Annotated in this window: 44 protein-coding genes, 1 tRNA gene and 3 rRNA genes (2 of these 48 cut by a window edge); 18 read left to right on the top strand and 30 right to left on the bottom strand. The window is 58.2% G+C overall.

All coding sequences use genetic code 11. From position 1 onward, the window contains the following. A protein-coding gene (locus ROSERS_RS11810) for a malic enzyme-like NAD(P)-binding protein (RefSeq protein ID WP_011957011.1) crosses the window boundary here: on the top strand, positions 1-1,081 show its 3' portion. Its footprint begins 344 nt before the window's first position; 1,081 of the gene's 1,425 nt are visible here — the last part of the coding sequence; the start codon falls outside the window, past its left edge; its stop codon occupies positions 1,079-1,081. A gap of 113 nt (positions 1,082-1,194) precedes the next feature. Continuing rightward, entirely contained in the window at positions 1,195-2,223 is a 1,029-nt protein-coding gene (locus ROSERS_RS11805; RefSeq protein WP_011957010.1) for an SLAC1 anion channel family protein, read from the top strand. A gap of 7 nt (positions 2,224-2,230) precedes the next feature. On the opposite strand, the gene ROSERS_RS11800 is transcribed toward ROSERS_RS11805, so the two are convergent. Continuing rightward, positions 2,231-3,583: a DNA methyltransferase gene (locus tag ROSERS_RS11800; protein ID WP_011957009.1), complete on the bottom strand. Its 1,353-nt coding sequence runs from the start codon at positions 3,581-3,583 to the stop codon at positions 2,231-2,233. A 239-nt stretch (positions 3,584-3,822) separates the two neighbouring features. On the opposite strand from ROSERS_RS11800, the gene ROSERS_RS11795 reads away from it, so the two are divergent. Then, a complete protein-coding gene (locus tag ROSERS_RS11795) occupies positions 3,823-5,550 on the top strand; it encodes a choice-of-anchor Q domain-containing protein (RefSeq protein WP_011957008.1) in 1,728 nt (575 codons plus the stop codon). 12 nt (positions 5,551-5,562) lie between these two features. Here ROSERS_RS11795 and ROSERS_RS11790 read toward each other — a convergent pair whose 3' ends face one another. After that, positions 5,563-5,973 (bottom strand): DUF3592 domain-containing protein, encoded by a 411-nt coding sequence (locus tag ROSERS_RS11790; RefSeq protein ID WP_157041058.1) that lies wholly within the window; start codon positions 5,971-5,973, stop codon positions 5,563-5,565. A gap of 324 nt (positions 5,974-6,297) precedes the next feature. Between ROSERS_RS11790 and ROSERS_RS11785 the strand changes: the two genes are divergently transcribed. Both ROSERS_RS11785 and ROSERS_RS11780 read left to right on the top strand, forming a co-directional pair. Continuing rightward, positions 6,298-7,260 (top strand): IS110-like element ISRfsp2 family transposase, encoded by a 963-nt coding sequence (locus ROSERS_RS11785; RefSeq protein ID WP_011957006.1) that lies wholly within the window; start codon positions 6,298-6,300, stop codon positions 7,258-7,260. A gap of 194 nt (positions 7,261-7,454) precedes the next feature. Then, the gene (locus ROSERS_RS11780) at positions 7,455-8,417 is read left to right on the top strand and encodes an IS110-like element ISRfsp2 family transposase (RefSeq protein WP_011957005.1); all 963 of its coding nucleotides are present in this window, start codon (positions 7,455-7,457) and stop codon (positions 8,415-8,417) included. 243 nt (positions 8,418-8,660) lie between these two features. Here ROSERS_RS11780 and ROSERS_RS11775 read toward each other — a convergent pair whose 3' ends face one another. Then, a complete protein-coding gene (locus tag ROSERS_RS11775; protein ID WP_011957004.1) occupies positions 8,661-10,763 on the bottom strand; it encodes a thioredoxin domain-containing protein in 2,103 nt (700 codons plus the stop codon). A gap of 204 nt (positions 10,764-10,967) precedes the next feature. Between ROSERS_RS11775 and ROSERS_RS11770 the strand changes: the two genes are divergently transcribed. Together ROSERS_RS11770 and ROSERS_RS11765 are read left to right on the top strand one after the other, a co-directional pair. After that, positions 10,968-11,444 carry a hypothetical protein gene (locus ROSERS_RS11770; RefSeq protein ID WP_011957003.1) on the top strand — a complete coding sequence of 159 codons (477 nt, stop codon included), beginning with the start codon at positions 10,968-10,970 and terminating at the stop codon, positions 11,442-11,444. A 198-nt stretch (positions 11,445-11,642) separates the two neighbouring features. Continuing rightward, on the top strand, positions 11,643-13,352 hold the full coding sequence (locus tag ROSERS_RS11765; protein WP_232282830.1) for a proline--tRNA ligase: 1,710 nt from the start codon (positions 11,643-11,645) through the stop codon (positions 13,350-13,352). On the opposite strand, the gene ROSERS_RS11760 is transcribed toward ROSERS_RS11765, so the two are convergent. From ROSERS_RS11760 to ROSERS_RS11730, 7 genes are all read right to left on the bottom strand, one after another. Next, positions 13,339-14,388, bottom strand: a complete 1,050-nt coding sequence (locus ROSERS_RS11760) for a methyltransferase domain-containing protein (protein WP_011957001.1) — start codon at positions 14,386-14,388, stop codon at positions 13,339-13,341. The genes ROSERS_RS11765 and ROSERS_RS11760 overlap by 14 nt on opposite strands. A gap of 49 nt (positions 14,389-14,437) precedes the next feature. After that, positions 14,438-14,911 carry a hypothetical protein gene (locus ROSERS_RS11755; RefSeq protein ID WP_011957000.1) on the bottom strand — a complete coding sequence of 158 codons (474 nt, stop codon included), beginning with the start codon at positions 14,909-14,911 and terminating at the stop codon, positions 14,438-14,440. Continuing rightward, on the bottom strand, positions 14,904-15,218 hold the full coding sequence (locus tag ROSERS_RS24165) for a nucleotidyltransferase family protein (protein ID WP_049767510.1): 315 nt from the start codon (positions 15,216-15,218) through the stop codon (positions 14,904-14,906). The genes ROSERS_RS11755 and ROSERS_RS24165 overlap by 8 nt, the downstream gene beginning before the upstream one ends. A gap of 189 nt (positions 15,219-15,407) precedes the next feature. After that, positions 15,408-15,482: transfer RNA gene (locus ROSERS_RS11745), tRNA-Met, on the bottom strand. 5 nt (positions 15,483-15,487) lie between these two features. Beyond that, positions 15,488-15,603 (bottom strand): 5S ribosomal RNA (gene rrf / locus ROSERS_RS11740). Positions 15,604-15,669: 66 nt separating this feature from the next. Further along, positions 15,670-18,603, bottom strand: a 23S ribosomal RNA gene (locus tag ROSERS_RS11735). A 173-nt stretch (positions 18,604-18,776) separates the two neighbouring features. Beyond that, positions 18,777-20,254: ribosomal RNA gene (locus ROSERS_RS11730) — 16S ribosomal RNA — on the bottom strand. The 16S, 23S and 5S rRNA genes sit together here with 1 tRNA gene alongside, the layout of an rRNA operon. Positions 20,255-20,767: 513 nt before the next feature. Between ROSERS_RS11730 and ROSERS_RS11725 the strand changes: the two genes are divergently transcribed. The 5 genes from ROSERS_RS11725 (at position 20,768) to ROSERS_RS11705 (ending at position 28,124) form a co-directional block, all read left to right on the top strand. Next, a complete protein-coding gene (locus tag ROSERS_RS11725) occupies positions 20,768-22,042 on the top strand; it encodes a M16 family metallopeptidase (protein ID WP_011956999.1) in 1,275 nt (424 codons plus the stop codon). A gap of 21 nt (positions 22,043-22,063) precedes the next feature. Next, positions 22,064-23,359: a M16 family metallopeptidase gene (locus ROSERS_RS11720; protein WP_157041057.1), complete on the top strand. Its 1,296-nt coding sequence runs from the start codon at positions 22,064-22,066 to the stop codon at positions 23,357-23,359. Positions 23,360-23,468: 109 nt separating this feature from the next. Next, complete coding sequence (locus ROSERS_RS11715; RefSeq protein WP_041333551.1) at positions 23,469-25,331, top strand: ABC transporter ATP-binding protein; 1,863 nt, start codon at positions 23,469-23,471, stop codon at positions 25,329-25,331. Beyond that, complete coding sequence (locus tag ROSERS_RS11710) at positions 25,328-26,059, top strand: tyrosine-protein phosphatase (protein ID WP_011956996.1); 732 nt, start codon at positions 25,328-25,330, stop codon at positions 26,057-26,059. Before ROSERS_RS11715 ends, ROSERS_RS11710 begins: the two co-directional genes overlap by 4 nt. A 205-nt stretch (positions 26,060-26,264) precedes the next feature. Beyond that, positions 26,265-28,124: an ABC transporter ATP-binding protein gene (locus tag ROSERS_RS11705; protein ID WP_011956995.1), complete on the top strand. Its 1,860-nt coding sequence runs from the start codon at positions 26,265-26,267 to the stop codon at positions 28,122-28,124. Between the two features lie 91 nt (positions 28,125-28,215). On the opposite strand, the gene ROSERS_RS11700 is transcribed toward ROSERS_RS11705, so the two are convergent. Further along, positions 28,216-28,797 carry a DUF4126 domain-containing protein gene (locus ROSERS_RS11700; protein ID WP_011956994.1) on the bottom strand — a complete coding sequence of 194 codons (582 nt, stop codon included), beginning with the start codon at positions 28,795-28,797 and terminating at the stop codon, positions 28,216-28,218. 148 nt (positions 28,798-28,945) lie between these two features. Between ROSERS_RS11700 and ROSERS_RS11695 the strand changes: the two genes are divergently transcribed. Further along, positions 28,946-29,281 carry a cupin domain-containing protein gene (locus ROSERS_RS11695; RefSeq protein ID WP_011956993.1) on the top strand — a complete coding sequence of 112 codons (336 nt, stop codon included), beginning with the start codon at positions 28,946-28,948 and terminating at the stop codon, positions 29,279-29,281. A gap of 44 nt (positions 29,282-29,325) precedes the next feature. Here the strand turns inward: ROSERS_RS11695 and ROSERS_RS11690 are convergent, their stop codons facing one another. The 5 genes from ROSERS_RS11690 to coxB are packed head-to-tail and all read right to left on the bottom strand — an operon-like array spanning position 29,326 to position 34,161. Next, positions 29,326-30,123 carry a cytochrome c oxidase assembly protein gene (locus ROSERS_RS11690; RefSeq protein ID WP_011956992.1) on the bottom strand — a complete coding sequence of 266 codons (798 nt, stop codon included), beginning with the start codon at positions 30,121-30,123 and terminating at the stop codon, positions 29,326-29,328. Between the two features lie 12 nt (positions 30,124-30,135). Continuing rightward, positions 30,136-30,465 (bottom strand): cytochrome C oxidase subunit IV family protein, encoded by a 330-nt coding sequence (locus ROSERS_RS11685; protein WP_011956991.1) that lies wholly within the window; start codon positions 30,463-30,465, stop codon positions 30,136-30,138. Between the two features lie 15 nt (positions 30,466-30,480). Continuing rightward, positions 30,481-31,089 carry a cytochrome c oxidase subunit 3 gene (locus ROSERS_RS11680; protein ID WP_011956990.1) on the bottom strand — a complete coding sequence of 203 codons (609 nt, stop codon included), beginning with the start codon at positions 31,087-31,089 and terminating at the stop codon, positions 30,481-30,483. A gap of 24 nt (positions 31,090-31,113) precedes the next feature. Beyond that, entirely contained in the window at positions 31,114-33,039 is a 1,926-nt protein-coding gene (gene ctaD / locus ROSERS_RS11675) for a cytochrome c oxidase subunit I (protein WP_011956989.1), read from the bottom strand. An 18-nt stretch (positions 33,040-33,057) separates the two neighbouring features. Continuing rightward, the gene (gene coxB, locus ROSERS_RS11670; RefSeq protein ID WP_011956988.1) at positions 33,058-34,161 is read right to left on the bottom strand and encodes a cytochrome c oxidase subunit II; all 1,104 of its coding nucleotides are present in this window, start codon (positions 34,159-34,161) and stop codon (positions 33,058-33,060) included. Between the two features lie 544 nt (positions 34,162-34,705). Here coxB and ROSERS_RS11665 point away from each other — a divergent pair. Further along, positions 34,706-37,045 (top strand): sodium-translocating pyrophosphatase, encoded by a 2,340-nt coding sequence (locus tag ROSERS_RS11665; RefSeq protein ID WP_011956987.1) that lies wholly within the window; start codon positions 34,706-34,708, stop codon positions 37,043-37,045. Positions 37,046-37,163: 118 nt separating this feature from the next. On the opposite strand, the gene ROSERS_RS11660 is transcribed toward ROSERS_RS11665, so the two are convergent. Together ROSERS_RS11660 and ROSERS_RS11655 are read right to left on the bottom strand one after the other, a co-directional pair. Next, positions 37,164-37,553 carry a zinc-ribbon domain containing protein gene (locus ROSERS_RS11660; protein WP_011956986.1) on the bottom strand — a complete coding sequence of 130 codons (390 nt, stop codon included), beginning with the start codon at positions 37,551-37,553 and terminating at the stop codon, positions 37,164-37,166. Positions 37,554-37,735: 182 nt separating this feature from the next. After that, a complete protein-coding gene (locus ROSERS_RS11655) occupies positions 37,736-38,359 on the bottom strand; it encodes a Uma2 family endonuclease (protein WP_011956985.1) in 624 nt (207 codons plus the stop codon). Positions 38,360-38,598: 239 nt separating this feature from the next. Here ROSERS_RS11655 and ROSERS_RS11650 point away from each other — a divergent pair, with 239 nt between their 5' ends. Beyond that, positions 38,599-40,731 (top strand): 3'-5' exonuclease, encoded by a 2,133-nt coding sequence (locus ROSERS_RS11650; protein WP_011956984.1) that lies wholly within the window; start codon positions 38,599-38,601, stop codon positions 40,729-40,731. A gap of 147 nt (positions 40,732-40,878) precedes the next feature. Here the strand turns inward: ROSERS_RS11650 and ROSERS_RS25010 are convergent, their stop codons facing one another. From ROSERS_RS25010 to ROSERS_RS11595, 10 genes are all read right to left on the bottom strand, one after another. After that, on the bottom strand, positions 40,879-43,566 hold the full coding sequence (locus ROSERS_RS25010; protein ID WP_198136380.1) for a DEAD/DEAH box helicase: 2,688 nt from the start codon (positions 43,564-43,566) through the stop codon (positions 40,879-40,881). Between the two features lie 11 nt (positions 43,567-43,577). Next, complete coding sequence (locus ROSERS_RS11635; protein ID WP_011956982.1) at positions 43,578-44,774, bottom strand: sigma-70 family RNA polymerase sigma factor; 1,197 nt, start codon at positions 44,772-44,774, stop codon at positions 43,578-43,580. A gap of 108 nt (positions 44,775-44,882) precedes the next feature. Then, positions 44,883-46,838 carry an ATP-binding protein gene (locus ROSERS_RS11630; RefSeq protein WP_011956981.1) on the bottom strand — a complete coding sequence of 652 codons (1,956 nt, stop codon included), beginning with the start codon at positions 46,836-46,838 and terminating at the stop codon, positions 44,883-44,885. Between the two features lie 14 nt (positions 46,839-46,852). Beyond that, positions 46,853-48,055, bottom strand: a complete 1,203-nt coding sequence (locus ROSERS_RS11625; RefSeq protein ID WP_011956980.1) for a hypothetical protein — start codon at positions 48,053-48,055, stop codon at positions 46,853-46,855. 69 nt (positions 48,056-48,124) lie between these two features. Next, positions 48,125-48,862 (bottom strand): ImmA/IrrE family metallo-endopeptidase, encoded by a 738-nt coding sequence (locus tag ROSERS_RS11620; protein ID WP_011956979.1) that lies wholly within the window; start codon positions 48,860-48,862, stop codon positions 48,125-48,127. After that, positions 48,855-49,253, bottom strand: a complete 399-nt coding sequence (locus ROSERS_RS26445; protein ID WP_011956978.1) for a hypothetical protein — start codon at positions 49,251-49,253, stop codon at positions 48,855-48,857. Before ROSERS_RS26445 ends, ROSERS_RS11620 begins: the two co-directional genes overlap by 8 nt. Beyond that, on the bottom strand, positions 49,250-49,888 hold the full coding sequence (locus tag ROSERS_RS11610; RefSeq protein ID WP_011956977.1) for a sigma factor: 639 nt from the start codon (positions 49,886-49,888) through the stop codon (positions 49,250-49,252). Before ROSERS_RS11610 ends, ROSERS_RS26445 begins: the two co-directional genes overlap by 4 nt. A gap of 27 nt (positions 49,889-49,915) precedes the next feature. Beyond that, positions 49,916-51,097: a DNA methyltransferase gene (locus ROSERS_RS11605; protein WP_011956976.1), complete on the bottom strand. Its 1,182-nt coding sequence runs from the start codon at positions 51,095-51,097 to the stop codon at positions 49,916-49,918. 119 nt (positions 51,098-51,216) lie between these two features. Then, positions 51,217-52,827: a DUF2357 domain-containing protein gene (locus ROSERS_RS11600; protein ID WP_011956975.1), complete on the bottom strand. Its 1,611-nt coding sequence runs from the start codon at positions 52,825-52,827 to the stop codon at positions 51,217-51,219. Between the two features lie 75 nt (positions 52,828-52,902). Beyond that, positions 52,903-53,517 carry an XTP/dITP diphosphatase gene (locus ROSERS_RS11595; protein ID WP_011956974.1) on the bottom strand — a complete coding sequence of 205 codons (615 nt, stop codon included), beginning with the start codon at positions 53,515-53,517 and terminating at the stop codon, positions 52,903-52,905. A 130-nt stretch (positions 53,518-53,647) separates the two neighbouring features. On the opposite strand from ROSERS_RS11595, the gene ROSERS_RS11590 reads away from it, so the two are divergent. The 3 genes from ROSERS_RS11590 to ROSERS_RS11580 all read left to right on the top strand — a co-directional run bounded on the left by ROSERS_RS11590 (position 53,648) and on the right by ROSERS_RS11580 (position 56,830). Next, a complete protein-coding gene (locus ROSERS_RS11590) occupies positions 53,648-54,631 on the top strand; it encodes a decaprenyl-phosphate phosphoribosyltransferase (RefSeq protein WP_011956973.1) in 984 nt (327 codons plus the stop codon). A gap of 93 nt (positions 54,632-54,724) precedes the next feature. Then, positions 54,725-55,534, top strand: a complete 810-nt coding sequence (locus tag ROSERS_RS11585; RefSeq protein ID WP_011956972.1) for an isopentenyl phosphate kinase — start codon at positions 54,725-54,727, stop codon at positions 55,532-55,534. Between the two features lie 213 nt (positions 55,535-55,747). Then, positions 55,748-56,830: an SPFH domain-containing protein gene (locus ROSERS_RS11580; protein ID WP_011956971.1), complete on the top strand. Its 1,083-nt coding sequence runs from the start codon at positions 55,748-55,750 to the stop codon at positions 56,828-56,830. Between the two features lie 2 nt (positions 56,831-56,832). Here ROSERS_RS11580 and ROSERS_RS11575 read toward each other — a convergent pair whose 3' ends face one another. Together ROSERS_RS11575 and ROSERS_RS11570 are read right to left on the bottom strand one after the other, a co-directional pair. Continuing rightward, positions 56,833-57,162, bottom strand: coding sequence for an ATP-dependent Clp protease adaptor ClpS (locus ROSERS_RS11575; RefSeq protein WP_049767591.1), 330 nt, complete (start codon positions 57,160-57,162; stop codon positions 56,833-56,835). Between the two features lie 125 nt (positions 57,163-57,287). Further along, positions 57,288-57,671 carry the 3' portion of a hypothetical protein gene (locus tag ROSERS_RS11570; RefSeq protein ID WP_011956969.1) on the bottom strand. Its footprint extends 357 nt past the window's final position, so the window shows 384 of its 741 coding nt (coding positions 358-741); its start codon lies beyond the right edge, outside the window — the gene reads right to left on this strand; the stop codon is at positions 57,288-57,290.

The raw sequence follows: 57,671 nt of genomic DNA, 5'->3' as shown, positions 1-57,671 counted from the left end.
CTACACCCCTGGAGTTGCCCGTGTTTGCCGTGCGATTGCACGTGATGAAGAAAATGCCTTTTCGCTCACCATCAAGAGAAACAGCCTGGCAATCGTCAGCGACGGGAGCGCAGTGCTGGGGCTGGGCAACCTTGGCGCTGCGGCAGCGATCCCGGTGATGGAAGGAAAAGCGGTGCTTTTCAAGGAACTGGCGGATATCGACGCATTCCCGATCTGTCTGAAGAGCCAGGACCCGGACATGATTGTTGCGACGGTCGAGCAAATTTCGCCAGTATTCGGCGCTATCAATCTGGAGGATATCGCCGCGCCACAGTGCTTCGATATCGAAGAGCGGCTGGTAGAGCGTCTCGACATTCCGGTGATGCATGATGATCAGCACGGCACGGCGGTTGTGGTGCTGGCGGGGTTGCGCAACGCCGCAACGCTGGTTGGAAAGCGTCTCGATCAGATGCGGGTGGTGGTGAATGGCGTTGGCGCTGCGGGAACCGCCATTATTCGCAACCTGCTCGGCGCCGGTGTTGGCGAGATTACTGCTGTTGATCGGGCAGGCATTCTGAATGCCGACGAGGATCAGCCGCTCAACCCATTTCAGCGCCAGATCGCTGCGATGACCAACCGCGAGCGACGTCGCGGCGGGCTGGCGGAAGCGCTCATCGGGGCTGATGCGTTCATCGGCGTCTCGACAGGAAATATCCTCACTGTTGATATGGTGCGGAGTATGGGGAGCGATCCGATCGTCTTTGCACTCGCCAACCCGATCCCTGAAGGCGATCCGGAGATGTTGCAGCATTATGTGCGTGTTCTTGCAACCGGGCGATCCGACTTCCCCAACCAGATCAACAACGCCCTCAGTTTCCCCGGTATCTTTCGCGGAGCGCTCGATGTGCGCGCGGCAAAGATTACGCAGGGCATGCGCCTGGCTGCCGCTGAAGGTCTGGCAAGCGTTATCAGCCGCGAGGAACTGACCGAGGAGTACATCGTTCCCAGCGTCTTCAATCGCGACATCGTGCCCGCGATTGCAGCGGCTGTGGCGCGTGCGGCGCGGGCGGAAGGGGTCGCGCGCGCGGAAAAGGAGATGTGATGCCTGTCTGATCGGGCGCACTCACTGCGGTCTTCGTGTAACCTGAAGCGCAGTCGCTTCATCTTACCGGTGATCGCAGGTTGCCTGATGCAGCAGGTATGAGGAGTGCGCCCATGATAGAGCAGTCATCGATCCACGTTTCGACAGGTGATCAGAGCAAGGTGGATGTGCGCCCGCAGCTGAAGTATGTGCCGGTCTCGTTCTTTGCCACTGTACTCGGACTGACCGGCGCAACGATTGCGTGGCAGCGAGCGGAACGCCTGCTGGCGCTGCCCTTTGCGATCAGCGGTGTGGCGCTCATCCTTTCGCTGGCAGCCTTTCTGTCAATTGCAACCATCTATGCCCTGAAGACTGCGCGACATTTCGATGCAGTCAAACGTGAGTTTGCGCATCCGGTCAAAATCAACTTCTTTCCCACGATTTCGATCAGTCTGCTGTTGTTCAGTATCGCTTTTCTGCGCCTCAACCACGATATTTCGCGCTATGTATGGATCGCCGGTACCGTAGCGCAGTTGGTGTTCACTATTGCGATTCTATCTGCGTGGATGCAACGATCGACATTGCAGATCCAGCATATTAACCCTGCCTGGTTCATCCCGGTCGTGGGTAATATCATCGTACCAATTGCGGGGGTGGACCACGCTCCTGCCGAAATATCGTGGTTTTTCTTCAGCTTCGGTCTGATCTTCTGGATAGCGCTGTTTACACTCGTGCTGTACCGGCTTATTTTTCATCAACCACCGCTTCCAGAGCGTCTCATCCCGACGTTGTTTATCATGATGGCGCCTCCTGCGATTGGGTTCATTTCATACGTCAAACTGATGGAGCACGCAATCAGCGGCTTTGAACTGGATAGTTTTGCGCGAATCCTGTACTATGTCGGGCTGTTCCTGTTCATGCTGCTGCTTGTTCAGTATCGACAATTCGTAAAGATTCCCTTCTATCTTTCGTGGTGGGCATACTCATTCCCAACAGCGGCTATCACCATCGCAACCGTGCTGATGGTGGCGAAGACAGGGTTGCTATTCTTCCATGCGCTGGCGTATATCCTGCTCGTTGCACTGGCAGCGCTGATCACCCTGCTCCTCGTTCGCACATTCTCCGCGATTATCAATAGGAAGGTTTTTGTTGAGGAGGATTGAGGAGTCCTTAACCAGGCCAGCGCAAAACAACGATTTCTTCGCGTAGCTGCATCCGGGTTGCAGTGGCGATCCGGGTTCGGAAGAGGTCAATGCCGACCAGATCATATCCCAACTGTCGGGCGATATCAGCCAGCAGCGCGCCGGTCTGGATCATGACACGGAAGTAGGACGCCTGATCGCCAACAACATAGGCAAGCTGCGCCCCTGGACGAAGTACGGTGCGGAGTTGGGCAAGGTGTCGCGCCATACCGCCAAAGTAGAGCCTGGTGACTCGCGCATAAAGGCGCTCAAAACCCGATGTCTTCCCCAACTCACGCCGACGTGACTCAATCACGTCGGCGAGGTGCTGAATATGGGGGTGGTGCGCGATCCATTGATCATCATCAGACGTGTACACATTACGGGTATTTGAGCGTATAAGGTGATGCTTAAGAGCTCGAAGGTCTGATTTGCTGCGAATAAAACCGAGAAGCACGCTCTCAAGCCGCGTTGTTCGTGTGTAGTCCTTTTCATTCGGGTAGGGTGGCGAAGTAATAACTGCATCAATTGAAGCAGGTTCTAACACATCTCCGATGCTTCGAGCGTCTGCGTGGCAAATCATGGCTTCAGTATGATTGAGATGTCTTAAGTGGCGCAGATCGCGTGCAATCGCAGCCACGCCTTCCAGCCACGCAGCAATCACCGGAGTGTCGGGCTTCGCCGGTCCGACGCCAACCTCCGGACCGAAATGAAGGTTGCCAATTGCATTGGGGAGCGCCTTTGCCAGTGCAAGGCGCTGGTGACGCTCAAATCGTTGATCGGCATACGTCTTGAGCGTATCGAGGAGGACAAGAACTTTATGCAAGGGAAGGGGGCTGATGGAGTTTTTCAGTAAGAGGTGCATCACGTCCGGTTCAAGGGTTCGGAGATTGCGGATCGCATCAGCACGTTGCATCGAAGGAAATAACGGATCATCCTCAATGCCGTCGGCTTCGAGCTGCGCGCGTGCACGCTCTGCAACGTATTCGGAATGCTGGATCAGTTCGTCCGGGTCGGGCGACCAATCAATTTTGACCTGCGCCACAAAATGCGCAAGCGGGTTTGCCTCGATACCAACGGCTGGAATGCCCAGTTTTTTGCATTCAACAATGGTTGTGCCAGCGCCGCAAAAAGGATCGAGGACACGATGGCGCGAGTTGATGCCAAAACGCTTAAGGTATTCGCGAACCAGATGTGGTGGAAAGGACAGCACAAAGCGATACCAGTCGTGTGCGGGGCGATCCTGATCGTCTATCTTGTTGACATCACCCCTGCTTTTGTAATGACCGCTTTTGTGCAGATACGTCATCGATGTGGTCAGCAGTGCTTCGGTGTGCTTCATGCTGTGGTTCCTTCAAGAGCGCTACGCTCGTCATTTCGGACGTAGTATAGAACATTTGTGAGCATATGGCAACTCGATATGCACGCAACATTGAACCAACAGTCCTGTTCCGGCGCCGCAACTGAGATCACCCCGTAATCAAAACCATCTTTTCACGTGTTCCCTTTTTGTTTACAGTTTCGTTCGGGCAGCAACTCTGTTGCCTGCCATCGTGACACTGTAATCATCAGGGGAAACATATGCGCGTATATATCATCATGCTCCTGCTTGGCATTGGTATGCTCCTTCCGACGCCTCCCGCGCACGCTGCCGGTGTCGTCGGTGATGGAACGCCGGCGAGTTGCACGCGCGATGCCCTGGCGGCGGCGCTGGCTTCGGGTGGCGAGATCCGCTTCAACTGCGGCAGCGCGCCGGTGACTATCCCGATTGCGGCAACCCTCGATATTCGCACTGCGGCAACGATCGATGGCGGAGGATTGGTGACCCTCGATGGTCAGGGAACGACCCGTATCATGTATGTTAACAAACTCAGCGCCGGCACGAAATTGACGCTGCGCAACCTGACGCTCGCCAACGGTCGATCAAGCGGGTTCGAGCCGTCGTTTGGCGGTTGCGTCTATGCACGCCAGAGCGCCGTCGACCTGATCGATGTCACGTTTACCGGTTGCAGGGCGGGCAACGGTGCTGCGCTCTATGTCTACGGCGGCGCACTGAAAGTCGAACGCAGCACGTTCATCGGCAATCACGCCAGCGATGGCGGCGCGATCTACGCGCTTCAGGGCGGCCGCGTCGTCATTCGCAACTCCACCTTTGCCGCCAACACATCCACTGGCGATGGCGGCGCCATCTTCATGGACAACTCGCCGCTCGAAGCGTATGCTTCCCTGTTTGAAGACAATCAGGCGCAGGGGACGCAATCTCAGCCAGATATCGGTTTAGGCGGCGCGATCTATGGCAACAATCCCGGCGCAACCATAACGATCGTCGGCAGTCAGTTTCGCCGGAACTACGCACGACTGCAAGGTGGCGCGCTGTTCGCCGACTACAACGTCACGCTCCGCGTCCAGACCAGCAACTTCAGCAATAACCGCTCTGGTTCGCAGGGAGGGGCGCTGGGAACCTGGAAAGCACAGGCGCATTTGCACTCGTGCACCTTTACCGACAATGTTTCTGACGGCGGAGGCGGCGCAATTCTGAGTGGTGAAGCAACAACCATGGTCGTATCGGCTGGCACATTCACCGGAAACAGCGCCGGGCGCGATGGTGGCGCTCTGTACAACTACACCGGTCCGCTAACAGTCAACGACTCGCTGTTCGACGCCAACCGCGCCGGTGTGGACGGCAGGGGCGACACTCGTGGCGGCGCAATTGTCAGTTACCGCGCGACGATGACAATCAATGCCAGCACCTTTACCGGCAACCAGGTGGTCGGTCGTCAGGGGTTCGGCGGTGCAATCGGGAACGCTGGCAGCGCTACCGTGGTCAACAGTACATTTTACGATAATGCCGCCGAATATGGTGGCGCAATCTACGGACTGCGCGACACCCGTGTGGTGAATGTCACCCTGGTGCGCAACCAGAGCGCAAACGGCGCCAACCTGAACTGGGAGAGGACCACGACCATGACGCTCAGGAACACTCTGCTTGTGCCTGGCTCGAATGGGCGGAATTGCATCCGCGCTGTATCAACCAGCGAAGGCGGCAATATTCAGGAGGGAGATACGAGTTGTTTCCCCAGCCAGCCGGTGGTGGCGCTTGGTTTGAGTGCTCCGGCGATGCACGGCGGCGCAACGCCAACCATTGCTCTGCCACCCGGCGCTGCCGCAATCGATGTCGGGCGTGATTGCCCGCCCTTCGACCAGCGCGGCTTTCCGCGCGTTGGCGCCTGTGACAGCGGTGCATTTGAATTCGGCAGTTCCGCGCCCAATTTGAGCGAAGCCGTTTTTCTCCCGCTCGTCGTCCGCTGAACGTCATACGGTTCACGGTGTGTCAGAAGATGATTGGTCGTGTTGTCGCCCTTTCTCGCGTGCCATAGCGGCGCGGGATTGCTCAACGGCTTCTTTGAAGGCAAACACATACGGTCGTTTCGCCGAGTAGAGCACCTTGATCGTGTCTCCTGCCTGCAGGCGATCATACTCCGATGAGAAGACTGCTTCATCCTTCCGATGGATCGCGCCTGACGCATCGCGGTATTCGAAGACGACTCGCTTCCGCCAGCCAAAAGACAGTGAACGGTCATATTTGCGCACAACCACTGCCTCGGTTTCGACGCCATCCGCCAGAACCTCCTGGAAGCGGTACATACGCTGGATCAGTCCATACGCGACCAGCCCAAAAATGATCACTGGAACGACGCAAAAGAGCGTAACGAAGAGCAGTGCATCACTCACAGCATTTCTCCTGGCGTACATGGATGAGTATCCTGCAAAAGGGTATGTCACCGCAGCGGCGCGGAGTTCACCGCGCAAGATTGTCTATTGCCTGACTCAAACGTATGCTTCGCCGCGCATCGCACGACATTCGTTTTTGGCGTTCTCTGCGCACTAGTATAATCTAACGGGACACGGTATACCGTTCTGCGCCAGGTTCACGAGATCGCCGCGGAGTGTTGGGTAGCCGTGTCCTTCAACGCGACCAAGCCGAACAGGTATCTGGGCCCTCAAACCCGCATATGCTAGCAAGGCTGGCGCCGTTTTCCTCAGGAGGTTCTGTGTATGGCTTCCCGTGAGTCGCTCTTTATCGGCATTGATGTCTCCAAACAGACGCTGGATGTGGCGTTTGGCGCCGACCCGCACGCGCCACGCGAGACGATACCGTCTACCGACGAAGGTGTCCAGCTCCTGGTCACGCGACTCCAGCGCCTGCAGCCGACCCTGATTGTGCTGGAGGCGACCGGCGGGCTGGAGCGCATGGTGTTCGCCCAACTGCTCCAGGCTGGCTTGCCGACGGCGCGGGTGCAGCCACGCCGCGTGCGCGCCCTGGCGCACGCGGAAGGACGCCAGGCGAAGACCGACCGCCTGGATGCCCGGTTGCTCGCCCGCTTTGCCGAACGGGTGCGCCCGCCGCACCACCAAGCGACGGACGAGCAGCGCGCATCCTTGCGCGACCTGCTGGTCCGGCGGGAGCAGGTGATTCAGATGCGGACGGCTGAGATCAATCGGTTGACGGCTGCCGCGCCGAACCTCCGCCCGGGCATCCAGCAGCATATTGATTGGCTGGATCAGGAGATCCGTGCGCTTGAGCAGGAACGCGACAACGAGGCGGAGCGCACCGACGAGGTGCGCCGGAAACGGGAGCTGCGCGACAGCGTGCCCGGCATCGGCGCGATCACCGCACTGAACCTGCTGCTCCGCCTGCCCGAACTGGGGACCATCAAGCGCACGGAAGCGGCGGCCGTTGTGGGCGTTGCGCCGTATGCCAATCAGAGCGGCGCACAGCACAAACCCCGGCATAGCTCCGGCGGCAGGAGGGATGTGCGCAGCGTGTTGTACATGGCGACCCTGGCGGCCACGCGGCGCCGTCTGGTCAGGCGCGCCTTCGATCAGCGCCTGTGTCAAGCTGGCAAGCCGCGCAAGGTCGCCATCGTCGCTGCGATGCGCAAGCTGCTGACTATTCTCGGCGCAATATTGCGTCAGCAAAAGCCCTGGGATCCGGCTGTGCATACGAGCGCCCCTTGACAAGCAACACAGTTACTCAGCGTCTAGTATAATCTAACGGGACACGGTATACCGTTCTGCGCCAGGTTCACGAGATCGCCGCGGAGTGTTGGGTAGCCGTGTCCTTCAACGCGACCAAGCCGAACAGTTATCTGGGCCCTCAAACCCGCATATGCTAGCAAGGCTGGCGCCGTTTTCCTCAGGAGGTTCTGTGTATGGCTTCCCGTGAGTCGCTCTTTATCGGCATTGATGTCTCCAAACAGACGCTGGATGTGGCGTTTGGCGCCGACCCGCACGCGCCACGCGAGACGATACCGTCTACCGACGAAGGTGTCCAGCTCCTGGTCACGCGACTCCAGCGCCTGCAGCCGACCCTGATTGTGCTGGAGGCGACCGGCGGGCTGGAGCGCATGGTGTTCGCCCAACTGCTCCAGGCTGGCGTGCCGACGGCGCGGGTGCAGCCACGCCGCGTGCGCGCCCTGGCGCACGCGGAAGGACGCCAGGCGAAGACCGACCGCCTGGATGCCCGGTTGCTCGCCCGCTTTGCCGAACGGGTGCGCCCGCCGCACCACCAAGCGACGGACGAGCAGCGCGCATCCTTGCGCGACCTGCTGGTCCGGCGGGAGCAGGTGATTCAGATGCGGACGGCTGAGATCAATCGGTTGACGGCTGCCGCGCCGAACCTCCGCCCGGGCATCCAGCAGCATATTGATTGGCTGGATCAGGAGATCCGTGCGCTTGAGCAGGAACGCGACAACGAGGCGGAGCGCACCGACGAGGTGCGCCGGAAACGGGAGCTGCGCGACAGCGTGCCCGGCATCGGCGCGATCACCGCACTGAACCTGCTGCTCCGCCTGCCCGAACTGGGGACCATCAAGCGCAAGGAAGCGGCGGCCGTTGTGGGCGTTGCGCCGTATGCCAATCAGAGCGGCGCACAGCACAAACCCCGGCATATCTCCGGCGGCAGGAGGGATGTGCGCAGCGTGTTGTACATGGCGACCCTGGCGGCCACGCGGCGCCGTCTGGTCAGGCGCGCCTTCTATCAGCGCCTGTGTCAAGCTGGCAAGCCGCGCAAGGTCGCCATCGTCGCTGCGATGCGCAAGCTGCTGACTATTCTCGGCGCAATATTGCGTCAGCAAAAGCCCTGGGATCCGGCTGTGCATACGAGCGCCCCTTGACAAGCAACACAGTTACTCGGCGGTGCGCCACTCATGGCATTCCTCCTGGCGTGTGAGTATCCTGCAAAAGGGTATGTCACCGCAGCGGCGCGGAGTTCACCGCGCAAGATTGTCTATTGCCTGACTCAAACGTATGCTTCGCCGCGCATCGCACAACATTCGTTTTTGGCGTTCTCTGCGCGCTCAGCGTCTCGGCGGTGCGTTTTGGCAGTGATGTCCATTTCTGGCGCATGGTGGAACAACTTACCCGCTCTGTCTTCCGCGCACCTGCGCTTCCAGCGCTGAGGGCTCGGTCACCGGCAGTTGACAGGCGTAGTTCTGACAGACATAGGCGGTTGCCTTGCCATCAATCTGCCCGCGTCCGTTGAGCAGCGGCGATGGAATGCGCGGCGGATCTTCACCGGGGCGAGCCAGTACGATGACCCGGTTCGGCAGGAATGGTTTCAACACAACTGCTGCCAGCGCCTGGGTGTCGGCATCTTCCGGGTTGCCGATCAGAGCGATCTCGCGCGGTTGACCCAATGCGAACTCAGCCGCCGCCAGGTAGCGCCCGAAGCCGGTTGGATACCGCTGCATAACAGGAACCATTGACTCCAGCACGCTCAACGCCCGTTCGCGGTAGCGCGCCTCGTCAAAGATCAGCGCCAGTCGCAGCAGCACATCCACAGCCGCCGAACTGCCGCTCGGCGTCGCATTGTCTCCGGTGTCCCGCGGACGAATGACCAGTTGCTCGTGGTTTTTGCCGGTATCGTAGAAACCGCCAAGACCCTCATCCCAGAAGCGTTCCAGCAGGGAATCGGCCAGCGCGCGCGCTTCCAGCAACCAGTGCGGATCGAAGGTCGCTTCGTACAATGCCAGCAGTCCATCCGCCAGCAGTGCATAATCTTCAAGGAACGCGGGGGTTGGGTTAGCGACGCCACGACGCCAGGAACGCAATAATTCGCCATCGGCGCGGCGCAGGTTGGTCAGCACAAACCTGGCGCACCGCACTGCTGCGATGCGGTAGTCCTCGCGGTCGAGAGCAACAGCGCCAAGTGCAAAAGCGCGTATCGCCATGCCATTCCACGCTGTCAATACTTTATCGTCGAGATCTGGCATCGGGCGCCGCTGGCGCACCTCGAACAGTATCCGGCGTCCACGCGCGGCGATGGTTTCGATCTGTTCGACCGGCATCCCCATCACACGCGCGACTTCATCCGGTGAACGCCGCACGTGCAGAATGTTCTTTCCTTCGAAGTTACCCTGATCTGTGACCCCATACAATGCCGAAAAAACGATCGCATCCGTGCCAAGCGCTTCCCGGATCTCGGCAGGCGTCCAGACGAAGAACGCCCCCTCGTGCTTGTGCGTTGCATCCGGCGTCGGCAATGAATCGGCATCCTGCGTGCTAAAGAATCCTCCTTCTGGATGGTGCATTTCACGCAGCATATAATCCAGTGTTTCCTCTGCAATGCGGCGGTAACATGCATTGCCAGTCGCCTGGAATGTCTCGAGATAGACTCGTGCCAGCAGCGCATTGTCGTAGAGCATTTTCTCGAAGTGCGGCACGAGCCACTGCGCATCGACGCTATATCGGTGGAAACCACCGCCGAGTTGATCGTACATTCCCCCTTCCGCCATCCTGCGCAGCGTCATTTCGAGCATCTCCATGCCTCTACCGGTCCGTACCGCATAGCGCAACAAGAATTCCAGCGTCATCGGTTGCGGGAACTTCGGTGCGCGCCCAAAACCGCCGAATGCCGGATCGAATGCCTGCTGCAACCCGATGAATGCAGTATCGAGCACAGCTGGCGTGAGTGTGCCACCCGGCATGTGCATACTGATCGCCTCTCGCATCCGCTCGACCAGTTCGCGCCCGCGCGCCAGCAACTCGTTCCGGCGGGAAGCATACGCCTCGGCAACCGAGCGCAGCACCCGCCGAAATGATGGCATCTGCCAGCGATCTTCGGGTGGAAAGTACGTCCCGGCAAAAAACGGCACACCGTCGGGGGTCAGGAAGACGGTCATCGGCCATCCGCCACTGCCGGTCATCGCCTGCACGGCCGTCATATAGATGGCATCGATGTCCGGGCGTTCTTCACGATCAACTTTCACGTTGATGAAGTGCTGGTTCATCAGCGCCGCAGTCTCTTCATCCTCGAACGACTCATGCTCCATGACATGACACCAGTGACATGCCGCATAGCCGACACTCAGCAGGATGGGTTTGTCTTCCGCTTTTGCGCGTGCTAATGCCTCCTCCCCCCAGGGATACCAGTCGACTGGATTGTACGCATGTTGTAACAGGTAGGGACTCGTCGCGTTGATCAGGCGGTTCGGGCGCCTATCGCGCTTGTTGCTCGACATAATTACTCACTTCCCGGTATAGCTGCTGACCCTCGCCAGGACTGTCCATTTACGCAACAAAAGTCTAGCATAATTTCAGTATATTCGCGTGCATCGTCTTTCTTCGATTACCTTCTCCACAACCGACCCTTACCGTGCTATACTCAAGGTGCTACAGCGATCGTTGGGCATGAAGGCATTGTCCTTCCTGGAGAGAGGGAGCCGATGCAATCACTTGAAGCGTGGCTCAGTGCACACGGATCGGCGCTGGCGCAGGCGCTTGATGCGCAGCGCAGCACGATTTGTGAAGAGGTTTCCCGCAGGCTTGCAGCCGAATATCCGGATCTCTGCCCCAACCTTCCGTCAGACGATCCCGAACTCTCGCAGCAGATCATGTTCCAGCAGACTCCGCAACGCTTTCATGTTATTCTGCTGGCAGCTCTTCGCTTCCACACACTGGCAGTCATCGAGCGAGAATACCGCTGGCTCTGGGTTATTGTCCAGCGCTTTGGCGTCAGGCGTGTGCATTTGCTGCAACAGGTGCGCTGGTATTTCGAGGCGGCGCAGGCATACACGTCGCTTTCACGCGAAGATCGCGCCTGGCTGACGCAACTCGAGTTGGCTATCGAGCATATGATACTGACAATTACTGCGCCGTCGCCTGCCACACCTCGCTCTTACGCTGGCGCGGTTGCCCCATAAGCCAGGTTGCGCCTGCAAACAGTGCGCCACCTGTACGAACTGCTATTCAGGTAAAGCGCCTGGCTTTATTTCGCGCCTACGACCACTGCACGTTATCGACGCTGCTCTCAATCCCTCATGCTCAAACGATGGAAGATAGTGTATGATGGGTGTTCCTGCCAGACATCGTTGGAGCATCATCAGGACACGATTATGCGCATGACCACGCTTTTTGGACGCACGCTTCGCCAGTCGCCTTCCGAGATCAACCATCCGACCCTGCGTCTGATGGTGCGCGCCGGTCTGGTGCGTCTTTCATCGGGCGCTCTGACATTGCTGCCGGTCGGCACACGCGCTCTGCGCCGTATCGAAATGATCGTTCGTGAGGAACTGACCCGCATCGGATTGCAGGAGGTCTATCTGCCGCTGTTTCGATCAGGTGCACCGTTGGATCCCCTGTTCTCCAGTCTTGCATCCGCTTCTTCGATACTTCACTGCACCGATCAGTTTGGACGCTCTCTAAGCATTCTACCAACCGATGAGGCATGGATCGCCAGTCTGGCTGCGACCGAGATTGCGTCGTACCGGCAGTTGCCGGTGCTGCTGTATCAGGTGCGTCCCACCTACTGCGGCGACTGCCGTTCATCATGGCTGCGAGCAGGTGTTACTGCAATTATCTATGCACTCGACCACAGCGACGCAGATGTTCAGGAGTCGAGTGCACTGGTGCGCCAGGCGTTCACCCGCCTGTTTGAACGTATCAATGTGCAGGTTGCACCGGTAGAAGCGGGTCGTGATCCGGTCAGCGGCGACGAAGCGTTTGCGTATGTCGCTCTTTCTGAGTATGGCGATGTCGACCTGATGCGCTGCGACGCATGCGGTTATGCCGCCCTGCGAGAAGCTGCTCGCACTGCCGCCTGTGAAGCCTTCGCGCCGACCACGTCATCGGACGAGTCAGACCGTCCAGAAGCATTCGCTACCCCCGACTGCGCAACCATTGCCGATCTCGCACGCTTTTGCGGTGTACCAGAGTCGGCGACTGCGAAAGCGGTCTTCTTCGACTCACCCGAACGAGGTCTCATTTTCGCTGTCATTCGCGGCGATCGTGACGTCAATGTGACCAAACTCCGCATCGCTGCTGGCGTTTCAGCTCTTCTGCCAGCACAGACCGAACAGATCAGCGCAACCGGCGCGGTTGCCGGGTATGCATCGCCGGTGGGGGTGCGCGAACGGTCATCCGGCGGCGTGGTGGTTATCGCCGATCCTTCGGTCACGACCGGATCGCCGTTGATCGCCGGTGCAAACCGCCATGGATATCATCTGCGCAATGTCGTCTACGGACGTGATTGGAGCGCCGACCTCATTGCCGATATTTCGCTGGCGCGCACCGGTGATCCCTGTTGTGGCTGCAACGCACCTTTGCGCCAGACAACCGGATTCATCATCGGTCGTGATCTTCGCTACGGCGCTCGAAGCGTTCAGGTATCCGGCGCAACATTTCTTGACCGGGAGGGCGTTGTCCGCCCGATAACGATGAGCCTGTTCAGCATTGCTCTCGAACGTGTGCTGCTCGTTGCCGTTGAACAGCACTGCGATCAATCAGGAATTGTGTGGTCGCCAGAAATAGCGCCGTTCCATGTTCATCTGGTGCGTCTCGGCAAACAGGATGCCACCCGTCAGGCCGCCGATGCTCTGTACGATGAACTCACCGCAGCCGGGATCGCCGTCCTCTACGATGATCGCGACGAGACTGCCGGGGTCAAATTCAACGATGCCGATCTCATCGGGGCGCCGTTGCGTCTTGTGATCGGCGACCGCTTTCTCAGCGACGGTCTGGTAGAAGTCAAACAGCGCGCAAGCGGCGTTATCGCGAAGACGCCGCAGTCCGAAATTGTGGCAGTGGTTCGGGCGCTGACTATGCCGGTCTGACTGGCGAGGACGTTCGTCGCATCAGGTAGATGCGTGGCGTCATACCGCCTGTGCGCACTTTCACGATCTCAACCGGTGTCCAGACATCGGTGCAGCTGGCGAATACCCGCTCGATCAGGCGCACTTCGTGGGTGAGCAGACACATCCGGGCATTGGGGGCCGCCACCCGCGCCGCTTCCGCGATCAGGCGGGGATAAAGCGCTTCATTATCGCGGTGCGATCCGATCAACTGACCGAACGGCAGATCGGCGCATATCACATCGACACTTCTGGTTTCGAGCGGCAGCGATGTCGCGTCCCATGGTTCGAGCCGGACCACAGGTGCAAATCCAGCCGCTTCCAGATTGCGTCGGGCGCACTGGAGCGCCCGCTGATCCGGATCACAGCCAATTGCCAGTCGTGCTGGCGCGAGGAACAACCGTTCGATCAACAACGTTCCAGAGCCGCAGGCGAGGTTCAGCACACGGTCAGAGGCGGAGGGACGGGTCAGTCGCATCATCACCGACGCGAGGGTGGCGTTGAGCGCGCCGGGCCAGTTACACACGCGCCAGGCGCGGGTTGCCAGCGGGCGTGGCGACAATCGCACCAGTACTTCCCAGCCGCCGTTCGACTCTGCACGGCGCAGGCGAATGAGGAGATCGCCCTCATCGTCTGCCAGCGCCAGACCGGTATGGGCTGCGAGCGTTTCCTTGAGGCGGGTCATGACAGAAGAGTCGGATCCCGCAGCACTCAGGCGCAGGGTGCGATAGTACTCTGGTTTCGTGAGCGACCGCACCAGCTTCAGCGTCGTTAGCAGGCGCGTGAGATGCTGATGTCCCAGCAGTGCGCGGGGGCGCGGCACATCATAGGTCACAATCAGGTACGCCGCGACAACCGAGCGCAGCCGGAGGAGCGCGCGCAGATCGCCAGCGAACCGGACCCGTATTCTGCCGGGATACAGCGCAACCGGTGAGCACGCACGTCCGCAGCACGCGCGGATTTCTTCGAGCGCATATGGTTCCAGCCCTTCGAGCACATCGAATTCGACCTCAAACATAACAACACCGATCTGGCAACGATGAAGCGAAAAAGCATAGCAATACTCTTTACGACTCGTCAGTCCGTCTGGTGAGGAAATTCAGGAAGACTTCAATCTCTTCACGGAACATTGCGTGCACTGGACGCAGTTCGCGCACCAGAGGTTCTAAACGTGCCCAGTCAATGGTGAAGGCATAACTGTGGCGGAAGTAGTGGCGGAAGGCCAGATAGGCAGTCAGGCATGTTTCAAGTGAAGATGACAGCAGCGCTGGGCGAGTCGTTGTCGGTCGTGCTACCTGTGCTAACAATTCCCGGCGCCACCGGTTTCTCTGAGGCGCCTGGCCATCGATGAGCCGTGCGACAGCCAGGAAGATACTTTCAATTCCGTTATAGTACGAATGGAGCACGGTAGCAAGCGCGGCTAACTCTACTACGTCGGGTGATTGCTGTTCCACTCGATCAATCAGGCTTGTATAGGTTGTCAGGAGGAGATCAAGCTGTGCCAGCTCGACCTTAATCGCTTGAGTCAGGGCTTCAGCCAAGGTACACCAGTGTTTCGCTGCGCAATAAGGCTTCTACAAAAGGTCCGGGCAGATCGAGATCCACAAGATCAACCGGATGATCAAGATCAGAAAGCAGCTGTCCGAGTAATTGAAAGAAGGCGTGTGGAGGACAGCCACGCACAGCTAAATCGATATCTGATCCCGCGTGCCTGTCCCCGGTTGCCGTCGAGCCAAACAGGTAGATTTCGCGACAACCTCCAGCCTTAAGAATTGCGACTGCCCGTGCAAGATCGTGTGCTACATCAGGCGGATAGGCTTGTTGGATGTCACAGATCGGCTTTGTCATGCCTGCCTCCTCCTTTCCCGCTTCAAATCTCCATCCCCCTTATCGAGCACATGAATGAGGTGCAGAAGAGTCCACGTCCCGCCTGCCAGGATTATTGCAATGTTTTGATCACGTGTCAACTCTTCTGGCAACGAATAAAAAAGCACAGGTGTGCACTTCATTGTACACACCTGTGCTCTCTGATGGATGTGGTAGCGGCGGGTGGATTCGAACCACCGACCTTCGGGTTATGAGCCCGACGAGCTGCCACTGCTCCACGCCGCGGTGCTGCGGCGCACGGACCTACTCTCCCGGCGGGCGTCCCGCCAGTACCATCGGCGCTGCCGCGTTTCACGACCCGGTTCGGGATGGCGCGGGGTGGGTCCGCGGCGCGTCACGCACGCCACTGGTGCAGGGGGGCGGATCAGCACACCTTTCCTTCGGGTGCAGCGCCGTCACGTCCGGCGTCCCAGCAGGGAAGCCCTCGTCCATGCGCACGCCTCGCCTCTACCCCTCACGGGGCCTCCAGCTGGCGCCGCCTTCCCGGTCGTCTGCCGGGGGACTTACCGGCCTGCTGCCGTGAGTGGCGTCATCTTGGGGGGCATTTCCCACTTAGATGCTTTCAGCGGTTCTTGCCTCCGGACATGGCTACGGAGCCTGCGGGCCGCCCCACAACTCCTCCACCAGCGGTCCGTCCACTCCGGTCCTCTCGTACTAAGAGCAGCTCCCCGCACGCCACTATGCGCCCGTAGCGGATAGAGACCGAACTGTCTCACGACGTTCTGAACCCAGCTCGCGTGCCGCTTTAATGGGCGAACAGCCCAACCCTTGGGACCGACTCCAGCCCCAGGATGCGACGAGCCGACATCGAGGTGCCAAACCGTGCCGTCGATGTGAACTCTTGGGCACGATCAGCCTGTTATCCCCGGGGTAGCTTTTATCCGTTATGCTACGGCCCTTCCACGCGGTACCGTAGGATCACTAAGGCCGACTTTCGTCTCTGCGCGGCATGTCCGCCTTGCAGTCAAGCGCCCTTCTGCCTTTGCACTCCACGGCGGATTGCCATCCCGCCTGAGGGCGCCATTGCGCGCCTCCGTTACCTTTTAGGAGGCGTCCGCCCCAGACAAACTACCCGCCAGCCACGGTCCCCGTGCTCCACGGGTGAGGGCGCACGCCGCGCCAGAGTGGTATTTCACCGGCGCCTCCCGCGCCCCCGCAAGGGCGCGTTCTCCGGCTCCCACCTATCCTACGCAAGCGCGGAGCGCGCACAATGGCAAGCTGTAGTAAAGCTCCACGGGGTCTTTTTGTCCTGCTACGGGTTGGCCGCGTCCTAACGGCCAGCGCAGTTTCACCGAGCCCCTGGTCGAGACACTGCCCAGATCGTGATGCCTTTCGTGCGGGTCGGAACTTACCCGACAAGGAATTTCGCTACCTTAGGACTGTTATAGTTACAGCCGCCGTTCACCGGGGCTTCGGTTCAGACCGTGCAGCCCTCCCCTTAACCTTCCGGCACTGGGCAGGCATCAGCCCGTATACGTCGCCTTTCGGCTTCAGCACGGACCTGTGGTTCTGGTAACCAGTCGCCTGGGCCGCTTTGCTGCGACTCGGCGGGGCTCCCTCCGGACGGAGTTCACCCCCCGAGCACCCCTTCTTCCGAAGGTACGGGGTCAATTTGCCGAGTTCCTTAACCAGGGATCACTCGTCCACCTGAGCTTCCTCAGCCAGCCTACCTGTGTCGGTTTGCGGTACGGGCAGGAATGGTCCTCCGTAGCAGGCCTTTCTCGGCTGTTCGGGTTCAGCGCGCTTGCGGTGCGCCGGATGGCGCCCGCTCGCACTCGCCTCTCGGTCAGCGACGGCGCGGACTTGCCTCCGCCGTCTCCCTACCGGCTTGGACGGTCCTCGTCTGACCGCCGCGCCTACCCCTCAGCGTCCCGCATCCGTCAAACGGCCCATTCCTGGTACAGGACTGTCTACCTGTTGTCCATCGGGTGCTGCTTGCGCATCCCCTTAGGCCCGACTAACCCGCCGCGGATCACCCTTGCGGCGGAACCCTCAGGCTTCCGGTGGCGGGGGTTCGCACCCCGCTTCTCTGTTACTCGTTCCGGCATTCGCACTCGTCGACGCTCCACGGCTGGCTTCCGCCGCCGCTTCGCCGCGTCCACGACGCTCCCCTACCACCCTGACGGTCCTGAGCTTCGGTACGACCCTTTGCCCCGCTGGATTGTCGGCGCAGCGGCACTCGACCAGTGAGCTGTTACGCACTCTTTCAAGGATGGCTGCTTCTAAGCCAACCTCCTGGTTGTCTGCGCACCGCCACATCCTTTCCCACTCAGGGTCGATTTCGGGACCTTAGCTGCAGGTCTGGGTTGTTTCCCTCTCGACGTACAACGTTTGCGCCGCACGTCTCACTCTGCGGGCGACCGCGCGGCATTCGCAGTTTGGCGTCGTTTGGCAGGCGGTGAAGCCCCCGCACCACACCAGCGCTCTACCTCCGCGCGCCCCTGCCGCAGGCTGCACCTCAATGCATTTCGGGGAGAACCAGCTATCTCCGCTTTCGATTGGCATTTCACCCCTACCCACAGGTCATCCGAGCGGTTTGCAATCCACACCGGTGCGGGCCTCCACGCGCCGTTACGCGCGCTTCACCCTGCCCATGGGTAGCTCAAGCGGTTTCGGGTCTGCCCCCTGCGACCGTGCGCCCTGTTCAGACTCGCGTTCGCTCTGGCTCCGGCTGTGACTGCCTTAACCGGGCCACAGAGGGCAACTCGCCGGATCATACTCCAAAAGGCACGCCGTCACCTCCCGAAGGAGGCTCCGACTGCGTGTAAGCACACGGTTTCAGGTTCTCTTTCACTCCCCTCGCCGGGGTGCTTTTCACCGTTCCCTCACGGTACTGGTCCACTATCGGTCGCTGCGCGTAGTTAGCCTTGGAGCGTGGTCGCCCCCGCTTCACGCCGGGTTGCTCGTGTCCGGCGCTACTCAGGCAAGAGACTCACGCGCGGACGCGCCGTCGACTACGCGGCTGTCACGCTCTCCGGCGCCGCTTTCCAGTCGGCTTCGTCTGACGCATCACGCGCGTGGAGGGGGAAGGCAGCCCCCTCGGGTCTCTCCCTGCAACCCCACGACCGCAACGGCTGCCTCCTTGCCACGGTCGTGGTTTAGGCTGCCCCCGGTTCGCTCGCCACTACTACGGGGATGCTTTCTCTTCCTCGGGGTACTGAGATGTTTCAGTTCCCCCGGTGCCCTCCGCCATTGGCGGTGTCCGTCGGAACGGACGGGTTGCCCCATTCGGAGATCGTGGGATCACAGCCTGCACGCGGCTCCCCCACGCATATCGCCGCCTTGCCGCGTCCTTCATCGGCGCGCAGCGCCGAGGCATCCTCCGTGTGCTCCTTCTGTCTTCCCTGCTGGAACGCTCGACGTGCCCGGCGTTCTGCATCCGTTATGATAAAGGTGTCCTGATCTGCACTTGTCAAGGTGCACCGCCGACCGACGGGTCGGGGGGGCGCCTTCACCCCTGAACCGTGACATCCGCGCCGTGGCGGGCGCGTGCTGCGGTCTCAGCCGCTGTGTCCCTAGAAAGGAGGTGATCCAGCCGCACCTTCCGGTACGGCTACCTTGTTACGACTTCGTCCCAGTCGCTGCCCCTGCCCTCGGCCGCTGCCTCCGGAAACCGGTTAGCTGGCGGACTTCAGGCATTGACAACTCCCATGACGTGACGGGCGGTGTGTACAAGGCCCGGGTACGTATTCACCGCGCCATGGCTGATACGCGGTTACTAGCAACTCCGCCTTCACGGGGGCGAGTTGCAGCCCCCGATCTGCACTGGGGCGCCGTTTGGCGATTAGCATCCGCTTGCGCGGGAGCGACGCATTGTCGGCGCCATTGTAGCGTGTGTGTCGCCCCAGACGTAAGGGCCATGCGGACTTGACGTCATCCCCGCCTTCCTCCCCGAAGGGCAGTCCGGTTAGACACGGGTAACTAACCGCAGGGGTTGCGCTCGTTGCGGGACTTAACCCAACATCTCACGACACGAGCTGACGACAGCCATGCAGCACCTGTGACGGACCCTCGCAGGCGACGACGTTTCCGCCGTCTGCACCGTCATGTCCAGTCTGGGTAAGGTTCTTCGGGTTGCGTCGAATTAAACCACACGCTCCGCTGCTTGTGCGGGCCCCCGTCAATTCCTTTGAGTTTTAAGCTTGCGCTCGTAGTTCCCAGGCGGACCACTTATCGCGTGAGCTAGGGCGCGCCGCGACATTAGTAGTCGCCACACGCCGAGTGGTCATCGTTTACGGCGTGGACTACCCGGGTATCTAATCCGGTTTGCTCCCCACGCTGTCGCGCCTCAGCGTCAGCCTGCGGCCAGCCCCCTGGCTTCCCCCTTGGTCTTCCTGCCGATCTCTACGCATTTCACCGCTACACCGGCAATTCGAGGGGCCTCTCCGCAGCTCGAGCGACCCAGTTTGCCATGGCCTCCCCCGGTTGAGCCGGGGGCTTTCACACGACACTTAGGTTGCCGCCTGCGCGCGCTTTACGCCCAGTGACTCCGGACAACGCTCGCCCCCTCTGTCTTACCGCGGCTGCTGGCACAGAGTTAGCCGGGGCTGATTCCGGGGGTACCGTCAGGGTCGTCCCCCCGAAAAGCGGTTTACAACCCGAAGGCCGTCATCCCGCACGCGGCGTTGCTCGGTCAGGCTTGCGCCCATTGCCGAAAATTCCTTGCTGCTGCCTCCCGTAGGAGTCTGGGCCGTGTCTCAGTCCCAGTCTGGCTGGTCATCCTCCCAGACCAGCTACCCGTCATCGGCTTGGTAGGCCCTTACCCCACCAACGACCTGATGGGCCGCAGGCCCCTCCCCCGGCGCGCACTGCGCTTTCCCCCGAAGGACGTATGCGGGATTAGCGCAACTTTCGTCGCGTTATCCCCCACCGGGGGGCGGGTTCCCACGTGTTACTCAGCCGTGCGCCACTCACCCGCCGAAGCGGGTGCGTGCGACTTGCATGCATTAGGCACGCCGCCAGCGTTCGTCCTGAGCCAGGATCAAACTCTTCATTGGATGGGCGGAGCGGGGTGCGCTCCGCCGGAGCGCCCGACACGGATGGATGTCACGGTTCAGTTGTGAAGGTGCCGACGGCTGGCGCGCGGCGATAAAAAACCAGGCGGTCTGCCTTGCGGTTCGACCGGCCTGGCGACAGCGGGTTGTCTTCCCCTGTCGCGTCCTCGTTTGGCGCTAGCCGCTCACGTCGTGCGTCTCTCCTTTGGATGAGACGTGCCGTTTCCGTACAGAAGAGTATACTACACAGCCTTGAACTTGTCAAGCCCGGTTTTTTCTCTTCTGTTTTCCTTGAGCATCGCCACAATGTGGCGTTTCTCATGGCAGGCGATACTATAGCACGACATTAAGAGTGTGTCAAGTCGCTTTTCCCTCGCAACTCCGCTCTACGCCCGCATCCGTTCGCGCCGGATATCGGCTATAATGCATCAAGTCACCCGCAATTCCGCCAGCGGGTCCCGATCAGGAAGCCAGTCATTAACGTAGCATACACATACAGAGGACGCAGAACGCACGATGATTGAAACTCTCTCGCATACGCTCCGTAATGGCATGCTGGTTTTGCTGCGCGAAGTACACAATGCTCCCCTCGCAACAAACTGGATCTGGTATCGTGTCGGTGCACGCTACGAGTCGCCGGGAATAACCGGCATCTCGCATTGGGTCGAGCATATGCTGTTCAAGGGCACGCCGCAGATTCCCGGACACGATCTCGATCGCCTGATCGCACGGAATGGCGGGACGTTCAATGGTTTCACCGCGCATGACTTTACTGCATATTTCGAGACGCTCCCTGCCGATCGGATCGATCTTGCGCTGCGTATCGAGTCGGACCGGATGGTGAATGCGCTCTTCGAGGAGGAAGAGGTTGAGCATGAACGCACGGTGATCCTGGCAGAACGTGAGGGGCACGAGAATGATCCAGAGTGGTGGCTTAACGAAGCAGTCATGACAACCGCTTTTCAGGTCCATCCATACCGCCACGAGGTGATCGGTTCGCGGGATGACCTGCTGGCATTGAAACGCGACCATCTCGTAGCGCATTATCAGACGTTTTATCGCCCCAACAATGCGGTACTGGTGCTGGTGGGCGATTTCGATGCGCATCAATTGATGAGCCGTATCGAGCACTACTTTGGTGATCTTCCGGCTGGACCGCCTCTGCCGCCGACCCACTGGAGTGAACCGGAGCAGCAGGAAGAACGTCGTGTTGTGGTGCGCCGACCGGGACCGGCGCAGTATGTGCAGATTGTGTATCACGCCGCCGATTGTCGCAGCCCTGATTTTGCGCCGCTGCTGGTGCTCGATGCGATCCTCTCTGGCGCAAAATCGCCAGCATTTAGCGGCGGTGCGCAAACGAATCGGAGCGCCCGTCTGTACCGCGCACTGGTGGAGACTCGCCTTGCCGCGTATGCCTCCAGCACGTTTCGCCCTACCCGCGATCCGCATCTGTTCGAGTTTCACGCAATGGTGCAGGAAGGGCATACAGCCGAAGAGGTCGAGCAGGCGCTGCTGGCTGAGGTGGCTGCACTCCAGGAGAATGGACCCCGTCCTGACGAGATGGCGAAAGTTATTAAACAGATGCGAGCACAGATCGCGTATGCGCGAGAGAGTGTGACCAACCAGGCATTGATGATCGGAATGTGGGAAGTGCTTGACCGCTATGATCGCGCCGATGCGCTGCTCGATGAGATCGCGGCCGTTCGGGTCGAAGATGTCCGACGTGTTGCGCAAACGTATCTGACAGAACGGCGGCGAACGGTCGGACACTTTCTTCCTCTGGGGATATGAATGAACGCTTGTGGTGATCCTATGAATCCGTTTCCTTCCAACCGCGCCGGTACGATTGCCACCGCACTGCGCTATGAACTGCCCAATGGCATGGTGGCGCTGGTACAGCGTAACGCAACAGCGCCAACGGTCAGCGTGTATGGCGAGGTGCGCGTCGGAGCTGCCAATGAGCCGCCTGAAAAGAATGGCTTATCTGCGTTCACCGGTGCAGCGCTTATCCGTGGCGCGGGTCATCGCACGTTTCAGGAGATTGTTGCAAGAACCGAGGCGGTGGGGGCCAGTGTCAATGCCGGCGGAGGAATGCATTCCACCGGCTTTGCCGGTCGGTCGCTGAACGAAGATGTCGCCTTGATCCTCGAAATCTTGAGTGATATGGTTCGCGCACCGATGTTTCCCGATGAGGAGATCGAGCGGTTGCGCGGTCAATTCTTAATGGCGCTGCGTGAAGATGAGCAGGATACGTCCGTCCGCGCTTCACGTGCGTTGCGGTCGATCATGTTCCCGCCAACGCATCCTTATAGCCGTCTCAGTCGCGGTACAATCGAGACGATCTCAACCCTCACCCGCGAGGATCTGCTCCAATTTCACACGCTGTACCACCCGGCAGCAACGACTATCGCCGTGGTCGGCGATATTGACCCCGCAGCGGTAATGGCGCTGATCGAGCGATTCTTTGGTGACTGGCAGGCGCCTGGCGCACCACCACGGGTGACGCTGCCTGATCCGCTTCCCCTGCCGGATCAACGGCGGGTTCATATTGCACTTGATGGCAAAAGCCAGACTGATGTCATCTGGGCAGTGCATGGGCTTGATCGCAGATCGCCGGATTATTACGCCGCCAGTGTGGCAAATATGATCCTTGGACAACTCGGTATTGGCGGACGCCTCGGCGAACGGGTGCGTGAAGAGCAGGGACTTGCATACTACTGCGGGAGCAGCCTCGACGCGGATCTCGGCGCGGGTCCGTGGACAGCGATGGCAGGCGTAAACCCTGCGCATGTCGAGCGTGCAATTGATGCAATCGTGCGCGAGATCAAACAGTTTGCCGCAGAAGGACCAACCGAACAGGAACTCGCCGATGCCCGTGATTTTATGACTGGCAGACTGGCAATTGGGCTGGAAACCAACGACAGTATTGCAAGCACCCTGCTTGGCATCGAACGCTATCAGCTTGGACTCGACTACATTGAACGCTACCCGGCTATCATTTCCAGCATTGATCGGGATCAGGTCGTTGAGGTTGCACGCCGGTACCTCGCTACCGATGACTACGCAATTGTCACGGCAGGACCGCCAGCGTCGTCGTCGGTGTCATGACGCAATCTGGCGGAACTGAGCAGGATTCATGTCCATCGTACTGTGACTTCTCTTCATCGTTTCGTTCGACTGATAATGCACCGTGAAGGTGTGCACAAGGAGACACCGTTTGTCTGGGAAAGAATTTACGGTGGCTGGCGCTTACCGGTACGATCACCGGTCACCGGTGCGCTGGGTATGGTCGCATGTGATGCGCTACCCCTGGCTGCCGATAGCCTTTATTGTCACCGTGATCGGTATGGCGACGTTGCAGAGCTGGAGCGCGGTCCTGGTCGGCGCAGCATTCGACGCGGTGGTTGGCGGCGTGACGCTGGAGCAACTGACAACTCTGGCGTTGGTTATTCTGGGAGTTCGCGTTGCGTTCGGATTGATCGATCTCGCCAACAGTTTTGTGGTGCAACTGCTGGCGCAACTGACGGAGCGGAATACACGCGAGGAGTTGTACGTCAGTTTGCTGGGGAAGAGTCTGACCTTCCATAACCGCCAGCGCACTGGCGACATCATGGCGCGAGCGACGAACGATGTGCAGCAGATCAATGCGATGATCAATCCGGGAATAAGCCTGATCATTGAGTCACTGGTCAGCCTGTCGGTTCCGCTGATTGCGATCACAACCATCCATCCACAGTTATTGCTCATGCCAGCAGTGTTTCTGGTCAGTTTTGTGTGGGCGCTGCGACATTACAACAATCAACTCAAACCGGTCGCAGGGGCGCTGCGACAACAGTTCGGCGTACTGAACGCCGGGCTGGCAGAGACGGTGAGCGGCATTGAGGTCGTGAAAGGGTATGCCCAGGAACCGGCAGAGGAGCGAAAATTCACGACGAATGCGCGCTCCTACCGCGACCTGTTTGTGCGTGAAGGCGGCGTTCAGGCGCGGTACCTTCCGGTGTTGCTCTACGGTCTGATGCTCGGTCTTGCTCTTGGGCATGCGCTGTTGCTGTGGCGCGCCGGTGACATTTCCATCGGACAGATCATCGGCTATATGGGGCTGCTGGAAGTGCTACGCTTCCCGACGTTCATTTCGCTTTTTACATTCTCGCTGGTGCAACTGGGGATCGCAGGCGCTGAACGGATGCTTGCCACCATCACGGCAACCACCGAACTCGATGAGAATGCTGGCGGGTATAGCGCTCCCATTCAAGGTGAGATTCGCTTCGAGCAGGTCAGTTTCGGGTATCAAACGGCTTCCACGCCTGGGTCGCACAACATGCGCGCCGCTGCCAGTTCTCCCCGTCCTTCCGCGCTGGTGCTGCGCAACATCACGTTTACGGCGCGCCCCGGCGAAACAATTGCGATTGTCGGGCAGACGGGTGCAGGGAAAACCACCCTGACCAGGCTGGTCAACCGGATCTACGATGCCACCGAAGGACGTATCCTGATCGATGGCGTCGATGTCCGCGACTGGAATCTTGACGCGCTGCGTTCTCAAATTTCGACGATTGAGCAGGACATCTTCCTGTTTTCACGCACCATTGCCGAGAATATCGCGTTTGGCGCGGCAGGCAACGCAACCCGCGAGGAGATCGAATGGGCGGCGCGTCAGGCGCAGGCGCACGATTTTATTATGTCGTTCCCGGATGGGTATGAAACCGTGATCGGTGAGCGTGGCATGACCCTTTCCGGCGGTCAACGTCAGCGGATCGCCATTGCGCGTGCGTTCCTCACCAATCCCCGCATCCTGATCCTCGATGATTCGACCAGTGCTATCGACAGTGCGACCGAGGATCAGATCCAGCGCGCCATGCGACGTGTGCTGACCGGACGGACGACGCTGCTGATCACGCATCGTCTTTCGCAAATCCGTTGGGCAGACCGCATTCTGGTACTGAAAAATGGCGAACTGGTCGCCCAGGGGACCCACGATGAACTGCTGGAGACGAGTGAAGCGTACCGTCGCATTTTTCTGCGCTACGACGCTGGCCATACCGTTCCCGTCGCGCGCCGCGACAGGCTTCGGGAGGAGATATGACACTGGATCAACGACACATTCCGCTGGAGGGTGCGCACAATGTGCGCGATGTCGGCGGCTATATGACCGTGGACGGACGCATCACGCGCTGGCGGCGATTGTTGCGCGCCGATAGTCTGCATCATCTGACGATTGAGGATCAGCAGCGGTTGCGCGCCTATGGTGTGCGCACGATTATCGACCTGCGATTGCCCTTCGAGGTGGCGCACAATCCGAATGTATTCGCCAACGCGCACGATGTTCGCTATACCAATCTTCCGCTGATCACCGAACGTAGTGAGACCAGCATCGAATCGCGTGCGAGTTCAGTCAGCGAGTTGTACCGCTTGATGCTGGATGAGTGCCAGGAACCGATCCGTCAGATACTGGCAACCATTGCAGAGGCGGATGCACCGGTGCTGGTTCATTGCTTCGTCGGCAAAGATCGCACCGGACTGATCACCGCGCTGGCGTTGAGAGCGACCGGCGTGCCGGTGGAGACGATTGCCGATGATTATGCCCTGAGCGAGGCGCTCACCATTGCGCTGCTGGCTGAAATCCGCGCAATGTTGATCCGTCTGGGGTACGATGTGACACGTTTTGATCGCCTCTCGCCAGCGCCACGTGAGGCAATGATCGAAACGATGGCGTACCTGGACGAGCGCTATGGCGGCATCGAGGCGTATCTCACGTCGATTGGGTTGACGGATGCGCAACGCGCCGGGTTGCGCCGACTGCTGCTGGAATGATGGCGACATACCGGGCAGTGTCGGGCAGGTGCGCGATCCTGCCCTGACTTGTTTTCGGGGCGGGCAGGATGGCAGAACGTCGCCGGCTCATTCTGGCGGCGTCAGCGCCATTGGCAAGCGGACAGATGTAACTGTCGCCGATGGATGCCAGCACTGACCCGGCGCCTGGTTCTCAGTTCTTCATACTCAGTTTCTGGAGAAATCGATGGGTTTCATCATGGACGGCCTGGCGGCCGAGGCGTATGATCGCACCTACAGTGATCGCGACCTGATCCGACGCATCTGGCGCTACTTTCGACCTCACAGTGGACGAGTCGCACTGGTGGCGATCATGGTCGTCCTGGGTTCGGTGGTTGCAACCATCATTCCGATCACCATCTCGCGCAGTATCGAACTGCTGGCAGGCGACCCCGCCACGCAAATGCTGATCGGGCTTGCCGCAGTGGTGGCGCTGATGGGGGCGCTGGGATGGTTCTTCAACTTTGTGCGGCTCACCTTCTCCGCACGCGCGGTCGGCGATGTTGTGCTGGCGCTGCGTGAAGATGCGTTCCGCGCCGTGCTGCAACGTGACATGTCGTTCTACAATCAGTATGCCTCAGGGCGCATCGTCAGCCGGGTTACGTCGGACACCCAGGACTTTGCGACGGTGGTCACGCTGACGATTGACCTGCTCAGTCAACTGTTGCTGGTCGTCATCATTGCCGTGGTGATGTTGACGATCAACTGGCAACTGGCGTTGATCACGCTGGCAGCCGGTCCGATCGTGATTGCCGCAGCATTGACCTTCCGCCGCGTTGCGCGTCTGACGACGCGCCAGGCACAGCGGGCGCTGGCGAATGTGAATGCCTCGATCCAGGAGACGGTCAGCGGAATTGCCGTTGCCAAGAGTTTTCGTCAGGAAGCGGCTATCTATCAGCAGTTTCGGCAGACGAATGAACTGGCATTCCGGGTTCGCCTGCGCCAGGGATTGGTCTTCAGCAGTATCTTTCCGCTCTTGAACCTGCTCTCAGGCATCGCAATTGCGACTATTGTGTACTTTGGCGGGCGGTTAGCAATCGGCGGAGTGGTATCGGTTGGCGAATGGTATCTTTTCGTCCAGAGTCTGGCGATCTTTTTCTTCCCGTTGACCAGCATTGCTTCCTTTTGGAGCCAGTTTCAGCAGGGACTGTCGGCGAGCGAGCGGGTCTTTGCGCTGATCGATGCCGAGCCGAAAGTGGTGCAGACCGGGAAGGAACCGGTGACGCATCTTGCAGGGCGGATCGAGTTTCGTGATGTGTGGTTCACCTACGAAGCCGGACAGGATCGGATCACGGTTTCGCCAGCATCACACCCGTCGACGCAGTGGGTGCTGGCGGGGTTTTCGCTGACCATTCCCGCCGGACAGAAACTGGCAATCGTGGGGCACACCGGCGCTGGCAAATCGAGCCTGATCAAACTGATCACCCGCTTTTACGAATTTCAGGCGGGACAGTTGCTCATCGACGGACAGGACATTCGCACGCTGGACCTGGCGCAGTACCGTCGCCAGATCGGTCTGGTGCCGCAGTCGCCGTTTCTGTTCTCCGGCACGGTGGCCGAGAACATTCGCTATGGACGACCGGATGCGACGATCGAGGATGTGCGGGCGGTTGCGTACCAGATCGGCGGCGGCGAATGGGTTGCAGACCTGCCGGACGGACTGGAAACGGATGTGGGCGAGCGCGGTGCGCGTCTGTCACTCGGTCAGCGGCAACTGGTGGCGCTGGCGCGTGTTCTCTTGCAGAACCCTTCGATATTTATCCTCGATGAAGCAACGGCAAGCATCGATCCATTCACCGAGACTCAGGTGCAGGAAGGGCTGGACATTGTGATGCAGGGGCGGACGAGTATCATCATCGCACATCGCCTTTCGACGGTGCGCACTGCCGACCGGATCATTGTGCTGAAACAGGGACGCATTATCGAGGAAGGAACCCATGACCAGTTGCTGAGCGCTGGCGGACACTATGCCGAACTGTACAACACCTACTTCCGCCATCAGTCGCTCGACTATAAGCCATGGGAAGAGACGGCGCCCGGTGCGTGACATCACGCTGGAGAAACAGAATGCCTGTGCCAGGCACAGACATCACCAGCAGGAAACTGCAACAACTCACACGACGCTTCAGCTCGCAGCTTCACCGACGTAACGACGATGGCGCCGGTTGCCGGGATCGGACGCGCCGGATGAAGCGCACAACGACGAAAGCGATCAGGATCAGCGCAATCGCCGCAAGAAGCGGCGCCACAATTGCCAGTAACGACACCAGCAGCGATGTCACATCCTCAACGGCGCTCACAATTGGGTTGGCAACGCCGCCGGTGGTTGCGGTCGCCACCGGGCGCGCGGCGCTGCGTCCCAGATGGGTCGCACCGGCGGCTAGAATGCCACACACTGCTGCCAGCACCGGATCGACGGCGCCGGTCGAACTGTTTGCCGCCAGAAAGACAATCGCACCGGCAGCCGGGCTGATGACCAGACCAGCCAGATGGAGCGCATGATCCACTGTCGGAATCTTATCGCCGATCAGGTCGAGCAGTGCGAGAACCGCAACGACCAGCAGGAAGACCGGGTGCGCCACAACATCGTAGGGGTCGTTGAGACGGATCAGATCGGTGTAGCGCGCCAGCAATCCGACAGTCAACAGGGGAATGTACGCATTGAGACCCGCAGCAGTGGAAAGACCAAACGCCGACAGGATGCTGAGCAAACCATTCATTGTTCTTCCTGCTGAGCAGGCGGGCAGACAGGCAGTTCAACGCCACACGCAGCGACCAGTGCCGCCACGCCGCGATTTCAGCAGTATTATGATACCATAGAGCATCACCGAGTGCATGCAGAAATGACATCATCGAAGGAGTAGTGATATGAGGAGATCGAACGAAACGGGGTGGTTTGATGTTGCCCCCGGCATTCGCCGCCGAACCATCGCCGTAACGGAACGTATGCAGCAGATTGCGGTCGAACTGGATCAGGGCGCGCGTCTGCCAGAGCATCGTCATCCCCACGAGCAGATCACCTATCTCATCTCCGGCAGACTCCGCTTCGTTATCGACGGTGTAGAACGGGAGGTTGCGCCTGGTGAAACCGTTGCATTACCAGGGAATACGCCGCACGCGGTCGAAGCAATTGAAGCATCGCAGGCAATCGACACATTTAGCCCGCCACGCGAGGATTTGCTGGCGCAGGATGCAGGCGGGTAAGCATGGCGAATTAACAGGCGGGAAGGTTGCCGGTGCACAAACCCCTACCCGGCGTCCGCGAGGGAACGCTGCTCATTGGCATCCTCACGGTTCAGCCAGCGAATAAACACCACAGTCAGCACTGCAAAGTAGACCAGGCTGCCGGGCACCCACATGATCAGACCCGCCAGTTGCTGGTCATCACCCAGCGAGACACCCCAGAGTCGCGGGCGCAGGGCATAGTATGGATAGAGCGGCGCCTCGGCAAATGCAATCAGCGCGCCAATAATCGTGGTTGGCAGCGACATGAAGAAGAGATACGCGGTTTGCAGCAACGGATGCGCAGACGGCAACTCGTCCATCGGACTGCAGATGGGCCACCACGAGAGCACGCCGACGACAAAAAACATCACGTGTTCAAGGATATGGAAGCGTTCATCCCGCAGTGCCAGATCGTAGTAGAACGGTACGTGCCAGAGCGCGAAAACCGCATTAAAAGCGAAGAAGACGAAGACCGGATTGGTAAGAAACGACCCGACGGGGTACGCGCCGGGGATGCGCATGAGCGGACGCAAAACCCAGCGCGGCAGACCCAGCAGCAGGAACGGGGGAGCGACCATCGCCAGCAGCAGGTGCTGCAGCATATGCATCGTCAGCAGATAACTTCCCAGCGAGTCGATGGGGGAAGCGAGCGCAATGAACAACACCACCCAACCGACGAAGAAGAGGCGCACCTGCGCTGGCGTAGGCGGTTCATTCCCCGGAAAGAAGCGACGCAGCGGACCGGTGACGCAGAGTGCGTACCCGCCCGCAATCAGCGCCAGGTTGACCATCAAACCCGGTTCGAAGTTCCACTCGTACATCCCGATCCCGCTTCACCCTGCAATGCCGACGTGATCCGAGAAAAGCACCATGAATGATAGCAGGAGCGTGGTTGCAAACGCAAGCGGCACAAGGAACACAAACTTGAAGATCCCTGCATCGCCCTTGAGGTGCATAAAGAACATCACCACAGCGGCGCCCTTGATTGTCGAAAGGATCAACAGCAGCGTTACTTCGAGCCACTTGGCGATCAGGTGCTGCTCATTCACGATAAACAACCCAACCTCCAGCGCCGTCACCACCGCCAGCACCCCGGCGACGATCCAGTAGAAGCGGTCGGAAGGGTGCGTATGTGCACCATGTTCTTCGCTATGACCTGCCACGATGCTCTCTCCTCTTCAGATCAGATAGACGAGCACAAAGATTGCCACCCACACCAGATCGACAAAGTGCCAGTAGAGACCGGCTATCTCGACATCCATCACATTCTCCGGCGAGTCGGGATAGGCGCGCACTTTGAAGAAGACCGATAGCAGCCAGATAACCCCAATCGCCACGTGCGTACCGTGAAAGCCGGTCAAGACGAAGAACGTCGTACCGAACAGACTGCTGCTCAGCGTCAATCCTTCGTGGTACAGGTGATTGAACTCATACGCCTGACCACCGATGAATGCCAGACCAAGCCCGACGGTTGCCAGCAACCATGTAGTGAAACTGCGGCGATCACCGCGCCGGCTTGCCGACAGCGCCAGCACCATCGTCAGGCTGGATGCCAGCAGAATACTCGCCAGCACCGTCGTCAACTCGATATCGAGAAACTCACGCGGATCCTGGAAATCGGGGCGCGCGCGATTGACCGGTGCAAACACGAAGTAGGTGGTGATCAGGGTTGCAAAGAACAGCGTCTCGGATCCGATGAACGCCCAAACCCCCAACTTCCGGTTATCCACGCCGAGTGATGTATGGTGCGCGACTGCCCCGTGTGTTCTGGTCGTCAATTCACTCATAAGCAGTTCCCTCACGCTTCTTCTCTAGTGCGCATGGTGCGGCGAGTCCACATGCGAGATGCGCACCCAACTGAGAATGCCGAACGCCATGATCAGCAAACCGACGATCATCGCTGACGCTGCGATGAGACCAAAGTCACTCAGATATATGATGCCGAAGCCCAGGATCATAATACCGACCGACACAATGAGCGGCGCATAGGTTGGCGAAGGCAGATGGATCGGTTCTATGGCGGGAGACGTTTCATGCTCAAATCCATCACGCCTCTCCGACTCACCGTGTGCGCTAGACGTCCCGTGCCCGCCGTTGATCTCGTGCAGATGGGGATACTTCTGATCCCACAGTGGACGACGACTGCGCACGCGCGGCGTTACGGCAAAGTTGTAGACCGGCGGCGGCGAACTGACCGCCCACTCCAGCGTCGCGCCATCCCACGGATCGGCAGGCGCAATGGGACCGCGCCGTATACTCGTTACCACATTCCAGAGGAACAGCAGGAAAGCGACCGCCAGTAGCAGTGAGCCGGTTGTGGAAATCAGGTTCCAGAGATTCCACCCCATGTCCGCTTCGTAGGTATAGATACGTCGCGGCATACCAGCATTGCCGCTCAGGTGCATGGGGAAGAAGGTCAGGTTGAAACTGATCAGCATAAGCCAGAACTGCCATTTGCCGAGTCGTTCGTCCAGCATCCGCCCGGTCATCTTCGGGAACCAGTAAAAGATTCCCGCGAAAATGCCCTGGATCGCACCGCCAAACAGCACATAGTGCATATGGGCGACAACGTAGTAGGAGTCGGTCTGCTGCACATTGATCGGTGGCGAAGCCAGGGTAACGCCACTGATACCGCCGATAATGAACATACTGATAAAGCCGATGGCATAGAGCATCGACGTGGTCAGGTTCAGCGAACCCTGCCACATCGTCGCCAGCCAGTTGAAGATCTTCACGCCGGTCGGGACTGCGATCAGAAAGCTGGCGGCGCCGAAGAACGCATTCGCCAGCGGACCGAGACCCACGGCGAACATATGGTGCGCCCAGACCAGAAAGCCGAGGAAGCCAATTGCCACCCCAGAGTATGCCACAAACGCATACCCGAAGATCGGCTTGCGTGAAAAGGTCGGCAACACTTCCGAAATGATGCCCATCGTTGGCAGGATGAGAATGTAGACTTCGGGGTGACCGAAGAACCAGAAGAGGTGCTGCCAGAGCACCGCATCACCACCCAGGTTCGGCAGGAAGAAGCGCGTACCGAAGTGCCGGTCGAACAGCAACTGGATGGTCGCCACCGTCAACACGGGGAAGGCGAAGATCAGAATGAACGCAACCACCAGCTGCATCCAGACGAACAGCGGCATCCGGTTGAGGGTCATACCGGGCGCGCGCATATTGAGGATGGTGACGATAAAGTTCAACGCACCCGCAATCGATGCCACGCCGGTCAGACCAATACCGACGATCCAGTAATCGACACCAGCAGTCGGTGCAAACTGTTTCTGCGTCAGGGGCGCATAGGCGAACCAGCCGACATTCGGCGCGCCCCCGACAAAGAAACTGACGTACAGCATCAAGCCGCCGAAGATGAACAGCCAGATACTGAGCGCGTTGAGACGCGGAAATGCCATATCGCGCGCGCCGATCATCAGCGGCACCATATAGTTGCCCAGCCCGACGTTCAGCGGCATCAGACCGAGGAAGATCATCGTTGTGCCGTGCATGGTGAACATCTGATTATAGACATCGGGCGTCAGGAACGTGTTATCCGGCACACCGAGTTGAATGCGCATGAGCAGCGCCTCGATCCCCCCGATCAGGAAAAAGACGAACGCGCTAACCAGATACATGATCCCAATGCGCTTATGATCGGTCGTACTGAGCCACCCCGCCCAACCGGGGCGCACATTGACGACGGGTATACTGACGGTTCCAGCGGTACGTTCGGCGATAGCCATAGATCGAAACCTCCGAATCTAGCGTTCTGGCGGCAGTGCGACCGACACCTTCATACTATCGAGATACGCTACCAGATCGGCGATCTCCTGATCGCTCAGATTGGCTTTGATCCACTGTGGTGTTAACGCGCGGCTCATCAAGTTGCCGGGTTTCAACTTTGGCGCCTCACGCAGCCAGCGCGCAAGGTTTTCCGGCGAGTAGGGAAGAATACCAGCAGCAATCGTCTGGCGACTGCCGTAGTAGGTCAGGTTCGGTCCTATCAAGCCACGTGCATTCGTACCCTCAACCGCATGACAGGCGATGCACTGTTTTCGCGCATCGAGGAAGATCGCCTGACCACGCGCCGCATCACCGGTCAGACCGTTGACCGTCAGTGTTCCGGCAGGAGCGGCGGGCGGCGACTTCTTCTGATCGATCCAGCGCGCGAATTCGGCTTCATCGACAGCAATGACGCGGAAACGCATCAAGGCGTGCGCCTCGCCGCAAAATTCGGCGCAGACGGCGCGATAAATACCAGGTTGGTCGGCGGTAAACGTCAGGAAATTCGTCTTGCCAGGGATCATGTACGTTTTCCCGGCAAGTTTCGGCACCCAGAAATTATGGATGACATCCTGCGACTCCAGCACCACTGTCACCGGGCGCCCAACCGGAATATACATATCGGAGGCTGTCACCAGCGGCTTGCCTTCAGCGCCGAGGTCGGGATACTGGAACTCGAACCACCACTGATGCCCGATGGCCTTGATCCGCAGCGCATCTTCAGGCATCACCGCATTCGCAGCCTGCGTGCGGAACGTCAACACCGCAATCACCAGCACAATGATGGCAGGGGCAATCGTCCACAGAATTTCGACCTGCGTGTTCCCATGAACCTGCGCCGGCATCGCCGTGCTGCCGGGGCGGCGACGGAAACGCCAGATGGCGTAGATGAGCAACCCCTCGACGACGACAAACACGCCGAGCGCCATCCACCAGATCGGGATGAGCAGTTCATAAATGCGACGTGCATTGTCGCCGTAGGGATCGTAGGTGTCGCCCGGACCGGCGCTGCACGCGGTGAGAACGACCAGGAGTGCGATCAGGATCGCGGCTCTCAATAATGTGCGAGGAAGTATCCGCATAGAAGGTTCCTCTCCAGGGGACTGCGCCCGGCATACAGGCGCTGAAACGATGGTATCGTCACGCTGCCCGACGCAATGCAATCTGATTGTTGTTTCGTGCCTGCCCGGATAATACGTGAAAAGTTGCACGATGTTTCGATGGCTATTATACCCGAAAGTTGGAGAGTGTCAATCCACTGTTATCATCCTTCTTTTGAAGAGGTATCGGGATGCAGAACCTCTCCCTTTGGAGAGGCGCATTGCGCAGCTCGAGTCATATGATTAATACCGCCAGATGTTGTCATGTCTTAACCTGTTGCGTGTCATCCTCATTTTGCATGACGCGCCTGGCTATGCTACAATCGAGCGTCACTTCCCCTCGTGGTTCAAACTGGATCGAAAGGAGTTGCACCGGAAGCCTGACAGGTCGGTATACTCTTTCCTTTGCGTCGTCCGACTGGAGCCGGCAATGCAGCCGGTGTTCAACAGGCGAAACAGAGTAGTTCTTCCTTAATCAGGTGTTCAAAGCAATGGTGCTATCCGCACGCTATCAAGGAGAGAGTCGATGCAAGAACTCAGCAGTTTCGAACAGGCAGCCGTATGGGCAGTGCTTGGCGTTGCGATTTTCGGCATCGCATACGCATTCGTGCTTCGTGCACAGATCCTGGCGCAGGATAAAGGCACTGCCCGCATGCAAGAGGTGTGGGGATTCATCAAAGACGGCGCCAATGCCTATCTGAGCCGTCAATTCCGCACGATTGCCATCCTGATCGGCGTTCTGACGTTTGTGCTTGCTGCCAGTGTGTTCATCATTCCGCCGACACGCGAAGCCGTCGAGCACTTCGGCAGTGAGGAGACAGCGACGCTATGGGTGGCGATTGGGCGCGCAGTCGCGTTCCTGATGGGGTCGTTGTTCTCGTATGCGGTCGGCTTCGTTGGGATGAATGTTGCGGTTGAAGGCAATGTTCGTGTTGCCGCTGCATCGCGCAAGGGGTACAACCCTGCGTTGCAGGTCGCCTACAAGTCCGGGTCGGTGACCGGGATGCTGACGGTGGGGCTTGGGTTGCTAGGCGGTACGTTGATCTTTATGGTCTACGGCATCGCTGCGCCGGACGCGCTGCTCGGCTTCGGCTTCGGCGGCTCGCTGATCGCGCTCTTCATGCGCGTCGGCGGCGGCATCTACACCAAGGCTGCCGATGTCGGCGCCGACCTGGTGGGGAAGGTGGAAGCCGGTATTCCTGAAGACGATCCGCGCAATGCAGCAGTGATCGCCGACCTGGTGGGCGACAATGTTGGTGACTGCGCCGGTATGGCTGCCGACGTGTTTGAGAGTTTCGAGGTGACGCTGGTGTCGGCGTTGATCCTCGGTCTGGTGCTGGGTGATGCAGTGGTCGGCACGCTGGGGGATGGGCAGTATGATCTGCGATTCATTGTTTTCCCACTGGTGCTGCGCGCCATTGGCGTGATCGCGTCGGTTGTCGGCAACTCGGTGGTCAGCACCGACGAGAAGCGCCGCAATGCGATGGCGGCGATGAATCGCGGGTTCTACGTCGCCGCTTTTCTCTGCCTTGTCGGGTTTGCAGCGTTTACCGCAGTCTATATGGTCGATCCGACAACCGGCGCTATTGACTGGCGTCCGTTCCTGGCGACCATTGCCGGTCTGGCGCTGGCTGTGGCGCTCGATAAACTGACGGAATACTTCACATCGACGCACTTCAACCCGGTGAAGGAAACGAGCAAGGCGTCGAAGACGGGCGCAGCCACCAATATTCTTGCCGGTCTGGCGCTCGGCATGGAATCGAGCGTCTGGGCGATCCTGGTGATCTGTGCGTCGATCCTGACGTCAATCGCTATCTTCGCCGGGTACTCGACCGATCCGGCAGTGACGCTCACCGCAGTGCTGTATGGCGTGTCGCTGACCGGTATCGGTATGCTGACGCTGACCGGGAACACGATTTCGATGGACTCGTTCGGTCCGATTTCGGACAATGCGAACGGTATCGGCGAGATGGCGGGGTTGGACAAGAATGCGCGCAATGTGATGGACGACCTGGACGCGGTCGGCAACACGACCAAGGCGGTCACCAAAGGCATCGCTATCGGCTCGGCAGTGATCGCGGCAGTGGCGCTGTACGGTTCGTACCTGGCGGACGTATCGAAGGTGCAGGAGCAGATCGGCGTTCCGCTGGCGGAGCAGTTGCGCACCATCGGCATCAATGTTGCGATGCCGACGGTTTTCATCGGGTTGCTGATCGGCGGTGCGGTGCCGTTTCTGTTCTCGTCGCTAACGATCCGCGCGGTGCAGCGCGCTGCGTCGCAGATCGTGAACGAGGTGCGTCGTCAGTTCAAGATCCCAGGCATTATGGAGGGCACGGTGACGCCTGACTATGCGCGGGCGGTGAGTATCTCCACCGTGGCTGCGCAGAAGGAATTGATCAGCCTGGGTCTGATCGCGGTGATGGTGCCGATCCTGGTCGGGTTCCTGCTCGGCGTCGAGGCGCTCGGCGGTTTCCTGGCGGGCATCATTCTCTCCGGTCAGTTGATGGCGGTGTTCCAGGCGAATGCTGGCGGTGCGTGGGATAATGCGAAGAAGTACATCGAAGAAGGGAACTTCGGCGGGAAGCACTCGGAGCCGCATAAAGCCGCTGTGGTCGGCGATACGGTCGGCGACCCGCTGAAGGATACGGCAGGACCCGCGCTGAACCCGATGATCAAGGTGATCAACCTGGTGGCGCTGATTATTGCGCCGATTGTTGTGACGATCCCCAGCGGCAGTCCGGGAGTCATTTTTGCGATGGTGATCTGCGCGGTTGCGCTGGCGTGGGCGATCTGGCAGAGCAAACGCGAAGCGCCGTCGATGACGGCTGAAACGACAGCGCCTGCGACAACTGCCAGGGGCGTGTAGTGTGCAACCGATACATCGGGGAGGGGCGATCCGACGGGATCGCCCCATTTTTTCCAGACAAAACGGATGAGTCGGAGACCCACCCGTCGGAAACAGGGTACGTTGTAGTTGTTCCGCACTACATCCGATTGCGACGCTGCTCCTGGAAGCAATCATCACACAGAACCGGTTTACGACCGCTTGGAACAAACGGCACCTTCGCCTCACGCCCGCAATTCGCGCAAATGGCGGTGTACATCTCGCGCGCGCCCGATGAACGCGTCCCGCCGCCTCGTTCGCTGTACCCGCTGCTTCGTTCGCTATACCCGCCGCTCCGTTCACCGTACCCACCGCCGCTGCGATTGCTGTACCCGCTACTGCCCGACGCTTTGCGCGCCTGCCGACAACTCGGGCAGCGCGATGGCTCGTTCGTGAATCCCTTCTGTGCGTAGAACTCCTGCTCACCTGCAGTAAATACGAACTGTGCGCCGCAGTCGCGACACGTCAATGTTTTGTCGGCGTAGCTCATCGCTCGCTTCGCTCCTTTGGGCTTGAACGTAAGCCCATTCCTTGGGACTGATTAACCGGGGTCTGGCAGACAATGGGCTATGGGATCTGACTGCAGAGGCAGGAATCCAGGGCGCCACGTGGAACCAAACCGTATATAGTGTATCACGAGCGTGAGGCGATTGCAAGAATAACGTTACAGCGTTACAGCGTCGTATCCGGGGCGTCGGCGAACAACGCCGCTACCGCCACCGGCAGGTCGGGCAGGCAGGTCAGGTGCAGTGTCTGCGTGTCATTGCAAATGACCGGCGCACGGTAGGCGTCGCCTTCCAGCCGGTACACCCGCGCGCAGCACTGCGCCGGGTCGATTTCCACATATTCGGGCACGCCGCAGTGCGCGTACAGCGCTCGCTTCTGCGCCATCGCTTCGGTGCTGTTGCCCGGCGAGAGAACTTCGATGATCAGGTCGGGCGCGCCATGAATGCGCCGCTCGCGCACCAGCGCGGCGACCCGTTCGGCGCGGATGAAGAGAAAGTCGGGCTGCACCGCGTCGTGCAGCGACAGGATGACGCCAATCGGCGCTGTGAACCAGATACCCAACCCACGCTGACGCGCCGGCACACCCAACAACTCGATGCACCTGCCGACAATCCACTGATGAAATGCGCTGGGCGCGGTCGTCATCCAGAGGACCCCTTCAAGTATTTCGTAGCGGTTGCCATCGTCTGGCAGACCTTCCCACGCCGCGACCGTCCAGCGACCGTGGGGCGGTCCCGGCACGGCGTGGTCGACCAGCAGCGGCGCGACGGTGGCGTTCTCAGGGAGCATACCATAACCCTCCGTAGCGTGAACCGTCTGGCGGGCATTATACCGTGAATCCAGGCATAGCGGGGGCGCACTCTGAAAACCAGGATATGCCTGCCACCGAGGGTCGGTAGCAATTCGCTACTATCGCCTTCCCATACTGGAGTCCATTTGTACGCATTTGGTGATAGAATGGTTAAGGACGGCGATGACGCCACGTGCACTATCGCGCTCGTCAGACAGAATCCTCCGGAGAAATGATTATGCCAGCATTTGAACTCTCCTTCACCCCCACCTTCTACTACGAATCGCTCGACCTCCCACGCCACGTGAGCAAGGCGATCACCAAAAAGCTGGAGATCCTTGCCAGTGATCCCTATTCAGCTCGCGGCGATGCAAAGAAACTCAAGGGGTACGACAATGTCTATCGGGTGCGGGTTGGCGACTACCGTATTTGCTACTGCATCGGCAGGGGATGGGTCAAACTGCTGAGCGTGCGCAAGCGCAACGAGCGCACGTATGAAGACGATCTACCCGATATTGTTCCGCCAGCAACGTTGCCCGATCCGTCCACACTCACACCGAAAGCGCGTGGCGTTATTGAAGAAGAGTTCACGCTCAGCGCGCCAACGCTCGATATTATGCCGCCATCGCGTACACTGCCGCCAGGTCGCCCGCTGCCGTTCATGATAACAAACGACATGCTGGAGCGCTGGCGCATACCCGCCCAGTATCATTCAGAGATCCTCACTGCGCGCACCGAGGACGATCTGCTCAACCTGCCGATCCCGGAACGCGATCTCAATCGCATCCTTGACAACCTGTTCCCCCGTTCGCTCGATGCGATTGCAGCGCAGCCCGAATTCGTCCTTTCCACGCCTGCGGATGTCGAGCGTTTTGCCGAAGAAGACCTGAGCAGTTTTTTGCTGCGTCTGACGCCAGAACAGGAGCGCCTGATCAATCAGGATCGCCGCGGTCCGATCCTGGTGCGGGGCGGTCCGGGAACCGGCAAATCCACGCTGGCGCTCTATCGGGTGCAGCGTCTGCTGGAACAGGGTGTCACATCGGTGCTCTTCACCACCTATACCAATGCCCTGGTCACCTATTCGGAGCAACTGTTGACCAGACTGCTCGGCGCACCGCCAGACGCATGGGGGGTCAAGGTGACCACGGTTGATAGTCTGGCATACCATTATTTTGCCAGAGGGTGGGGAAAACCCACATTCGCAACTGAAGGACAGGCACTTGCTCTGCTCGCCATGTCGCTGCGCGAAGCGGAGATACCCGCAGCAAACGAGGCAGACCGTCAGACGCGCCTCGCGGCATTGGAGCACCTCGGACAGGAGTATCTGCTTCAGGAGTTTCTGCACATTATCGAAGCGCGGAATATCAGCAGTCAGGAAGAATACCTGGTCATTGAGCGTCACGGACGACGCACGCCGCTCAAACCGGCGATCCGCGAAGCGCTGTGGGCGGTCTATGAATACTGGCGTGATCTGATGCGCGCCAATGGTCTCGTTCTGCACGAGCAGGTGCGGCGCGGTGCAATGGAATACACCGCACACATCGACCCAAAACCATATCAGGCGCTGGTCATCGACGAAGCGCAGGACCTTTCGCCGGTGGCGTTGCGGTTGCTATTGAACCTGGTGGAAACGCCAGAGCATGTCTATCTGACCGCCGATGCGTCGCAGTCGATCTACCAGCGCGGTTTCAGCTGGAAGCAGGTGCACCACGACCTTGCCTTCACCGGTCGGACGATACTGCTGAAGCAGAACTTTCGCAATACGGCGCAGATTCTGGCGGCCTGCGCCAGCATTCTGGCAGGGAGCCAGGCAGGCGAAGAAGAGAGCATCCAGCAACTCCCATCGACGCATCAGGGGGATCCGCCACTCATCTGGCTGGTCAGCAGCGATACGCGCGCCGCTGAAACGATCCGTGATTTCTTCCTGGAAGCAGCGCGCTACTACCGTCTGCCAACCCACAGCGGCGCTGTGTTTTGCACCAGCAACCGGGAAGGCAGGGAACTTGCCGAACGTCTCAGCAAGCTGGGTATGCCAGCAGTGTTCCAATCCGGCAGAGAGCTTGACATTACCGTCCCCCTGGTCAAAGTGCTGACGCTGCACTCCGCCAAGGGGCTGGAATTTCCCTTTGTGGCAATTGTTGGTCTGGACGAAGGACGCCTGCCGCGGATCAACGAGGACTTGCCGGTCGAGGAGGCGCAGGTGCAGGAAGACGAGCAACGCCGTCTCTTCTTCGTCGGGTGCTCGCGCGCCATGCGGGCGCTGCTGGTCTGCGGATCGCGCGCGGCGCCGTCGCCGTTCCTTGCACCGTTGCAACCGCCAGTGTGGCGGAGGGAGAGTTCGGAGCCTGAGGAAATCCCCATCCTCGTCTAGTCGCAAGATCTTTCAAATAAGCGTGCACAAAGCCAAAAAGACACGCAGGCTTGTGCTTCCTTACTTGAAAGGTATCGGCTCCAGACATGCGCTCTTCACTCGCCGTCGACGGGAAGAAAAATTCAAGAATACGAACAAGATATATTGTCAACTTGAAGACTGAAAGTTACGAATGATTTCCAGCGCAGCCAAACGGTTGATCGTTTTTTCATCGCCATACCTTGCGGTAACGCAATAAGGGCAACCACGACTCTCTGGATGTTTCGAGCAATATGGACACTCCTCGAGGATCTGCACTGCTCGAAGCAATATTCGGTCAAGACGTCTGAACGCTGCCTCTGTAATGCCAACACCTCCAGGAACCGTGTCATACACCATCACCATGGGGCGAAGGACATCCTGAAAGTGTAGCATTCCGACGCCTTCGACGTCTGAAAGGTCGCACAATTCTTCTATAGACGTCGCTAACCGTAACGCGCCTGCCAGTGAGTACATCGCGGCTTCTCGTTCATCAGGCGAGATTGCATCCAATACTTTCGGAGAAAGCAACAGCCAGAATGCCTGCGTCTGATATTCGAGCGGTGGAGGTGCTGCGCGACCGAGCGGTCGATACTTGAAGGGCTCATTACGAGAAAACAGCGGAACTTCGTAGTATCCATCAACCCGGGTATGACACTTGACAATGCCGTACCCTACGACGTAATGTTCATCATCACGCTGGATCTGACAGTCAATGATCGAGATATCTATCTCAACATGCGCAGCTGTCGTATATTCGGGATGTTCTAACTCCTGAACGACAACTTCGCCACGCCCTCGACTCCAATCCAGATCACAGGAAATAACACGATAATAGCGATCAATATGCTGATAATGTGCATGGCGATGCAAAGCCCGCTGCGCTCTTGCTGCATCAACTTCGACAATCAGACGCTTTTCCTGATCCTTCACCGGAACAGCGAACGTGAGACTGCGAAAAGGCGTATCAGCCAAATTTTTAGCAGATTCCGTCAATTCATATCGACCCATGCCATCAGAAGTCATCAATCCCTCGGCGGTCAACGTCTGTATTTGATCCAGTGCAGCTTTTCCGAACAAATGGAAATCTTCGTCACTCAGTGGAAATTCGCGCGCTGCTGTCAACAAATGGCTCCGCACGATATATGGATTGTCAGGATTGCAATAGACTGGCTCTGCATTCAGATCGAATAAGACCTCTGGGTGCTGGACAAAAAATTGGTCCAGTGGATTTCGATCAGCAATCAAGATGATCACACCTTCGCCAGCACGTCCAGCACGACCAGCCTGCTGCCAGAATTGTGCGATCGATCCCGGAAAACCGATAATGACGGCTGCCGAAAGACTACCGATATCAATACCCATCGAGAGAGCGGTTGTTGAGATAACACTATGAAGGCGGCCATCCTTAAGATCTCGAATGATGGCGCGTTTCTCGTCTGGCCGCAGTTCACGCATAAATGGCTTGATAAGCGGCGTGTCAATGCCTTGTTCGCGTAACTCAGCAGAAGTAAAGCGATAAATATCGTTAATTTCTCCAATTGATCGCGCGAATGCGATATGGCGGACACGTTCGCTTATAAGGTGCAGTAGCACATTTTTAGCATGAGTCGATGTTGCATACACCTGACCATCATCGACACTGCTGCTCCAGATCACCACCATACGCTTATGTTGGGGAACGCCATCCTCAGATCCATCAACTCCGACTGGACGCCGACCAATGAAACGCTCTACGGTTCCAATCGGATCAACCATGGTCGCAGACGCGCATAAGAATTGCGGATTGGTCCCATGCAACCGACACAAACGTTGAAGCCGCCGTATCAGGTTGGCGAAGGAGGCACCAAGAATACCCCGATAGATGTGCATTTCGTCGATTACGATGTAGCGCAACCCTGCCAGAAGATAACGCCAATGTCGATCATCAAACGCACCTCTGAGCATAGCCATATGGAGCATATCAGGGGTTGTCAGAACATACTGCGGACGGCGCCGACGTATTTCCTCCCGATCACCAGGCAGCACAGAACCGTCATAACGTGCGATAGTGACTCTTCGAGAGCCTATCACAAGCGTCCGGCATACACGATGAATAGAAAAACGTTCACCCTTCCTGATCCAATCTGTACCGCTCTCATCAAAAATCGTAAGCGCTTCAAACTGATCTTCAGTCAGAGCCACTAATGGCGAAATATAGAGCGCGGTAGCATCAGAAGAGCATAATGTAGCCTCTAACACCGGTAGTATATACGCTAATGATTTACCACTTGCGGTAGGGGTTGTAATGATGATATCGTGACCATTAAGCGCCACCTCAATAGCCTTAGCCTGAAACGAATAAAGTTTTCCACCTTTGGGCAACACCTTCTTCTGCAAAACGTGCTGAAGTTCTGGATTCAGACCATTAATTATTCTATTATCATCAAAAGAGGCTGAACGTGCAGGAAATTCCTGAATATTACGAATCGCGTCCTGATACCTGTTAATCATGGAGTTAACAAGCGTTACCGCCTGAAAGGACTCCGCTGACTGAAACACAAGTGGCAGATCTGAAAGACCCAGATCACGAAGGTCTTCAAGATCAACAGGTATCATTTCGCGGATGCCTTCATTAAGACAATGGAAGCAGTATAAACCAGGGGCGAACGGACGAGAGGTATATGACCAAGCTCCTTTAACAATATTACCATCCTTTTCCGTTAAATAGCGCATCGCTCTTTTTTGTCCCTGGTCAAGCGCGATTTGCAATAAGCGGAATGACTTGGGATTTTCTCCCCGATTATGCCTGCGACAGCGTATAGCGATAATATTCATCTTCATCCTCCTCATTGGTAAAGAAAAGGTTGTAATATTCGTCGATATTCACCTCTATTAAGACGTTTGAGCGCTTTTCGCTCGATTTGACGAATTCTCTCCCGTGTAAGACCAAAAATCTGACCTATTTCCTCCAAAGTATGCGTTTGACCATCGATCAAACCATAACGCCGCTCAAGGATGTCACGCTCACGGCTAGAGAGGTGACCCAATACCTCTCTCAGCACTGCATGAAGCAACTGTTGCTCACAAATGAAATCTGGACCCTCCTCGCGATCATCTGCGATCAATTCCCCCAGGAAAGTATTGGTATCTGCACCAACCGGTCGATCGATAGATGTGTGGTGCTGCGCAACACGCCACAGAGATCGGACTTTAGCGAGAGAAACGCCAAGTGCATTTGCCAACTCAGCATCACCTGGCTCACGACCGTGAATGCAGCGGAACTGCTCGCACGTCTTACGCAAACGATGAAGTTGCTCCACAATATGAACCGGCAGGCGAACCATACGATCCTGATCTGCGAGCGCTCGCTGTATCGACTGCCGAATCCAATAGACGGCATATGTTGATAATCGCCCCCGACAATTCTGGTCGAACCTCTCGATGGCTTTGAGCAAGCCAATCCGCCCTTCCTGCAGCAGATCATCGAAGGTTAGGTGTCGGGCATACGGCATATAACGCGTGGCTATCTTCGCAACCAGGCGCAGGTTGCAGCGCATCAATGTATCGATCGCCTCTTCCGACGCCTTGATCCTTCGCTCGGCGGCATATTGCTGCACTGAACTGAGGCCGCTCTGCAATTCGCGTTTGGCACGCAATCCGTCGTGATAAATCTCGAGCAGGCGCCGTTCATCGGCAGCACTCAGCAACTCGTGATCAAATTCACCGGCTCGTCCCATCATTTCCGCGAGCATCTCGAAGACTTCATCAGCAATTTCTGTCGCAAAATCGTCGTTTCCGAGATCGCTTTCTTCCGCCTCAACCACCTGAACCTGGCATTCTTCAAGCGTTCGCAGGATGCGTTCATAGAGTTGGGTTGCGAGATCCGGCTCTATGCCAGCATCATCGAGCACAACATCGATCTGGCGATAGGTGATCGCCTTTCCTGGCGCAGGATCGAGTTTCTGGAGCACCTCATCAAGCGCGCGGGTCAGCCATGCGTCATTCTGTGCATATCCCGCCTGGTGGCAAAAATGTTGAGACATCACTGCACCTGATATACTCGCAGGTCTTGAGAAGCTGACAGCGCAAAGACCCGCGATCTCCTCCTGGCAATAAGCCTACCAAAGATGACCATAACAAATGCGACGAGATCAATCGACCATCCGCAATTTACAAGGAGTGGGATCGATTGCAACAAGCAACGGGCGTGTCATACCAGCCATCGACACGATTGCCTGTCCCGGTGCAAGACCCGGCAGGCGCGACCACAGACTTTCGTCGATTCCGCTAACTGAGCGTTTGAGACGATTGATAACGCCAGCGTCAGCGATTTTGTGCAGAATGAAGTTGTTGATCAAGCCAAGCACTTCATCAGGCAGATGCTGCGGAAGTTGCGTCACAAAGACAAGCCCAAGCCAGCGTTTGCGGCCACGGCGGGCGATACGCGCGACCTGCTGAAAGAGCACCGGCATTTGTTTGATACGCTCTGCAGAAAGAAACTCGTGCGCTTCTTCAATAACTACAATGGTACGATTTGGCTGTCTACCTGCTTTCTCTGCTTCGACATAGTTCCTGTCTTGCTGCTCCTGAATTCCGCGAAGAATCTCTGCGATGACAAGGTTGTTGATCCGCGGTGAGTCAGTGTCACTGAGATCGATAATCGATACCTGACCCGGTCTGGTCAGATCACGATAGTTGAGAGGCTTTGCATCTGGATTGTCGAAAATCTTCAGGCGACGAATACGGCCAATCTTCCCTTGCAGCGCGCGCCAACTGCTAACGACGCCGGGAAGCGAACCCTCGGACTTCTTACTACTATCAGCATTGATAGCCCTCTTAATCGCTGCGATGACATCATCTTTGCGGTTGCGAAACTCCTTCGAGTGGAATTCTATACCATCCTCCGCTTTGTCGATGATTTGAGCACACGCTGTAATGATATCGTATATCTGTTCCAGCGTCATTTGCGGGTATCCCTCTTCCATCTCATCCAACTCGAAGAAACGTGATGGATCCTCTCCCGCCTGCGGCGAAATCCTAAGATCTTGCAAGACGCGCCTCGTAATATCATACGCTTTCAGGTAGCGTGTTTCCTGTGGTTCGTTGAGTTCCAGCAATTCCATTACGAGATAAGGCGAGAGTTTATCGAATTTTATACAGAAGCTGGTCTTCGGATGATGACCAGGGTTGGTTGTTTCACGACCGACAAGATGATAGATATGAGTATTTTGAACGCCATCCGGTTTCAATCCACGACGATCAAGCGCTGCGATCATCGTGCGATCGGTGGTCTGTTCGTTGATCATGGTGTACTCGCCTTCAGTGTCGATCAACACCGTAGCGATCCCGGCCTTCTGTAGACTGTAGATCAATCCAGACACAGTTGTTGATTTACCACCGCCGGTGGTACCGAGGATACCCACATGGCGCGGCAGGACCGATTTGCGATCAGAAGGAATGCGCACCTCCAGGTTTTCGTGTCCTACTGCTAATCCCAATCGAATATCGCCTTCCAGTTTCAATACATTCGCGGTCTCGCAACTATTAAGGGCAAACACCGGGCTATTCGGCAAAGGACGAAAGCGCGGCGGAACGAGCATACCGCTTTCGTCCTCCTCACCCAGAATTTCAACCTGCACTCGGCCGTGAAACTTGGGCATGAAAATACCGCCCTTGACTGTCGTCGTCACCACAATTGGCGAATCGCCACGAATACCGTCAGGCTCAGCAAACGGTCCTTCGATAACGACACCCAGATAGGATCGGCCATCCCGGCTCTTGATGCGCACCAGCGACTGTGACGGCGCCTTTTCCATACTTTCACGCGGCAAGAGCACTGTTAGACTATTGTCCTTGCTTGATGGCGTATCAAACATTGTGCGCCCAATCGAGCCGACGTACTCCTCTGGCTCTTCCCAGGCCCCACCTGCTTTTTCGGCATCGGCATCAATGCTCTGGAAAACTTCTTGAGACACCGGTGCAAATCCATCATCCAACGTTGGGTCAATGTTACGTACATTTTTTTCGACCGCCATTTCTTCCTCCTCTTCAAACCCCTCCAGGCGAAACTGATACTGATTGCCAATTGATCTCTGCTGTTTTCCCATCGCTGCACTCCTCATCAGGCGCGTGTCTGACGCTCATTCAGGAAGCGAAACGGCTCACCTGCATGGGCATACGCCATCTGGACGGCATTGCTGAAAATATCATTGCCAAACGTTGTGCGGCAGATCGCATCCGCCAGATCAATAAGCATCGGAAAACCGCGATGTTCTTGAAGAACGCTGTCAGCCATTGCGATCAGAGCCGCTTCGCAGGCATGGTCAATATGACTGAAGAAGAGATACGCTGGAGCGGCGGCAGAAGCGCGATAGACGCCGAGGACGACGTTTGGTCCTATTTCGCGGCAAAAGTTCTCCGCCTTGGCACGATACTGCCTGTTGTAATGTCCTCGATTGACAATCGCCAGCATGCGATCAGTGATAGTTTCGAGGATGGCAAATTCGAGCGGATAAAGCGCCTGACCGAGAGTCAACCAGCGGCGATCAGACGGCGCGCTTGGTACGAACAGAAACTTGCGATGGTTCAACACCAGTTCACGAATGATTTCCATAGCACGGTCCAGAAGATCCATGCTCCCTGAACCAGTCAATAGTTCATAGGGCGCAGGATTTCCGTGACCGACGCGCCATACGCCGGTTGACTTGCGTGCGAGGATAGCTCGTTCGGCATACGTCATAATGCCGCGCCGCGCCAGATCGCTCAGCCGACCTCGCTCATCAGCGTCGACGCTGCCGCGCGCGGCGCGATTATCGAGCAATGCCAGCAGATCGTCGAGTGCACTGCCAGTGCTTGCCCGCAGATCACGACGAAAGAGGCGTTGCGACCAGGACCCCTGATCACCTCGATACGAAACGAGGCAGATACCGATCTGGGTGATAGTCACCGGAAGCGTATCGTGTTCGACGCTTGTGCCATCGCATGCCTCGACCGCGCCATTGAACAGCAATGCCTGGTGCACCCGCCGCAGGTCGCTGGTCGTAACACGGTAGCAACCAGCGCCGCGCGGGGCGCCAGGGCGATTGCGAAGGCGTGGGAAGATCTCGTGCCGGATGGTCTCGCGTTGGGTATTTTCGATCTCAACCGCAGCACGCACCTCCCGCTCGAGACGCTCGTACAATCCTTCCAGATCGCCTCCTGTCTGCCAGGAGTCGATATCGAGCGTCCTATCGAGCGGTTCACCATAGGCAACAGAAAACGTGTCCGCACTGATGAGCGACTCATTCTCATTGATTGATTGTGGTGATCCCACCGCTCCGCTCATAGCATCCTCCCATCACCACATTATCGGCGCTTCTACTGTTCTATTCCGCGTTCCTCTGAAAAGTGCGACTCACAACCCCAACCATTGCGCCATCGAACCTGAAACTTGAGTTCGCAACAAAACAGCTGCATACATCTGTGCAACACGGCGTGGCAGACCATATCTATCAACAAGATAAGAAACAAGGCAGCGCACTTTTTCTAACGGAGCGACAACGTCATCAGGAATGCTGGCAAGCGCCTCTTCCGCGGGAACGAGCAATTCCAATGCCAGACGATCAGCGTGATCCTCAGATTGAACGGTGACAGGCTGATCGATATCTCCATGAGGATTGCGCACCATCAGATCGACAAAAACACCGAACGAAACATCGGCCAGTACGGCGTGGATACGTTCTTCTATCGTTGGTGAGCGCTCGCCATCCAGCACTGGCAAGATCGAAGGTCCAAACAATTGCAGTGCTCTCTGCCGGGGTTCCAGGTAGTCAAGCAGAAAATGTGCGGTTTCGTGAGCAACAGTAAACCGTCGCTCACAGACATCATCATCGGCATTGACAAACAAGACTCCCTGCCCGCGCACAGCAACAATACATCCATGCAAAGAACGATCATAACGTGCAAAACGATACGGTATGTCTCTTCGAGCAAACCATTGCTCGATCCTGTGTGTACTCAGTGCGGGAAGTGACACAACAGCGAGTGGAAAGAAACGATCAACGACGTAAGACAGATCACGCGGGTACGGCAGAGTTCCACCAACCTGTCGCCAGAACGTTTCAGCAGCACGCACAACCCATCCTTCACTCATGGTCACACATCTCATCATCACTCGCATCATCTTCCCGATCACGCGCTGCCATGAGCAAATGTTTCTTCTCCTGCACTGCGTTGAAATGATCCCGTAGCGCCTGTATCGCATCGACTTCACGGATGATCTGTATCAACCGTTCACCTGGAAAGGCGAAACGACGCGCCAGATGATCAATATCGCTGAGGAATGTTGGCGAGTGGGCGATGGGACGGCGACAGAGCGCTAATCGCACGACATCTTCCTGTGAACATCCCAGAAACCTTGCAAACTCTTCAGAACTCATGTCGTTCATCTGGCGGTACGCTTCCAGGACGCTCGCCAGGAAAAAAGGGCGCTCACGTGCACGCTCAGCAGCCCGGATAACTGATGATGATAAAGGTCGGCTCACTTTTGTCGCCCTCCGAGACGTTTCAGGCGGATGCGAAGGCGATCTTTGACGCGCTTAACCTGTTTCCGCTGCTCATCGGCAGGTAAATGTGCAATGCCGAGCACTTCCGCAAATGCATGCGTGCGCCGCTCACCTTCGGAGAGTAGTCGCAACACCTGCCAGTCGCGCGGATCGGTGATTTCGCGTCGCAGTTGTTCGTAGATCTGGTTAACATCGTACTGTCCGGCGAACAACGTTGGCGCCAGACGATCAAGCACTTCTTCCTCTACATTACTATTCCCACCTGAAGCAACAAGATCGACAGATTCTAGAGGGACAAGACGTCTCCAACGACGCTCCTCCTTCTGAATCAGGTTCTGAAGGTTGCGCGACGCATCGAGGATAAGGTATGACCAGAGAGGTCCACGTTCAGGGATGTAGCGGGATGGTTCTTGTACAAATGAAAGAAGCGTATCAGTCGCAATATCTCTTGCCCACTCTGGATCAGGAAGCGCTGGATACCGGAGTTGCAAGGTACGTATCAGTGGATCGAGGCACAACTCGGCGAAATCGGACGGCGCATCTGGTTCACCGCTGATAAGTCGTCGATAGACTACAAGAAGATCTTTTTCATCAGGACGATTGCGTGGCGCCATCGACGTGCCAACTACAACACAGGAAAGCTAAAGTCGCACATATGTAAGAACCACTTCACGACGCATCCGATGTTCGAGGTTGCTCATTCCGGCCTGTGCTGGCGGTGGCAGATAACGACGCGAGGGGAGAATCGGACGCGAAAAGTGAGAGACATGGTTGAATCCGAGTCGCCGGAGAATGTGCGCGATGATACGTGAATTACGCACAAAAGAGCCTTTGATGGATGAATTGCCAATAACAAACACGGCGATACCGCCGCACTTCAGCACTCGATGCACTTCGCGCAGCATAGCGTCAAGGTCTGTCACGTAGCGTGCAAGAATACGGCGTTCACGCTGTGGAAAATCAGGCGGTATCTTCAGGATACGGAAGATCTCGTCGAGTAATTCCGGATCAGAAATATGCTCAGGCGCTCGCTCCGCACCAATGCTGCACCGCCGGATGGCGCGGAGATCGCGCAGCCGGTAGCCAAACCAGATGAGAGCCAGTCGATGACCGCGGATATAATCGATTGCATTCAGATATGGTGGCGACGTAATCACCGCATCGACGGTTTGAGCATCAATGCCAGTCGCACGCGCATCACCGTGTGCCACATCGACCCAACCACGTGGCGGCTCTTCTTCCAGACGACGCGCCAATCGATGAACTGACTCGAGAAATCCTTCAAAGACGCGGTAGGTATTCGTCTGAGCGACTTTGTGCGGTCGACTATGGGAAACATCGTGCGCCAGTGAAGCGCCGCGATCCTTGGTGATAATGATCCGACTGAGAGCGATACGCAGCGCGTCACCAATCACGTCATTGCGCCAGCGAAGACATGAGCTCAATTGACGCAAATGTTGTCGTTGCTCTTCTGCGAACCAGTAGACGCTGAATGCTGCTGTCTCAGCATCATCGTCGATCCAGGGTAGCTTGATCCGTTCAGGGGACAACTCACACGCTTCATTGACCAGTTCACGTGCTGCGACACGTAATTGCTGCGGATTGATCGGCGCTGTCCATACTCTGGTCATCAAGACCGCCAGTGGATCGACGTCTCGACCAATGGCACGATGACCTGCTTCTGCAGCCACTCGCACGACTGTCCCAGACCCCATCATCGGATCAAGGACCGTCGATCCGGGTGTGAGCGCTTCTATTGCTTTCAGAGCAATATGAGGCGCCATGCGTGCTGGAAAGGGATGAATGGGCCGGGGAGGTTTCATATGTCCTCATCGACGCGCTATTTCTTGCAGAATTCTAGCGTTAAGCGCTAAAAATGTCTAGTGGAAAAGATAAACATCTCGAATACAGATCGATTGCAATGCGTTTATGGATTTCCTCATCACCCCAACTCCCGCGTCAGCGCCGCATCCAGCGCATCGACGGCGCCGGGAAGCAACGGGATGGCGCCAGCGCCGCCGGGATAGCGTTCGGCAGCGCCTGTACCGGGGTAGAGGATCAGCGCGGCAACCACAGATGGAGGGTCTGCCGCTCCAATTGCGCCCGCATACGCATACGCCTCCGCCAGCGCGTCGGCGGGAACGGCGCGTTCATCGGCATCCAGGCGATATTTGGCGTCCAGCACAATGATGCGCGGCGGATGCCCTGGTCGCGTGGCTTCGATCGCAAGATCGGGGATGCGGGTGTGGCGATCCAGTGACACGAATGTGTCGCCACTCTGGGCACTTACTGCCGGAGGATAGCGCGGCTGATAGCGCACCGTCAGGTCCCATCCTTTATACCCGGCAATCAGCAAGGGGGCATCGCTTGGCAGATTGATCGCCCAGGCATCGGTTTCACCAGGTGGGGTTATCAGGAGGTTATGGGAATGCACATCCACACCCAGGTCGAGGAGCGACCAAACGGCGCGCAATACGCACCAGCGTTCGTACAGGAGCGGCAGATCGACGACTGAAAGATCGAACGGCGCGCCGGGATCGACGACCAGCCGCTGGCGCAGCGCCCGCCACATACGGTAGATCTGGCGGTACGACGGGTCGCGCCGGATCAGCGGCGTGACCGCAGGGACATGGCGCAGCGCTGTCACCTGGTCGAAGAACGGCGTGGCAAGCAGACCGGCGATCCTACGAGCGCACTGGTCGCAGCGCGATGCAATAGCGCGGGCGCGCGCGGCGCGGGAAGAACCCGGAGCCACAGTATCGAGACGAGTAACTTCGCGCTGAGCCCAATCTGCACACCGCCGCGCGCGCCCGCGCAGGGTTTCCAGGGTGTGTTTCAGCAGACGGTGCTCAGCAGTATCGAACGTGACGCTGCTGCGCTGCTGCACTGTGGTGCGCGGCAGAAATCCGCCTTCTGGGCGCAATGCCCGCTGCACATGGGTCGCCACGTCGGGAGGCGCAACCTCCAGGTCACCCTGAATGGCGCGATGCAGCGCCGTAACTGAAACATCCGTCGCCTGCCCCAACAGCATCTGACGCTCATCGCGCTGCATGGTGCTGCGGGGATGCGCCAGAATACGGTGCGCTGCCTGCTCGAATCGGTCGAAGAATGATCCAAACAGCATATCAGCATCATCGAGCCACGAGCGGGATGCGCCTTCACTCGCAGCCAGATGCGCCTCGACAACGGCGCCTGCCAGCGAGCGTACCAGACCGATGGCGACACGCTCGACATCTTCGATCAGGGCGAGATAGCGCGCGCGGTCGATCTTGCGCGGCGCGACGTTCAATCGCCACACCCGTTCGACACGTGTTCCCCGGCAGGCAGCAAGGCGCAGTGTATGGACGCCGACAGCCGCTCCTGGATTCCACGTCCAGCGCCAGCGTGGATCGCCTGGACGGAGAAACGGCGACAGCACAACGCCATCGATGGACAGTTCCAGCGCCTCAGCGTTGCCTGGAAGGGAGACGAACTCAACCGCCTGGTATTCGGTCAGGGTGGGCGGATCACCTTCCACTTCCGGCGAGAGATCAATTTCAACCAATGATGTCACAGGTTCAGCATCCCGGAAGGCGTATGGGCAAAACCTTCACGTCCCCGTCTCCGCGATCAATGTCAACCGGTGATGTCACCGATCAAGCTTTCCCTCAGCGAGCCAGCGTTGCAACACCTCACGGGCAGCGCGGGCAGCGTGTGCGCGATGACTGATCTGATTCTTCCGCTCAGGCGGGAGTTCCGCCAGCGTTGCGTCCTCGTCGAGAACGTAGAAGATCGGATCGTACCCGAAGCCGTAGTGTCCTTTCGGCTCGAATTCAATAACGCCGGAGAGAACGCCCTCGACGAACTCGATTGAACCGTTGGGCAGCGCCAGGGCGATGACACACACGAAACGCGCCAGGCGCGCATGGAACGGCACCCCTTCGAGTTTGCGCAGCAGCAATGCGTTCCGCTCGGCATCGGTCGCTTCAGGACCGGCATAGCGCGCCGAATACACACCGGGTTCGCCGCCGAGCGCCGCCACTTCCAGCCCCGAATCGTCAGCAAGGGTTGGCATCCCGCTGCGACGCGCATAGTATTCGGCTTTGATGCGCGCATTTTCGGCAAAGGTTGCGCCTGTCTCCTCAACATCGTCCTCGATATGCAGGTCTGACAGCGTGTACAGATCAAGCGGCAGATCGGCGAAGATTGCTGCGTACTCCCGCAGCTTGCCCGGATTGGTGGTCGCTATCAACAGACGAGGCATAGCCATTCCTGATCATTGATCCGTCTTGTTGCAGCGTAGCCGCACAACGGCGATATGTCAAGGGTTTGACGTAGAATGCGCGCTCAACTAGAATAGCCAGGGTTGTTCGCGTAGACAAGGAATAGACGTTATGTCGCGCATGGTTGATGTCGAAATGGTGCAGGCACGCGGCTTCTCGATGCTGATCGAGTTGCTGCGTGCAATGCGCCCCAAGGAATGGATCAAGAATACGTTCGTCTTTGCGGCGATTGTGTTCTCGCAGCAACGATTGTGGATGCAGGCGGATGCAGTGCTGACGGTTATCGCTGCGTTCATTCTGTTCTGTATGGTCGCCAGCGCCATTTACCTGCTCAACGACCTGGTTGACATGGAGAAGGATCGGGCGCACCCGAAGAAGCGCAACCGACCGCTCGCATCGGGGCGACTGAGTCCGCAGATAGCGGCAGTCACGGCAGCGGCGCTGGTGATCGTTGCGACGCCGCTGAGCGTGTGGCTCGATCTCACCTACACGCCGCCGGGCGGGAGTGTCGCGTGGTTCGGTCATAACTACGACTTCCCGGCAGTGCTGCTGGTCTATGCGCTGGTGCAGGGCGTGGCGTATTCGTTCTATTTCAAGCATGTGGTGATTATGGATATCTTCACCATCGCCGCCGGCTTTGTGCTCCGGGCTGTGGCAGGCGCAATGGTGCTCGACATTAACATTACGCCGTGGTTGCTGATCTGTATGGGGTTGCTGGCGCTCTTTCTGGGATTGGCAAAACGCCGCGCCGAGATCGTGCTGCTGGAGAATGGCGCCGGCGCCCACCGGAGAATCCTCGATGAATATTCGTTGCCGCTCCTCGACCAGATGATGTCGATCGTGACGTCGGCAACGATCATCGCCTATACCCTCTTTACGGCGACCGCTGAAACCCTGCCGCATGAACCATTCCCGGTGATGATGATCACGGTTCCATTTGTGGTCTATGCCATTTTCCGCTATCTCTATCTGATCTACAAGCAGGATGGCGGCGGCAGTCCTGCCGATCTGGTGTTGAAAGACACCCCGCTGGCGTCATGCATTGTGCTGTGGGGGCTGACGTCGGTCGCGATCCTGGCGATGTTTTCGTTGTGACCGCGACATGTTTGAAGGTTGCATGTTGCAAGGTGGGAAGGGTAAAGGCAAGGAACATTCTAACCCTTAACCCCTGACCATTTCTCAGTTCGTATGATTGTCTTCATTAAATTCGGCGGCTCGGTCATCACCGACAAGCAACAGCAGGAACGCGCCGATATTGATACTATTCGCCAGTTGGCGGAGGAACTGCGGCAGGCGTTGGACGCCGCGCGTGATCTGTGCGTCATTGTGGGGCACGGCAGCGGTTCGTTCGGGCACGTCTACGCGCAGCGGTATGGCATCCACCGCGGTCTGGCGCCCGACGACGATTGGATGGGGTTCGCGCTGACCTCTGGCGCAGCACTGCGCCTGAACCGGATTGTGGTGGACGAACTGCTCGCGGCGGGCATTCCGGCGCTGGCGTTGCAACCCTCGACAACGCTGCTGGCGCGTGGCGGGCGATTGGTTCACTGGGAAACCGGTTCTCTGGAGCGTGCGCTGGAACGCCGGATGGTTCCTGTCATTCATGGTGATGTTGCGTTCGACGACGTTCAGGGGAGCGCAATTATTTCAACCGAGCAACTGCTGGCGCATCTGGCGACACTGCCCACCCTTCGCCCTGCGCGCATCGTTCTGGTCGGCGAGGCGGGGGTGTACACCGCCGACCCGCGCATCAACCCGCAGGCGGAGCGGATTGCGCGGATCGATCGGCGCAACATCGCCAACGTGCTGGCGGGCGCCGGTGGATCGCACGGTGTGGATGTCACCGGCGGCATGCGCAGCAAAGTCGAACTCATGTGGCAACTGGTGCAAACAGTTCCTGGGCTTCAGGTTTACCTGATTGGTCCGAAGCCGGGGTCGCTGAAGCGGGCGTTGCTCGGCGATGATACGGTCGAGGGAACGGTGATCGTGGGAGGGTGAAGGTTGAAGGTTGAAGGTTGCGGGTTGAAGGTTGAAGGTTGCGAGAGGCAAGAGACAGGCGAGGCAGGAACGGTTGCGCGATTGCCATTAAATTGCACACTTCACACTCTCCATTCTGGGGTAAGATTATCATGAGATAATTCGCAACGGTACGGCGCCACGCACGTACATGGCGATGAACAATACATCAACCTTTGCAACAGGAGACCACCTATGCCACTGCTCGACATTGTTGAATTCGTCGATCCCACAGGCAAAACGCTGGTGGCGCGCGTGCCGCCGGATGGCAACGGTGAACTGCGCCTCGGATCGCAGTGTATTGTGCGTGAGGGGCAACTTGCCTTCTTCGCACGCGATGGGCGCTTCCTCGATATGCTCATTCCAGGTCGGCATACATTGACGAGTAACAACATTCCGCTGCTGATCGACTTCATCAAACTTCCTTTTGGCAGCAAAAGCCCGTTTCGCGCCGACGTCTACTTCGTCAGTCTGCATCAACACACCGATCTGAAGTGGGGTACGCCGCAACCGATCCCGATGCGCGACGCACAGTTCGGCATGGTGCGTTTGCGGGCGTTTGGAACCTTCATCATCCAGGTGGCGGAACCACGCCGACTGCTGACCGCAGTGGTCGGCACCCGTGGACGCCTGACGGTGCAGGATGTCGAGGAGCAGCTGCGCAGTTCAATCATTGCCCGCGTCGCCGATGTGATTGCCGAGCGGATGCGTGAGCGCAAACTCTCAGTGCTCGACCTGGCGACCGAGTACGATGAACTCTCCGAGATGGCGTATGAGGTGTTGAAAGATGATTTTGCCGCACTCGGCTTGCAGTTGACCCGCTTCTACATCAACACGATCAGTGTGCCTGAAGAACTGGAACGGCGACTCGATCAGGTCGGCGGGGTGGCGGCATTCGGCGGTCTGGGCGACTATACGCGCTTCAAGGCGGCTGAGGCGTTGCAGGACGCAGCGCGCGCTGGTGGTGATAGCGCCGTTGGCGCCGGTATCGGACTGGGTGCAGGCATGAACCTGGGAGCGCTGATGGGTCAGGCGCTCCAGCAGCAAACGCCGTCGCCGCAACCGCCGCCACAACCGGCAGTGCAACCAGCGGCGGCGCCAGCAGCGCAGTCAGCAGCGATGAAAGCCTGTCCGCGCTGTGGCGTCAGCGTGCCGGAGAACGCCAAGTTTTGCAGCGAATGTGGCGCGTCGCTGCGCCCTGCCGCGTGCCCGCAGTGCGGTCACGCTGTGACACCGGGGGCAAAGTTCTGTATCGAATGCGGTGCAGCGCTGAAGTGAGGTCACACATCCGGCTCCAGGTAGAAACTCAGCGGATAGCCAGCTTCGCGCGCTGCGTGGTGCGCCTCGTAGACGCGACGCTGCGCTTCTTCATAGGGCAGCGTCACAACGTGCGCTCGTCCGTTGTGGTGCGCTTCGAGCATAATGGCAACTGATTGCTCGAAGCCCAGTTCGAAGATGGTCAGCAATATCAGCACCACAAAGTCCATCGGCGTCACATCGTCATTTTCGATGATGACGCGGTATGGACGTTCCAGTTCGTCTTCGGTGACGACGACATATTCCGTCGTCGGAATGGTGGTTGTGAGCGGAACCGAAACTTCTGCAGGCATGTGCGTTGCCACTCGCCCTCTTCTCTTGCCAATCAGCAGACAACATCGGATGATGCCACCCGTTTTATCTTACCACGCGAACGGGCAATGTGCGGGTCATATTTTCGCTCTCCCCCGAATTCCCGTTATGCCTCTTCTTTCACGCGGTCGTCGCTGCCGAACAACAGGCGCTGACCAATCCAACCGATGACCGGCAGCCCTGATGCACGACGCATCGTTTCGCGGTACCAGGCATCATGTTCGGCGGGGGTGCGGAAGACCGGGCAGTAGTTGCGTGAGGTCCACAAGCGCATGAACTCGTGCCGTTCGAGGGTGCGGTTGCCCGGATAGCGTTCAGGGATGCTATCTCCGTCCCGATCGACATCATTCGTCGTCAGATCAAAGCGTCCCAGATCGGGCCACTGCGCATCCACCAGATAGTACTCCTCCCGCAACGCCCCAGACGCATCCCGGTATGGCAGGCTGTACCCCACCAACACCGTCGCGTGTTGTCCCCACAGGCGTAATCT

Source organism: Roseiflexus sp. RS-1 (genome assembly GCF_000016665.1).
GTDB lineage: Bacteria > Chloroflexota > Chloroflexia > Chloroflexales > Roseiflexaceae > Roseiflexus.
The sequence above is the reverse complement of the archived record's forward strand: the minus strand, read 5'-3'. Positions and strand labels throughout refer to the sequence as shown.

Coding starts and splice junctions, on each gene's coding strand:
- ROSERS_RS11610 (WP_011956977.1), bottom strand. CDS start 49,888: ATGGCGCCACGCAATCGTCCTGATGAAAAAGATCTTCTTGTAGTCTAT.
- ROSERS_RS11800 (WP_011957009.1), bottom strand. CDS start 3,583: ATGAAGCACACCGAAGCACTGCTGACCACATCGATGACGTATCTGCAC.
- ROSERS_RS11665 (WP_011956987.1), top strand. CDS start 34,706: ATGCAAGAACTCAGCAGTTTCGAACAGGCAGCCGTATGGGCAGTGCTT.
- ctaD (WP_011956989.1), bottom strand. CDS start 33,039: ATGGCTATCGCCGAACGTACCGCTGGAACCGTCAGTATACCCGTCGTC.
- ROSERS_RS11775 (WP_011957004.1), bottom strand. CDS start 10,763: ATGTCGAGCAACAAGCGCGATAGGCGCCCGAACCGCCTGATCAACGCG.
- ROSERS_RS25010 (WP_198136380.1), bottom strand. CDS start 43,566: ATGAATATTATCGCTATACGCTGTCGCAGGCATAATCGGGGAGAAAAT.
- ROSERS_RS24165 (WP_049767510.1), bottom strand. CDS start 15,218: ATGACAAAGCCGATCTGTGACATCCAACAAGCCTATCCGCCTGATGTA.
- ROSERS_RS11765 (WP_232282830.1), top strand. CDS start 11,643: ATGACCACGCTTTTTGGACGCACGCTTCGCCAGTCGCCTTCCGAGATC.
- ROSERS_RS11725 (WP_011956999.1), top strand. CDS start 20,768: ATGATTGAAACTCTCTCGCATACGCTCCGTAATGGCATGCTGGTTTTG.
- ROSERS_RS11795 (WP_011957008.1), top strand. CDS start 3,823: ATGCGCGTATATATCATCATGCTCCTGCTTGGCATTGGTATGCTCCTT.
- ROSERS_RS11720 (WP_157041057.1), top strand. CDS start 22,064: ATGAATCCGTTTCCTTCCAACCGCGCCGGTACGATTGCCACCGCACTG.
- ROSERS_RS11590 (WP_011956973.1), top strand. CDS start 53,648: ATGTCGCGCATGGTTGATGTCGAAATGGTGCAGGCACGCGGCTTCTCG.
- ROSERS_RS11690 (WP_011956992.1), bottom strand. CDS start 30,123: ATGTACGAGTGGAACTTCGAACCGGGTTTGATGGTCAACCTGGCGCTG.
- ROSERS_RS11655 (WP_011956985.1), bottom strand. CDS start 38,359: ATGCTCCCTGAGAACGCCACCGTCGCGCCGCTGCTGGTCGACCACGCC.
- ROSERS_RS11805 (WP_011957010.1), top strand. CDS start 1,195: ATGATAGAGCAGTCATCGATCCACGTTTCGACAGGTGATCAGAGCAAG.
- ROSERS_RS11660 (WP_011956986.1), bottom strand. CDS start 37,553: ATGAGCTACGCCGACAAAACATTGACGTGTCGCGACTGCGGCGCACAG.
- ROSERS_RS11785 (WP_011957006.1), top strand. CDS start 6,298: ATGGCTTCCCGTGAGTCGCTCTTTATCGGCATTGATGTCTCCAAACAG.
- ROSERS_RS11620 (WP_011956979.1), bottom strand. CDS start 48,862: ATGAGTGAAGGATGGGTTGTGCGTGCTGCTGAAACGTTCTGGCGACAG.
- ROSERS_RS11580 (WP_011956971.1), top strand. CDS start 55,748: ATGCCACTGCTCGACATTGTTGAATTCGTCGATCCCACAGGCAAAACG.
- ROSERS_RS11630 (WP_011956981.1), bottom strand. CDS start 46,838: ATGGGAAAACAGCAGAGATCAATTGGCAATCAGTATCAGTTTCGCCTG.
- ROSERS_RS11700 (WP_011956994.1), bottom strand. CDS start 28,797: ATGAATGGTTTGCTCAGCATCCTGTCGGCGTTTGGTCTTTCCACTGCT.
- ROSERS_RS11770 (WP_011957003.1), top strand. CDS start 10,968: ATGCAATCACTTGAAGCGTGGCTCAGTGCACACGGATCGGCGCTGGCG.
- ROSERS_RS11585 (WP_011956972.1), top strand. CDS start 54,725: ATGATTGTCTTCATTAAATTCGGCGGCTCGGTCATCACCGACAAGCAA.
- ROSERS_RS11595 (WP_011956974.1), bottom strand. CDS start 53,517: ATGCCTCGTCTGTTGATAGCGACCACCAATCCGGGCAAGCTGCGGGAG.
- ROSERS_RS11635 (WP_011956982.1), bottom strand. CDS start 44,774: ATGTCTCAACATTTTTGCCACCAGGCGGGATATGCACAGAATGACGCA.
- ROSERS_RS11705 (WP_011956995.1), top strand. CDS start 26,265: ATGGGTTTCATCATGGACGGCCTGGCGGCCGAGGCGTATGATCGCACC.
- ROSERS_RS11780 (WP_011957005.1), top strand. CDS start 7,455: ATGGCTTCCCGTGAGTCGCTCTTTATCGGCATTGATGTCTCCAAACAG.
- ROSERS_RS11695 (WP_011956993.1), top strand. CDS start 28,946: ATGAGGAGATCGAACGAAACGGGGTGGTTTGATGTTGCCCCCGGCATT.
- ROSERS_RS11760 (WP_011957001.1), bottom strand. CDS start 14,388: ATGTTTGAGGTCGAATTCGATGTGCTCGAAGGGCTGGAACCATATGCG.
- coxB (WP_011956988.1), bottom strand. CDS start 34,161: ATGCGGATACTTCCTCGCACATTATTGAGAGCCGCGATCCTGATCGCA.
- ROSERS_RS11575 (WP_049767591.1), bottom strand. CDS start 57,162: ATGCCTGCAGAAGTTTCGGTTCCGCTCACAACCACCATTCCGACGACG.
- ROSERS_RS11650 (WP_011956984.1), top strand. CDS start 38,599: ATGCCAGCATTTGAACTCTCCTTCACCCCCACCTTCTACTACGAATCG.
- ROSERS_RS11680 (WP_011956990.1), bottom strand. CDS start 31,089: ATGAGTGAATTGACGACCAGAACACACGGGGCAGTCGCGCACCATACA.
- ROSERS_RS11625 (WP_011956980.1), bottom strand. CDS start 48,055: ATGAGCGGAGCGGTGGGATCACCACAATCAATCAATGAGAATGAGTCG.
- ROSERS_RS11710 (WP_011956996.1), top strand. CDS start 25,328: ATGACACTGGATCAACGACACATTCCGCTGGAGGGTGCGCACAATGTG.
- ROSERS_RS11605 (WP_011956976.1), bottom strand. CDS start 51,097: ATGAAACCTCCCCGGCCCATTCATCCCTTTCCAGCACGCATGGCGCCT.